Below are 57671 nucleotides of genomic sequence, written 5' to 3' on the forward strand. Positions count from 1 at the left end.
CAAGCTCGATGCAATCCGGGCATTGAAACGTTACATCGCTCGGGAAGTCTTCGGCATCATCATGCGTCGCCAGAAGCAGATCAATCAAACCAGGATCGTCGCTTGACAAACAGAAGGGCGTCCAGGGATCGCAGTTCACGTCCATTGACTTCACCACCGTGCTGAAGAAGGCGGAAGTCGCCATCTCGATGGATGGCAAGGGCGCGTGGCGGGACAATGTCTTCGTCGAGCGGCTCTGGCGGTCGATCAAATATGAGGAGGTTTATCTCCACGCCTACAAGACCGTGTCTGAGGCCCGCGTCGGCATCGGTCGATATCTGACCTTTTACAATAGCCGACGCCCACATTCATCCCTTGACCGGCAGACGCCGGATCAGGTCTACTTCAACGCGCTGACACCAATGATGGTGGCGGCATAATCGCGGCGGAAATCCACTTAACGAAACGCCCGAAACTGTTCAGACAAACCGAACCACCTCTCCCAAAGCCATGCCTTGGTGGCTTTTCCCGAACCCGGAGCCAGAGTGGGCAAGGTCGTCTCATCGGCGAAGACCCCTTCACCTTCCTTGACCCGTTCCAGGATATAATCAGCGCATATCTGAAGCTCGAAGCCCAGATGCCCCATCCATTGCGCCATCAAACTCCGGCTGATCTCGACGCCATCTCGCAAATAGATTGCTTCCTGACGGTAAAGTGGAAGGCCATCGGCGTACTTGGAAACGGCGATATAGGCGAGCAGGCGCTCTGTCGGCAGACCACTCTCGATAATATGTGCAGGCGCGAGCGCCTGAACCACACCATCATGGTTTCGGAATGCATATTTGGGGCGACGTGTCACGATAACCCGGAACTTCGGGGGCACGACGTCCAGGCGTTCCGAGCGATCCTCGCCGATCAGGACCTTTTCCAGCCCCTCGCAACCAGCTGGAATCTCCGGTTCGATGACTTCCTCAATGCGTTCGAGATGAGCCGCAAAACCCTTGCGCGGACGTGATGCCCGTTTCGGCTTGCCCCTGGCCACATCGTTAAGTTCGCTCTGGATCGCCGAGAGACCGGTTTCCACTTCCTCGAAAGCAAACGATACCTGTTCATCGCTAACACCAAGGCGTAATCGTTCAGAGCGCCGGCCGTGCTGGGTGCGCTGCAATACCTTCATGATGGATATCAGGTTGGTAATCCGTTCGTTGGCGCTCTTCTCCACTGCCTCCAGCCGGGCAATCTCAGCTTCAGCAGCCTTCAACCGGGCTTCCTTTTCAGCCTGTTCACGTGCCATTGCGAGCACCATAGCTTTCAGTGCGTCAACGTCATCCGGCAGATCGTGAAGCGGTAAATCCATGAGGCTGAGTAGAGCATAAAAGCGGCCGTTGTCCCAACCATTACAGCATCATGAATCATCTTGCCGCAGGCGTTGTCATCCTGTCAGCAAAGGGCGTCTTGTCCTGTTCGGGCGGATCTTTTTCCAGTCCATTCCGGCCAACAAAGCCATGAGCTGGGAATGGTCCAGACGTATCCTCGCAACTGACAGGCCCGGCCAGCAAAAGCCACGGTCCTCAAGCGTTTTCGAATAAAGGCAAACGCCACTTCCATCCCACCACACAATCCGGACCCGGTCGGCACGTTTTGACCGGAAGACATAAAGCGCTCCATTGAACGGGTCGAGACCGCCATCACGGACAACTGCCATCAGGGAAGCGGCTCCCTTGCGGAAGTCGACGGGCTGGCAGGACACATAAACCACCACACCGCTGGAAATCATGCCTTGCGAGCCGCCCTCAGAACCTTCACCAGGTGATCCGGATCGAAGGCTGAACCGACGCGAACTACCATGTCGGCGACAACAATATCGATCGAAGCGCTACTCGTCGTTTCAACCCGTGCAAACCTGGCCGGACTGGCCGGTCCCGCTGTTACCGGTGAAACAACACCAGATGCAAGCGCCTTACGACGCCATCCATAAAGCTGCGAAGGATCCAGTCCTTCAGACCGTGCAACCGCCGAGACGTTGGCCCCGGGCTGCAACGACGCAGCCACAATACGCGCCTTCTCGTCATCCGACCAGTCACGCGGCCGCCGTCGGCTTCGCACGGGTTCCGCCGTCAAAACCTCGAATGTCCGGGGCTGATTCACAGTGTCGCTCATAGGATTCTCCGCATGATTCATGCAGAAAATCGCCCATCACACCGACGAAAGATACGTGGGGTAGCCTACCCGCTTACGGATAATAATCGGGGATCGGATCACCACGCGGTATGCGTTCACCGTCAACTTGCTCATATGCTTGATATTCACCAATTGCCGAACGATTACGTACAATGAATGCAACGCCGCTATACCACCAGCCCTTTTTACCCGGCTTCAACGTTGGAACACCGCGTTGATTCATTTCCCTCGCAATGATGTGAAAACCAATGCCATTCGCGCTCATTTCAAATATCTCGCGAACTATCTCGGCTTTCTCGTTCAACTCATATTCAAATATGCCACGCCCGATTTTTTTTGCAGTGATCCACGTTGGCGGTACTTGATTAGTTTTCACACCTTGACGGCTTAACTCCCGCTTTCGAGCAAATGCGTCTTTGATGATTTGGCTTTTGCGTTCGCTTTCCCTGTTAGCGCGCAGCATCGTCGTGATGGTACTCATCAACTGATTCGCATCAGCATTGAGGCTTTTCCACGTGTAGATTTCTTCGTCGCCGTATTCGCTTTTCGCGACAACAGTTATGCCGGTCTTGAGAATTTCCTTGAACAAGTCGAGCGCTTCTAGCGGCGTCATACGCGATAAGCGATCAAGGTTTTCAACCAACAAGTAACTGTTTGATGGGATGTTACCGTTGTTCACTAAGTCGATGAACGCGCCGAGTTTACCTTTGCTTCGGTTCAATCCTTTCCACGCGCTAACGCCGATATCTGCGAACGCTGTAACGTCTTGAAGAGCCAAATTATGCCGCTGGGAGAAACTTTCGCTCCAAACTAACTGTCTTCGTAGACTATCGCCTTTGTTTTGTTTTTCCGTACTCATGCGAATGTAAGAGTAGGCAAGGCGTTGAGATTGTTGCATAATATGCGCTCCTAAATGCTGAGAAACATTATGCGCGAAAATAGTGTAAATTCATTCAATAGTTATGTCTTCGACGCTTATGGCACATTGTTCGATGTCCATTCGGCGGTGCGGCGGCATGCGGAGAAGGCCGGGCCGGACGGACGGGCATTTTCCGAACTGTGGCGCGCAAAGCAGCTCGAATATTCCTGGGTGCTGAGCCTGATGGGCGCCTATAGCGATTTCTGGAAACTCACCGAGGATTCGCTTGATTTCGCATTTGCGCGCTACCCTTCCGTCGATCCCGGGCTGCGCAATGACCTGCTCGATGCCTATTGGAAGCTTGATTGCTATCCGGAAGTGCCCGCGGCCCTCAAAGGCCTGAAAGAGAAGGGCGCAAGGCTCGCCATTCTCTCCAACGGATCGCCCGCAATGCTGGAATCCGCTGTCCGTTCGGCTGCGCTCGATGTTCTGCTCGACGACGTGGTTTCGGTCGATGAAGTCAGGAAGTACAAGACCGCGCCGGCAGTCTATGAACTCATCACCCTCCACTGGCGGCTCTATCCGTCGGCGATCTCGTTCCAGTCTTCGAACCGCTGGGACGTGGCGGGCGCGGTGCGGTTCGGCATGCGCGGGGTGTGGATCAACCGTTCCAACCAGCCCGACGAATATAAGGAGTTCGCTCCGGCGCTCATTTTGCCAAGCCTTCAACTGCTCGATTGAGTGCTCACTAAAATTTGAACTTGCCGGATTTGCGGAAAGCTGGCCGCTGCACCCAAAATTGTGTCGCGGCTGCAACACGAGCCACGCTGGTGGGCCTTCGCCACGATTAGGCCGCATTAAGAACGGGTGTACGCCACAATTTTCGGGCGTTTTCCGTGCAACCAAACACCGGAAACAGCCGTTTCAGGCCGTTTTCACCGCCCACTGCGTATCTGCCACAATTTGGTCGGGTCGCAATTCGTTAACCCTGAATGTGTATCTGTAACTCCTCCCGTCACTAAACTGGTTTTCATATGCAAACGACCCTTACCCGCCGTTCCTTTCTGACGGCAATGACAGCAACAGCGGCCGCCGGCCTGGCCGGTTGCGCTCAGTTGGGGCAGAATGTTCCAATTATCGATGTGGATCAGTCGGGCAACCCGATTAACCGCACCCCGCAGGCCAATGTCGATTCATCCTATGGCGGCTGGGCGCAGATGTACGCCGCCGTTGAAGATGGCGGCTTCATGCTTCCGGCAATCCCGATCCAGAAGATGGACAAGCGCTTCCTGCGCCAGGTGGTGCAGGATCCGACCGGCGAACTGCCGGGTACGATCGTCATCGATACGGCCAACCGCTTCTGCTATCTGGTCCTCGAAAACGGCCAGGCAATGCGCTACGGCGTCGGGATTGGCCGCGAAGGCTTTGCATGGTCGGGCCGCGCCGTGATCCAGTACAAGCGCCAGTGGCCGCGCTGGACTCCGCCGGATGAAATGGTCGCCCGCCAGCCGGAACTGGTGCAGTACAGCGCCAAGAATGGCGGCATGGCTCCGGGCCTCAAGAACCCGCTTGGCGCCCGCGCGCTCTATATTTTCCAGGACGGCAAGGACACGCTGTACCGCCTGCACGGCAACCCGGAATGGTGGTCAATCGGCAAGGCAGTCTCTTCGGGCTGCGTCCGCTTCCTGAACCAGGACATCATCGATCTCTATGATCGTGTTCCGGCAAAGGCACCAATTCTGGTGATGTAAGGTTAGGGGAATAGGGCAGTACGGCAGTAGGGCAATATGTTTGCTTGACTGAAACCTTCTGCCCTATTTCACTTGCTGCCTTGCTGCCTTGCTGCCTTGCTGCCTTGCTGCCTTGCTGCCTTGCTGCCTTGCTGCCTTGCTGCCTTGCTGCCTTGCTGCCTTAAATTACCTCTTGAAGCTGCCCAGGATCCCGCGCACGAGCGCACGCCCGAGCGAATTGCCGACCGAGCGGACGACGGATTTCATGGCTGCTTCCGCCACCGTCTGGCGGCCGGAGCGGCGACCGGTGCCGAGCACCGTACCGGCGAGCTCACCAAAGATGCCGCCGCCGCCTTCTTCCTCTTCCTTGGTCTTTTGCTGGGCCGCCGCTGCATTCTGCGCCTTGCGGGCCAGCATTTCGAAAGCGGAATCGCGGTCCACGGCCTGATCGTACTGTCCGGCGACCGGGCTTGCCGCGATGATCTTCGCGCGTTCTTCCGGCGTCAGCGGCCCGATGCGTGAAGAGGGCGGGCGGATGAGCGTGCGCTGCACGATGGAAGGCACGCCTTTTTCCTGCAAGGTGGAAACCAGCGCTTCACCCGTGGCAAGATTGGTGATCGCCTGAAACGTGTTGAAATCCGGGTTCGGGCGGAACGTGTCGGCTGCGGTCTTCACGGCATTGGTCTCGCGCGGCGTATAGGCGCGAAGCGCGTGCTGCACGCGATTACCAAGCTGCGCCAGGACCGTCTCCGGCACGTCGAGCGGGTTCTGCGTCACGAAATAGACGCCGACGCCCTTGGAACGGATCAGGCGCACAACCTGCTCCACGCGATCGATCAGCGCCTTGGGCGCTTCGTCGAACAGAAGGTGGGCTTCATCGAAGAAGAAGACCAGCCTCGGCTTGTCGGGATCGCCGATTTCGGGCAACTCCTCGAACAGTTCCGACATCAGCCAGAGCAGGAAGGTGGAATAAAGCCGCGGGCTCATCATCAGCTTGTCGGCGGCGAGCACGCTCACCACGCCACGCCCGTCGGTGGTGGTGCGCATCAGGTCCGAAATCTTGAGCGCCGGTTCCCCGAAGAATTTCGAACCGCCCTGCTGGTCGAGAACCAGAAGCGAACGCTGGATCGCGCCGACCGAGGTCTTGTTCACATTGCCGTACTTTCCGGAAAGCTCTGCCGAGCGCTCCGCCATCTCTGCAAGGATCGCCTGCAGGTCCTTGAGGTCCAGAAGCAACAGGCCTTCTTCGTCCGCCAGACGGAAAGCGATGTTCAGCACGCCTTCCTGCGCGTCGGTCAGGTTCATCAGGCGAGACAGCAGCAGCGGTCCCATTTCGGAAATGGTTGCGCGGACAGGATGACCCTGTTCGCCGAAAATATCCCAGAAGATTACAGGGGCTGCGCGCATTTCATACGGGGCAAGCTTGATCTCCGCCGCACGCTTGAGGAGCCCGTCATTTTGAACGCCGACCGCGCCGATGCCAGAAAGGTCGCCCTTGATGTCGGCGCAGAAAACGGGGACGCCCGCCGCCGAAAAGCTCTCGGCCAGAACCTGCAGCGTGACCGTTTTGCCGGTGCCGGTAGCGCCGGTGACGAGGCCGTGACGGTTGCCGTATTTCAGCGCTAGATATTCCGGCTGCTGGTAAGAGTCGTCTGGCTTGCGGCTCGCGCCAAGAAAAATAGCGTCTTCGGCAATCATCAGGCGGCTTGCTCCCTCTGTTCAACTCACTTTAGAGCATAATCCGATCGGAGTGAAACGAGGATCGATAAGATTATGCTTTCAATAAAAGAGTTTAGAGTTCGTTTCGATCTGATTCAATCAGATCGAAACGAACTCAAGCATATAAACACCGCTTGTCGTCACGACAAGGAAAAGCCCTGAACGAACTGACGGGCGCAGCTTGCAATTGGACCTCAGCGGGCCGGATAGCCGTTCGGATGCGCCGGAATGGCTTTCAGATAGGCGGCAATGGCATTGCGATCCGCCTCGGCGAGATGGGCCATGTTCGCAACCACATCGGTCATCGATCCGCCGAGCGAATCGAAATCCGGGGTGAAGCCGCTCTGCAGCGCATAGGCGATGTCTTTCTCGCTCCAGCCGCCAATGCCTGCTTCGCCCGGCGTGATGTTCGGCACAACGCCTCTTTTCCCGTCGCTGCCGGTCTCGGGCGATAATGCCCCTGCGAGCCACTGGCCCTTGTCCAGCCCTCCGATGACATTGCGCGGCGTGTGGCATTCACCACAATGGCCAAGGGCCTCGGTCAGATACTGGCCGCGCTTCACCTGATCGGAGGCATTTGCGATTTCCACCACGGGCTGGTCTGACAGGTACAGCTGTTTCCAGAGGCCCAGCCCGCGCCGGATATTGAACGGGAAAGAAAGCCTGTGCGGCGCCGTTGCATTGTCGGACGGCGGCAGCGTTTTCATGAAGGCGAAGAGATCGGCCACGTCCTGCGGCTGCATTCTGGTATAGGATGTGTAGGGGAAGGACGGATAAAGATGTTCGTTCTGCTTGCCGACGCCTTTCAGCATCGCATTGGCGAAATCATGGATCGTCCAGGTGCCGATCCCCTGCTCGGACGGGGAGATATTGGGCGCGATGAACGTCCCGAAATCCGAAACCAGTTCGTGCCCGCCCGCCAGAACCTTGCGCGCATCGCCGGTTGCACCGGGGGCCGCGTGGCAGGAGGCGCAGCCGCCCGCCCAGAAAACCTGTTCGCCCTTGACCGGATCGCCCGGTTCCATCGCATCCAGAACGGTTTGGCTCACCTTCTGCGGCGTGGTCAGAATCCAGAAAGCTGCAGCTCCAAGGACGACCACGGCGCCTGCGACATATGCCAGTTTTCGGACCATTTCATCCGTTCCCGTCTGGCGGTTCCGACGATTGCGGACCGTTCTTATGGCTGTCATTCAGCACGCCAGCCTCAATGCGCGAAGGCGCCGGAGCAGCACCGCGCTCTGCTGGAAATGCTTTTGCGCACCGAATGTTTCCGTCCGGTGCGCGCGGTGTCAACCGTGAAGATCAGTTCTTCTTGACGCGATAGACCTGATGGCAGGAACCGCAATTGGCTGCAACCTGCTGGAAGGCGGACTTCAGCGCATCCAGATCCTGCGGCTTGGCAGCCAATGCAGCCGCGGCGTCGGTGCGGAATTTTTCAACGTGCTTGACGAAATCGTCCTTGTTTTCCCAGATTTTTGGCGAGGCTTCCGTGTCGCCCTGATCCGAACCCGCAGGGAAAAGCGTGTCCACGTCCATTTTCTTGGCGTCGGCGTCGATCTTTTCCAGCGCGGCAAGTGCGGCGGCGGCGTCGAAAGGCTTCTCGCCCTTGACCATGGGAGCAATCGAGCCGACAGAACGGCCAAGGTCCTTCATGATTGCCTGACGATCGGCTGTGACGTCAGCCTGTGCTACACCGGCGACCAATACAGCAGCAGAACTGACAGTCAGGAAAAACAAACGCATGCGATCCTCCGCGTTTAAAAATTGAACAGATTTCGTCCCTTGGTTCAAATATCCGATACAATCTGGGACATTGCAATCATCGCACCGGTTAAATCTCCAATGCGGCAAGTATCATCCAGAATTTAGTGGGATTATTACATGGACTTCACGTTATCGTGAAAAACATGACTTAATTACTATTGTTTTGTATTGACGTGTGGAGATTGTGGGACCTGCGGCGAAGGATGGTTCTGCCGGGAGTAATGATGCAAAAAGGCCCCGGAAACCGGGGCCTTTATCGAAAAATGCAAGGTTGGTCAGACGAACTGGCCGAGGCCCGGGATCGCGCCGATAACGGCATCGACGGGTTCGTCGCCGGCCTTTTCCTTGGCAAAGCGGATGGTCTCCTTGGCGACGCCGGAAATCTCGCCCATGCCGAGGCCAGCGCCCATGAGCTGCGAGCCCAGACCCATCACGCCGCCCATCAGACCGGACAGGAAGCCGCCGCCCTTGACCTGCGAAATCGCTTCTTCAGCGCCCGGAAATGCTGCGAGAAGCTTCTGGACTTCTGCCTCCGGACCTTCCTTCTGCAGGAAGGCGAGGATCATGCCGACTGCCTTTTCTGCCGTTGCCGCATCGATGCCAACTTTGGAGGTGATGCGTGCGATCAGTTCTTCCATGGAAACTCTCCCAAAAATCTTACGTTTACGTAATATGCATTCTCGGTTTCGCTTTGCAAGCCGGCGGGAGCGAAAATATTAGAACATGGTTCCGAAAAAGTGGGAGCGGCTTCGGACATGATCATATTCAGACAAAACCTGGGAGCGGGACGGCGGGACAACTTACAAACATCCCGCTCCTGGAGAATATGACTCCGGACACGACGGCATAATTACGCCGTTCTGATTTCCTGCAGTTCCAGTTCTTCTATCATGGCCTGTCGCATGACGAATTTCTGGATTTTGCCGGTCACGGTCATCGGAAACTGATCCACGAAGCGGATATGCGCCGGAACCTTGTAATGCGCGATCCGCCGCCGGCAATATTCGCTGAGGTCCTCTTCGGACAGTTGTGCGTCCTTGTGCAGCTTGACCCAGGCGCAGATGATTTCGCCGAACTTCCGGTCCGGAATGCCGAATATCTGGACGTCGCTGATCGCCGGATGGGCAAACAGGAACTCTTCGATCTCACGCGGGTAGATATTCTCGCCGCCGCGAATGATGAGGTCCTTTATGCGCCCAACGATGTTGCAATAACCTTCCTCGTCTATGGTCGCGAGGTCTCCCGTGTGCATCCAGCCCGCATCGTCAATGGCGCCGGCTGAACTTTCCGCGTCGTTCCAGTAGCCGCGCATGACGCTGTAGCCGCGCGTCAGCAATTCGCCCTTTTCGCCGCGCGGCACGACCTTGCCATCCGCATCCACGATCTTCACCTCCAGATGCGGGTGAATGCGCCCGACCGTGGAAACGCGCCGATCCAGCGGATCGGACGTCGAACTCTGGAAACTGACCGGGCTCGTCTCGGTCATGCCGTAGGCGATGGTGATTTCGCCTTGATGCATCTCGCTCACGACACGCCGCATGACTTCGATGGGGCAGGGCGACCCGGCCATGATGCCGGTGCGCAGTCTCGAACGGTCGAAGCGGCTGAAGTCCGGATGATCCAGCATCGCGATGAACATGGTCGGCACGCCATGCAGGCCGGTGCATTGCTCCTCCTCGACGGTCTGCAGCGTCAGGAAAGGGTCGAAACTGTCATTCGGGATTACCATGCAGGAGCCGTGAGTGACGCAGGCAAGATTGCCGAGCACCATGCCGAAGCAATGGTAGAACGGCACCGGGATGCAGAGCCGGTCCTGTTCGGAAAGTTGCATCGCCTCCCCAACGAAAAAGCCGTTGTTGAGGATATTGTGATGCGAGAGCGTCGCGCCCTTCGGGCTGCCGGTCGTGCCGCTGGTGAACTGGATATTGATGGGATCGTCGAATTGCAGTTCGTCGGCAAGCTGCGCCAGTTCCTGCCTGGTGACTTCATCGCCGGATTCGGCCACATCGTCGAAATTCAACATGCCCGGCGTCTGTTCCGCACCAAGCCGGATCACGCAGCGCAGCGAGGGAAGCCGCCCGGACATCAGATGCCCGGGCCGGGCCTCATCGAGTTCGGGCACGATGCTGCGCAGGATATCGATATAGTTGCTGGTCTTCAGCGACGGCGCGAGGATGAGCGCCGCGCATTCGACTTTCCCCAGCACATATTCCAGTTCATGCGCCCGGTAGGCGGGGTTGATGTTGACGAGGATCAGGCCCGCCTTGGCGCTCGCGAACTGGGTGAGAATCCATTCGAGATTGTTAGGCGACCAGATGCCGAGACGCTCGCCGGGGCGCAGCCCTATGGCGAGGAAGCCTTCGGCAAGCTCATCGGTCCGCTGCCTGAGTTCGGAATAGGTCAGCCGGATATTCTGGTGGCGGACGACGACTGCGGGACGGTCAGGATATTTTTCCGCGATCTGGTCCAGATACCGGCCGATCGTATTGCCGATGAGAAGCTTGTCGCTCGCGCCATGCACATAACTGGGAACAGAGCTGGCCTGCTGCATTTCCGATCCTCCCAAACCGAAGATGACGCCCGAAGGCGATGCATCAAGTGGTGAGAGGATGCCATCCGCAGCGCTTCATGAAAACCGCAGATTTTTAAGGCCGGGTTCAGCGTTTCGTGCAGCGCACCAGCGTGGCGGCTCCGGCATTGGTGTATTTGCTCTGCATCGTATAGAGCCAGCCCTTGCATTCGGACATGCTGCTGAAGCAGCGGATACGGTCGATCGGAACCAGCCCGTCGCCGCCGGTGATGAAGGGTGAATCGTCCACGCCGCTGAACTGGCCGACGATGATGCCGCTGCCTCTTCTCGGCACGCTGCAGCGCTGGCCGGCAAATTCGCCGACATCCTTGCGCACCTGAGCCTCAGCCGACATGGGCAGCGCAACAAGGCCGGAAACCGCAAGCGATGCGGAAGTGAGGCAGACAGCAATGACCTGACGCAGCATCGAACTCTCCTTCAAAAGAATAGTTACAGAACAATAGTATAAGGGAAATAGCGCGTTCTTCCAGAGCATGCCTCCCGAAAGCGGGAACCGGTTCCGCAAAAGGCATGCGTAAGAGGAAGGCATCGCGCCCTTGAAGACTGGACGCGATGCTATCTGGCGGTAGCCGGAACAGGGCGGTCGTGGATGAGGCTCCTAGAGCGTGCCGCCCGCCTTGCCTGTCACCTTGAGCGCGAAAGCGTAGGTGTAGGCGACTTCTTCCAGCCGCGAGAACCGACCCGAGGCCCCGGCATGGCCTGCATCCATATTGATGCGGAACAGGACCGGGTGGTCATCGGTCTTCAGTTCACGCAGCCGGGCGACCCATTTGGCGGGTTCCCAATAAGTCACGCGCGGATCGGTAAGCCCCGCCACCGCCAGAATGGCGGGATAGGCCTGACGGCTGACATTATCGTAGGGCGAATAGCCGGCGATGATCCGGTAATGCGTTTCCGATGTGATCGGGTTGCCCCATTCCGGCCATTCCGGCGGGGTGAGCGGCAATGTGTCGTCCAGCATCGTGTTGAGCACGTCGACGAAGGGCACTTCGGCGATGATGCCGCCGAAGGTGTCGGGCGCCATATTGGCAATCGCGCCCATCAGCATGCCGCCTGCCGATCCGCCATGGGCGACGATGCGGTCATGGCTGGTGAAACCTTCGGCAACGAGGTGCCGTGCGGCGGCGATGAAATCGGTGAAGGTGTTCACCTTCTTGTCGCGCTTGCCGTTTTCATACCAGGCAAAACCCTTGTCCTTGCCGCCGCGAATATGGGCGATGGCATAGACGAAGCCGCGATCCACGAGCGACAGCCGCGAGGTGCTGAAGCTTGCCGGAATGGTGATGCCATAGGAGCCGTAGCCATAAAGCAGGCACGGCGCAGAGCCGTCGAGCCGGGTGTCCTTGTGATAGAGTAGCGAGACCGGCACCAGTTCGCCATCCGATGCCTTCGCGAAGACGCGGCGCGTGACGTAATCCTGCACATTGTGGCCGGACGGAACTTCCTGCGTCTTCAACAGCTTCCGCTCGCGCGTACGCATATTGTAGTCGAAAAGCTGTTCCGGCGTCGTCATGGACGAATAGGAGAAGCGGATGACGTCCGTATCATATTCGGCGCTGCCATGCAGGCCGAGCGAATAGGCTTCCTCGTCGAAGGCGATGGCGTGTTCCTCGCCGGTCTCGCGATCGCGGATCACGATGCGCGGCAGGCCGTTGTCGCGTTCCAGCCAGACCAGGTGATGCCTGTAGGCCGAGTGCGACAGGATCAGCCGTCCCGGCTTTTCCGCCACGACCTCCACCCAGTTTTCCGGCTGCGGAGCGCTGGCGGGCGCCTGGCAGATCTTGAAATCCTTGGCGCCATCGGCATTGGTCAGGATGTAGAAGACATCGCCGCCCGGCGCGATGTCATATTCCGTGCCGGTCTTGCGCTTCATGACGAGCTGCGGCTTTGCCGCCGGGTCGCTGGCGGGAAGCAGCCAGCACTCCGACGTCTCGTGGTCGTGAATATCGATGAAGATATAGTCGTCCAGCGCCGAACCGCCGACGCCAAGGAAAAAGCCCGGGTCTTTCTCCTCATAGATCAGGCGGTCGTCCGACTGCGCCGTGCCGATCCTGTGATAGAAGACCTTGGATGGCCTATGGTGTTCATCGAGGCGCGTATAGAAGAAGCCTTCGCTTTGCGCATCCCACGCGCCGCCGCCATTCGTATCGGTGACGATGTCCTCAAGGTCTTTCATCGATGACAGGTCGCGGACCTTGAGCTTGTAGAATTCCGATCCCTTGTCGTCATAGCCCCAGATCAAAAGCCTGTGATCCGGCGCATGGTCGGCGGAGGCGAGGCGGAAATAGGCTTTGTCCTTGCCTTCCGCGTCGCCGTCGAGAAGGATGGTTTCAGTTCCCCCGTCGCGCGGCGTGCGGATGAAATAGGGCTGCTCGCCGCCGGTGCGGTAGGACACGCCATATGCATAAGGGCCATCCTTGGAAGGAACGGATGAATCGTCTTCCTTGATCCGCCCGCGCATTTCGGCAAACAGGCTTTTTTGCAGCGCTTCCGTGTCCTTCATCAGTGCTGCCTGATAGGCGTTTTCCGCTTCCAGATGGGCGCGGATCTCGGCGGAGAGAACCGAGGGGTCCTTGAATACCTCCTGCCAGTTATCTGCGCGCAGCCAAGCATAATCGTCGGTGCGGGTGATGCCGTGACGGGTATCGCTGACCGGATGTTTGGTTGCGTGCGGCGGTTGAAGTTGCAAGGAGCTTTGAGACATCCACAATTCCGATGAAAACTGTTTCGATTTGCTGCAAGGCTGGGAAGCCGTGCCAGTAGATTGAATTTGACGTTTGAATTCCAGCTGACATAGATGCTGTTTCAAACGTCAAATTCAAAAAATCCACTAGATACATATACTTCCTGGTGGTCTTTTGAATACCGACATTTGCTCAGCGCTTGAACTGGGAATGCAAATGTTGGAATCAGACCACCAGCGCGTGATGGGGATATTTATATAGTTGGCCGAAAGGGCGAAAGCGAGTTCAATCCGTTGAAATATATTTGAACAATGCCATTTTGAGGCCCGATTCCGCGCCCAAAAGCTACGCTGCGGGAGGCAATTAGTCTTGGGTCGCGTACAAGAAAACTTGAGGGAGAAAACTATTGCTAACGATAGCTGGGCAAATTAATGGAAGCGCGGCAGTGAACTGCGGCTTCACCCAAATCCTGTAATAAATGACAGGGGCGGCAACGCCAGCACATTGTGATTCAAAGTTTCCATAGGTCGGCGCGGTTGGGTTCCGAATTTTTGTATTTGACGATTTAAGAAGAATGACTTGTTATTAATGTAATGTGGTTTGACAATTCTATTGCAAATGACATTATCAACTGATATTCGCAGCCGGGAATGGATGGGGTAGAGTTGGAATACGTAACGGCGATGAAAGGCGGGGATCTTCAGTCGTCGATTGCGCAACAATAAGAAGTAAAAAAGGAAATATGATGGAAAATCTGGACACGCACGACGAGAGCGCAGAGCTGCTTCTGAGCCTTACTGCAGATGTTGTAGCTGCATATGTCGGCAATAATTCGATTCGCGCTGGCGAATTGCCGCTGCTGATCGCCGAAGTACATGCCGCGTTCAAGCGTCACGTCGAACGCGAGGAAGCTCCTGTCGTTGTTGAGAAGCCGAAGCCTGCCGTCAATCCGAAGAAATCGGTTCATGACGACTACATCATCTGCCTCGAAGACGGCAAGAAGTTCAAGTCGCTGAAGCGTCACCTCATGACCCATTACAACATGACGCCGGAACAGTACCGCGAAAAGTGGGATCTCGACCCGAACTATCCGATGGTCGCTCCTAACTACGCTGCTGCCCGTTCGCGGCTGGCGAAGAAGATGGGCCTCGGCCGCAAGCCGAAGGAAGCCTGAGCGCTCTGACTTTCGAGCGCACTGCGCTTTACCGCATCTATTCGTAAGCATTTGTTGAAATGGTCGTTATCGGGAAGCGAAAGCTTAACGATAACGGCCATTTTGCTTGTGGCCGTTTTTCCCGAAAGGCTCGTCTCCATCAGCCGATCCGGTCGAAAGCCTGTTTCAGTGCGATGTGCCGGTTCAGGTCATAACTCCAGTGACCGCACATTCCTTTCAGCCGTTCCCTTTCCATGAGGCGCGTCAGGCGCCGCTTGGTCTGTTCCTTTTCTTCCTGCGATGCTTTCAAAACCTCATCCAGATCGATACCGGCGATGATCTGCAAGGCAAGGCGTTGCGCCGCAGTCATTTGATTCTCTTTTTGTCGGGCAAAGAATAATTTGCGGGCGTGCTTGAGATCCGCTTCCATCGTCACAATCCTCATTTCTCGGTGTGAACGAGCATGAGCCTTGCAAGATGGTTTTGGATAATATTCCTAGATTTTTGCGAAGTTTTCTGTAGAATAGCCGGCAGCCGCACTCTTTCGCCGCGCGTTAATGCCATGGTTACAAGGCCTTAGCCTATCTTCGAAGTGTCGGTATCAACCGTGTAGCGCAATCCATTCTACAAAACTTATCCACTCTTGCATTTTCCTTTTGTATAAGAAGATATTCCTATTCTGGCGAGGGAAGATGAATGTCTTTGGAACTATCGGATGTCATTCACACGCGGGCGGAAGCTTTCGAAGCATTGAAGCTGCTGGCAGTAAGGCATGGTCGCGACCTTAGCCTCGCAATGGAGGAGGGCTCGTCCGACCGGTTGCGGCAGCGGCGCAATGTAGCGCTGTGCGAGGCCCTGATTGATTTGCTCGTAGCCATGTTCGGGGTTTCCGGCACCGAGTTGCGCTCTCCCTTGCGTTGCAGGCGCGAGGTCGCGCGCGTGCGGCAGATCGGCATGTATGTCGCACATACGGCTTTCGGCCTCGCCATGCGGGATGTGGCCGTGGGCTTTGCCCGGGACCGCACCACGGTAATGCACGCCTGCCATTTGGTGGAAGACATGCGCGACGATACCGAATTCGATGCAATCGTCTCGACCTTTGAGCGCATTGCGCAAAGTGCTTTCGCGGAGTGGAGGATGGCGGCATGACCACCCAACTGTCAGTGTCCGAAGCGAGAATCATACGCTTTTTGAAGGGCGGGGCCTGCGAGGTTCAGGATTCGGTTCGCGCCACGCATGTATTGCTGGCGGCGGACCACGGCACCATCGCGGCCAGCCGGGCCGAACTGAAGGCCATGCATCAAAGGGGATTGCTGCGGTGGGAGGGCGAACGTCTTGTGCCCGCGCAGCGGGCTGCCAAACGCTCGAAGGCGGGCGCAGAGCTGCTGCCCGTTCCGGCGAGGGCCACACTCACGGTCGAGTATGAGCAGAGCGAGAAGGTCGAGATCAATCCGGAGGAGTCGCCGCTGGCCATGCTCTACCGGCGCAAGACTGCGAGCGGTTCTTCCTTCATTTCTGAGGACGAATTTCTTGCAGGCGAGCGGCTGCGTACGGACTTCACGCGCGGATCGCTGATGCCTTCCATCACGATGCGCTGGGACAAAAGCGTCAGGAGCAGGCCCAATGGGCCGGGCGGCATGGCTGAACTGACGGATATTGCGCTTGCCAGCCGCGTCCGGGTCGAGCGGGCGCTGGAGGCGGTCGGGCCGGAACTGAACGGTGTTCTGGTTGATGTCTGCTGCTTCCTGAAAGGTCTTGAAACCGTGGAGCGCGAGCGGCAATGGCCCGCGCGTTCGGCCAAGATGCTGCTCAAGGCCGGCCTGGCTGCACTGCACCGGCACTATAATCCGCAACTCGAAAGGAAGCGGGGAGGTGTTGCCCTGCATTGGGGAACTGACGACTATCGCCCCCGGATGCAGCCGCAGAAGACGTGAAGCCATCTCCCTCATTGACACTCCATTGGGTCGGGTCTATCGCCTGTGTCCCAAACAAGCCTGGCAGGCCTGATGGGGAAGTGGGGAGAAATCAAATGAATTCGGTACGGGATCGGCTGGAAAGCATCCTGTCGCGGCTGGAAGCGCGGGCAGGGAACGAGTGCGTTTTCAGCAAGGTTTACACGCAGCAGGCGCGTGCCGAGGCGGATGCGGCCGATGCGCGCCTGCGCGACGGACGCACTATCGGCCCCCTCGACGGGCGCATCGTTTCGATCAAGGATCTCTTCGATGTTGCCGGAGAACCGACGCTCGCAGGCTCGGTTATCCGCCGTGATGCGGTACCTGCGACGCAGGATGCAACGATTGTCCGCCGTCTGCGCGAGGCGGGCGCGGTCATTGTCGGCAAAACCCATATGACGGAATTTGCCTTCACGCCGGTCGGCCTCAATCCGCATTATGGCGAGCCGGGCAATGCCATTGACCCGACGCGCATTCCGGGCGGCTCGTCCTCGGGTGCGGCAGTCTCGGCTGCGGAAGGCACGAGCGAGATTGCCATCGGTTCGGATACGGGCGGGTCGGTGCGTATCCCGGCGGCGCTGAACGGCCTTGTCGGCTTCAAGCCGACAGCCCGGCGCATTCCGCTCGACGGTGCTTTTCCGCTGGCGCCATCGCTTGATTCCGTCGGCCCGTTGACCAGAACCGTCGCCGACGCCATTCTGACGGACGCGATCATGGCGGGCGAAACGCCGGTCCTGCCTGAAGCCCTGCCGCTGAAAGGTCTGCGCGTCGCGCTGCCGAAGGGCTATCTTCTGGCCGATATGGAGCCGGATGTGGTAAAGCATTTCGCGGCCACCGTCGCGCTTCTTGAAAAAGCGGGCGCTGTCATTGCCGATCTGGAAGTCGACGACCTGATCCAGCGCCTGCGTGAGGCAACCAGCGTCGGCTCCATCGCCGGCATTGAGGCAAGCCATGTTCATGCGTCGACATGGCTTGGTGATCCCGATGCCAATGTCGATATCCGCGTGAAGCGCCCGCTCTCTGTCCGGGTCAAGGTGCCGATGGAAACCTATGGCGGGATCATGGAAACGCGGGCAGCGCTGGTGCGGAAAATGGACGAGCGTTTGAGCCGGTTCGACATGTTCGTGACGCCCGCTACGCCCATCGTTGCGCCGACGATTGCCTCGGTCAGTAATGACGAGGCCGAGTATGATCGAGTTGAGGGGCTGCTTTTGCGGGATACACAAGTCGGCAACCAGTTCGACCTGTGCAGCATCACCTTGCCCATGCCGGGCATGGTGCTGCCGACCGGCTTCATGCTCACCGCGCGCGGCAGCACGGACAAAAGGCTGCTGGCCGCAGCCTTGTCGGTGGAAAAACTGCTAGGCTGATTCTTTCGCCAGTTCCGCTTCCCGGCGGATGCGCGCAACCATGGAACGCAGGCCATTGGCGCGCTGCGGGGTGAGGTGCTCGTCGAGGCCGAGCTTTTTCAAAATGGCTTCGGGGTCTATCGTCAGGATTTCCGAAGCCTTGCGGCCCGAATAAAGCGCCAGCACAATGGCCACAAGGCCGCGCACGATATGCGCATCGGAATCGCCGAGAAACTCGATGACCGGATCGCTACCGCCTTGCGGCAGCGTCTTCAGCCAGACCTGGCTGACACAGCCCTGCACCTTGTGCTCCGCATCGCGCGCATCGTCGGGATAGGGCGGCAGTTCCTTGCCGAGATCGATGACATAGCGAAAGCGATCTTCCCAATCGTCGAGAAATTCGAAATCGGACATGATGCTATCGATGGTCGTGGTCATTGTACTCGCCTGAAAGAAGTTTCTTGCCGCTTATATAGTCATGAAACGTGGCGAGGTCACGGAAAACCAGAGCATGATTCCGAAAAGTGGGAACCGGTTTTCGGGTAAAATCATGCTCAAACAAAAGCCTGAACCATGATTCCGAAAAGTGGGAACCGTCTACGCAGGGAAATCAGTCCACTGGACTGATTTCTGATCCTGCTGCGATCAGATAAAATCATGCTCGAACAAAAGCCTGGAGCATGATGACTAACGCCCAATCGCGCCAGTCGCGCGACGATCCAGTGCGCGAAGGGCTTCTTCCCGCGATGTCGGGATGGGAATGCCGGTTGCGGCCTGCGCGGGTTCGGATGCGGCGGGTTCCGCTTTCGCGGGCGGTTGCGGCTTGGTGCCGAAGCGGTCGCTCAGATATTCGAGCGCAACACGGCTTCCTTCCAGAAGTCCGCTTCCGGCGCTGGAAATGAGCGAGGTTCCGTTCTGGCAAAAAGACGGGTTGTCGATGCAAAGCTTGCCCAGCTCCACGGCGGTTTTGCCATTGGCGAGAAGCTGGCCGATGGAATCCGGTTCCTGCTTCGTTTCGGCGATGGCGGGTTTCTCCTGCGGCTTGTTCTGCTCATCCGCGGAGAAGATGCGCGGCATGACAAGGAATGCCAGCGTCAGCCAGAATGCGGATTTGAGGAGAAAACGGATCATTGCCTTGCTTCTGTTGCGATATGTACGCGTCAATGTCGGATGAATTTGAAAAGATTCCGTAACCATCCGGTTTGAACGCTAAATTGCACGCAGGCGGCAGTGGCGTCTCGTCGATTGCTACTCTCTGTTTACCATAGACAGAAAAGCAGACCCGGCGTCTCACTTATCTGCTTTGGTTGGCTCCGCTTTATCGTTTCTTTAAAGCCTCGGCTGCAATCTGTTGCTGGCTGGAAGAGCGTCGCCACGGCGCACGGTTTTCCGGTTCAGACCATGCAAGAGTATTGAGTGAGTAGGGCACGTTGAACGCCATTCTTTTGAAAACAGCCGAATCCGTCCGCATGAATGTGCAGGCGATCAGCCGTTTTTACGAACGTTTCTGCCGCCGCTGGGTATCCACGCCCGACGCGGCCTCCATACGTGTCATCGGCTCGGTCGTCACCGTGCCGGTCCTGCTTTGTGCTGCGGTGCTTGGCTCCGGCGTGACGCCGGGATTCACGGAATTTGCGATTCTCGCCGCCAGCTTTGCAGGCATGGCCATGATCCTGTGCGCGCTGTCGCTGATGGGCGTCGCTGCGCCCGTTCTGGCTGGCCTGAACTTCGCTGCCTATGGCGCGGGTCTTGCTGCCCTTGGCGCCTTTTCGCATGGCAATGCGGTCCTGTGGCTGATGGCGGCAGCTCTGCCGCTTGAGATCTGGTTTGCAACCCGCAAGCCGGGCGCTGCCGCCGCAGGCGCTGCTTTCGCCGCGATCATTCTGGGTTTCCTTGCGACTGCAAGCGGCGGCGCTGTTTCCGGCGGCAGCTATGTGTCTGTCGCGGTTCTTGTCCTTTATGCCGCAAGCCTTGTCGCGCGTGGCTTTGTGAGCGCCGCCCGGCCTGCCGAGATCAAGGTCGGCGCACCGCAGATCGCGGTTGCTGCCGGTGACGTGCAGTTCTGCCTCGATGCGGATGGCGTAGTGTCTTCGGTCGATGCGAACTCTGCGAGGCTTCTGGGCGTGCAGCCGAAAATGCTGGAGGGCACTGCCCTGATCGACCGCGTGCATGTGGCCGACCGCGTTGAATATCTTTCGCTTCTGGCCGATCTGCGCGCCGGTGCCACGGTGCGCAAGATCGACGTGCGCCTGCGCTCCATCGAAAATGGCGAGACCGTCTTCCGCGCCTATCGGCTCGAAGGTGCGGCAAGCGCTCGCGCCATCACGCTGATCGGCCGTTCGCTGGAAGGCGAGCAGAAGCTTCTGGAAGAAATCGCCACGCTGAAAGCGGAACTGGAATCGGAGCGCATCGGCAAGGGCCGTCTGCTCGCAGCCGTCAGCCATGAGCTGCGCACGCCGCTCAATTCCATCATCGGCTTTTCCGACATGCTGTCGCATGAAATGGGCGGCAAGCTGGCCAATGAAAAGCAGCGCGAATATGCTGGCCTCATCCACCAGTCCGGCCATTATCTGTTGGAGCTTGTGAACGCCGTTCTCGACAATTCGCGTCTGGAAACCGGCAATTACAGCATTGATCCGCAGACGCTCGCTTTCCGCGAAGCAGCCGAAATGTGCACCGCCGTCATGCTGCCGCTGGCTGAAAAGAAAGGCGTCGCCTTCTGCCACCGCGTCGGCAACGGCGTTGGCGAACTGGTGGCCGACCGCCGCGCCGTCCAGCAGATATTGCTCAACCTCGCCGGAAATGCGGTCAAGTTCACGCAAAGCGGCGGCTGCGTCACCATCGATGCGGCGCGCGTGATGGCTGAAGGCCGTGCAATGCTGGAATTCAGCGTGTCGGATACGGGCATCGGCATCGAGCCGGAAGACATGCAGCGCATCGGCACGCCATTCGTGCGCGCCAACAACGATTATGCGCGCGCGCAGGAAGGAAGCGGCCTTGGCCTTTCGGTGGTCAAGGGGTTGGTGGAACTGCATCAGGGAACGATGCAACTGAAAAGCTGCCCCGGCGAAGGCACGATCGTCACGGTCCGCCTTCCGGTGTCGGGGCCGCAATTTGTCATGGGAGAAGACGAACATCAGGAGCTTGGCACGGTGATCGACATGCACCGTCACCAGGGAGAAAGGCAGCATGACTGGCAGAACGACGAAATCCGGGAGCAGAAAAATGCGCAAGCCCGCAAAACGGCGTAGTCTCGGATCGCGGCTCCTCCATTTCTTCTTCACGTCGGCCTCGGCGCTTGCAATCGCCGCCGGAGATTTCATTGCGCGCAACCCCGTCCTGACCGGCGGGGCAACCGCATTTCTGGTGGTCATGAGTTTCGTTTCGGCCAATGCGCTCTGGTATCAGCCGGAGGCGCACAACGCCGTGTTCTTCCGCACCAGGCCGGATTTCGTGTTCAAGCCAACCCCGCGCGAGGTGTTGCCGGGAACGGCGGCGGCGAGCGACAACGCCCCCAAACCGGTTGAAACCGCGAAAAGCGAGACCGCACCGGCGCCTGAAACCGCCAGCCTGTCGGCTGACCGGCTGAATATGAGCGCATCGGTGGACGATATGCTGCCAGCACTTGCGCCCAATGCCGATCTGGAGATCGCGCGGCTGCAGCATCGGCTTTCGACGCTCGGAATTTACAAGGGGCCGGTGGACGGTTTTACCGGGCCGCAGACCCGCGAAGCGGTGGAACGCTGGCGCGCCTTGCAGCAAAAGCTCGGCGTGCAGGAGGCCAACATCCCTCCACAAATGCTGGCTGACACGCAGAAGCGCAATCCGGTTCAGGATGAGGTGGCAAAAGCCATCGAGGTCGCGGTTCCATCGCCGCGTCCGCAGCCTGCCGTTTTGAAATCGGAAACAGTTTCAAAGCCGAAGCCTGACCTTGCTTCCTATGAAAAACCGGCCGCCAAAAAGCAGGTTGCGGCAACGCCCGCCATACAATCGGGAAAAGTGAGTTCGCAGGATATTATCCGCGTGCAGGCCGGGCTGAAGGCATTCGGCAATGACACGGTGCCGGTGAACGGGCAGCCGGGCAAGTCGACGCAGGAAGCCGTGCGCGAATTCCAGAAACTGTTCAGCTTGCCCGTGACCGGCGAAATCGATGGAACGCTCATCGCCAAGATGCGCGAGATCGGCCTGATAAGCTGATGGTTTCGCGATGCGCCTGACATCCGATTTCTGGGTTTCCGCCCTGATCCGCAAGGTGCAGGGCGAGGGCGGCTTTGCCTATCTCGCCCGTCGCGGTTCGCCGGAAGCGGGTGCGATCTTCATCAAGGTAAGCTCGCGCTTCGGCACATGCGACTTATATTCGCCTGCGCCGCAAACCTCCTATGACGAGGATAACGATGGAGAGCGCATGTTCCTGCGCATTCTTCATGACGCGGATGACTTGGCGGCAAGTGACCGCATGGCGCGGGAAACGCGTTTCGACCCCGACCTCTGGCTGGTCGAACTGGAAGATATTGCCGACGCATCGGCGTTCTTTTCGATTTCGCAGGACGGGGAAGCGTCTAGCTGACGGTTCTATTTTACCAAACGCTGCTGCGACGGATGATCGGAATTGGCCGCATCCACAAGCGGGGTGTCGTCCCCTGCTTCCGCCATTTCGCGCAATTTGCCGCGCAGCATGGCCGACATGTCTTCAGCCTTCCAGCGCCGCACGAGCGCCATCGCCTTTTCGCGGTCGATGGAACGGTAGATGTGGACGAACTCACGCAGGCTGTCGCGATTGGTGTCGATCGGGCCCAGAATGGCCGTCATGGTGAGATAGCATTCCGCTGGCGACAATCCGAGCGCCTTGAGCGCAATCGGCAGGTGCGAATCCGGCCACTGGCCGATAATCGCATCGGCCCGCTCGAACGAAAGGTCGAGCGCATCGGCCAGTGCGTTGCGAAAGAACTGGCCGTCGATCAGAAGGGCGGTATCGATGAGATGCTGCGAGCCGGTGGCGGCACCTGTTTCGTAGAAAGGCTGTTGCAGCGCGCGCGCCAGCCGCTCCGAACTGCCCTCTTTCATCAGGGGTATTTTGGCGGTGGACAGGTCTGGCACATCCGGTTTTTCAAGCGGCTCAGCCTCGATATTGGCGAGGTTTTCCTGAAGCGCCAGCGTGCGGTCGATGACCGGATCGGCGAAACTGCGCAACACGCCTTGCAGAAGCACATCCCCCGATTGGCGCCGCGCAATGGCGCGCGCATGAGCAAGACCGTTCTTGCCGATGATCTCGATCAGGTCGGAAGGGCGCAGGAGGGGCGAGCGCAGGAGAATGGGCGCGGAGATTTCCACGGGCTGGTCGGCGAGCGCGAGAATGAGGCGGCGCGGCGCGTCTTCCAGTTGGGCCAGCGCATTGGCTGCATGGCGCTTGCCGCGGGTGGAAGCGCATTGCAGAAGCGGCATGGCAAGATCTTCGAGCTGCTGCATATCCTGCCGTCCGGGACGCATGATGCCCGCAAATGCCGAAATCGCGGCCGCCAGAAGGTCGTCCGCCTTGGCTCTCCCCGCTTTTGAATCCGACGGGCTCCGGTGGCCTGAAATATCCTCCAGGGCGCGGAACTGATCATTTGTCACGCAGAATACTCCGGTAGGCACCCAACTCACCCGCCCAATCGCAGATCACGCATCCAGCAGCAACTGGCCTGCACGAAATGCACCCCGCATGGGTCGGTGTTCCCGATAGTAGCGTTGAAGCCTTAGCAACTCATTAACCGTGCCATAAAGAAACAGCATTTGGTTGCGGCTGGGTCAGAGTCCCTCAAACGGCGCGCACCGCGCTTGCGCGAAGAAGCCCTGCACTTGCCTGTTCCAGGTTGCATCGGGCACGAAGGCGCGCAGCACGGCAACACCCTCACCGATATTCTGCTCGATCAGGATCGAACGCGCATCGGCCTGCGAACCATCGGAGCGAATGCCATCCGAGCGAAGACTGGCCATGCCGATGGGATCGGCAAGGATAAGGTCGAGCTTGCGTTCATTGGAAACGCTGTCGTTGAGGCTGTAGAGATTGTCCCCGTTGGGCGCATAGATCGAAAGCGACCAGTAAGGCACGTTTGCGTCTGCCGTGATGTGCACCGGGCCGTCTGCAAGGTCGAAGCGGCAGGTGGCTTCCTGTATCAGCGGGTCGCTGTCGCTGACGGGGCCGGTCTTGTGATCCAGCCGCTGGAAACGGTATGGCTCGCTTCCGGTTTCGATCCGCGACCAGGCATTCTTGTCGGAATAGAAGGGAACGAGGAACAGGACCGCGATATGGACGATCGCCGCGCCGATGATGCCGAGAAGGATGAGGCGGAAAATTCTAGCCACGGCACGCTCCCGGATTTACGCCGGCAACGCGCACCAAGCCCGGCATGACCAGATCGGAAAGACCGGAGGAGGATGCCGCAGGCGTGTCGTAGAGCGTCATGACGAGAACGAAATCGCCGCCGCCTTCGACGGGGAGCCAGTTGCCGGGCGCGGCATCCGGAGCGATGGTGATCGTGACGCTGCCGTCATCGCCATAAAGCACCTCGCGGGAATGCAGCGCTGGCAGCAATCCCTCGCGTGGCGTGATCGGCTCAAGATTGGGCGTGGCCGGATAGACTGTCCAGAAACGGGCGGGCGGGGTCATGCCGCTCAGGCGATAGGTGCAGCCGCGCCGAAGCGTGCGCCCGCTATCGTCGGTGCGCGCATAGAAGGGCAGGCCCTCGGCGGTTCCAAGCGCCAGATAGGCCTTTCGGGCTGCGCGGGCCTTGGAATAGGGATCGGCATCCGGCGTACCCGCCGCCGGATAGGCGCTCCAGGTCCCGACGCGAAGCTCGCCGAACCCCTCGAACCGGTCGAGCACCTTGTCGACGCTCCAAATGCCGCCGCCGAGCGCCAGCGCAAGCACGATCGCCGTGTTGAATATCGTCTTGAACATCGCCCCTCAGAGTACCGATATTTTTGTGCGCCCGGCGATCTTAGGCAGAGGCGGGGCCGCAAGGAAGCGGTCATGCAGCTCCTTGATGACTTTTGTCGACAGGGGCGAGAGCACGCGCGGCGGCGCGGCCATGGCTTCCTCCGGCTTGGCGTTTGCCACTTGCGGCTCGCTCTTCTTGGGCGGCGCGGGGAAGGGCGGCGTCACACCCGGTATGGGCTTCAGTTCGATGTTCTGATGCGCATAGGACATCATCCGCTGCCAAGCCATGGCAGGCAGAACGCCGCCGGTCATTTCCTTCATGGGAGTGAAATTGTCGTTGCCGAACCAAACCGCCGCCGTGAAATTTCCGGTGAAGCCGACAAACCATGCATCGCGATAATTCTGCGTCGTGCCGGTCTTGCCGCCAACCCGCGTCATGGGCAGCGCGGCGCGGCGCCCGGTGCCCCGTTCGGGCACTTGCACCAGCATGGAGTTCATTTCGAGCGCTGCCTTTTCCGATAGCGCCCTGTGCGGCTTCGGCGCATCGCGACCGAAATCCCACAACACCTTGCCATCCGGCGAAACGATCTGCGTGAAGGCATGGCGATTGCCGGCCATGCCCGCATTCGGAAACACGTTGAAGCCGGTGGCCTGATCCATCACCGTCATTTCCGAAGTGCCAAGCACCATGGTCTTGTGCGACGAGATTGGTGATTCGACGCCCATTGCCTTGGTCAGCGCGACGATGGGGGCGGTGGTCAGATAATCGCGCGCCAGCCGTACCGGCACGCTGTTCAACGAACGCACAAGCGCGGTCGTCAGGTCCACGCGGCCCGCGAAACTGCGGCCATAATTGCGCGGTGACCAGTTGCCCCAGCTGATCGGCGCGTCCGAGACAATGGTGCTAGGCGTCAGCCCCTTTTCCATAGCCGCCGCATAGACGTAAGGCTTGAAGGACGAACCGGCCTGCCGCAACGCCTTTGTGGCACGGTTGAACTGGCTTTCGCCATAGTCCCGCCCGCCGACGAGTGCGCGGACCGAGCCGTCATTGGCGATCACTACGGTTGCCGCTTCCGAAACATTATAATCCTTGCCGAACTGGCGCAGGTGATATTCGAGCGATTCTTCCGCCGCCTTCTGGATATTGTGGTCGAGCGTCGTGCGCACGATCAGCGTGTGCTGGGGAATATTGGCAGCGACCTTCTTCACTTCCTCGAACGCCCAGTCGAGGAAATAGTCGGGACTCTCATTCTTGGCCCGGTCGATGACGCTTGCCGGATGGCGGCGCGCGACGGCGATCTGTCCCTCGCTCAGGAAACCGCTTTCAACCATGTTGGAAAGCACGACATTGGCGCGCGCACGCGCTGCGGGCAGGTTGACATGCGGCGCGAACTTGGCAGGCGCCTTGAACAGCCCCGCCAGCATCGCGGCTTCCGCCAGCGAGACATCCTTGATGTTCTTGCCGAAATAAAACTCCGAAGCGGCTGCGATACCGAAGGTTCCGCCGCCCATATAGGCCCGGTCGAGGTAAAGCTGCAGGATTTCCTTCTTGCTGAGATTGCTTTCCAGCCAGAGCGCGAGGAAGGCTTCCTTGATCTTGCGCTCGATGGTACGCTCGTTGGAGAGGAAGAGGTTCTTGGCAAGCTGCTGGGTGATGGTCGAGCCGCCCTGGACGACGCCATTGGCGCGCATGTTCTGGCTTAACGCGCGGGTCAGGCCCCAGAAGTCGATGCCGTAATGATCGAAGAAGCGCCGGTCCTCCGTGCCGAGCACGGCCTTGATGACATGATCCGGCAATTCATCGATCGGCACGGCCTGACGATGCAGGATGCCGCGCTGGCCGATCTCATTGCCGTAGCGATCGAGGAAGGTGACGGCATAGTCGTCCTGCGCGCGCCAGTCCTTCTTGGTTTCCTCGAAGGCGGGCAGTGCCAGCACCAGCATCAGCACCGCTCCGGCAACCCCGAGCGTAAATCCCTCGTCGAGAACCTCGACGACGAAACGCCGGAAACCCCGCACGCGAAAACGCCGGGAGAAGATGGTGATGTTTTCCCACCACTCGCCGAGATTATAGCGCAGGCTGTAGAGGGTGGAATCGATCCACGCGTCGAGCCCGATCAGGCGCGAAACCCTGAACGGCTTGCGCTTTTGGCTTCCGGGATCTTTTTCTGCCGTCTTACGCATTCACTGACTTCGGCGCGGTTGGTTTCGCGGACAGATGGAGCTTGCCTGTCCATCATAGCAGATAAGTAAGCCACAGCTCATGCGAAATGGTTAAAGCGCTGGCAGCTTTTTCATTATAGGAAAAAAATCAAATAATAGGAAAATAGTCCTTGACTGCGTAACGGTGCTTTGTTAGGTTTTATCTATGGTCGACAAAGTGTGACCGTCGCCGGTTTTGCTATATTACCCCCGGCAGATACCGGTGTGCATAACCCTGAGGAGCCATAGCTGCTTTTCAGGGTTATGTCTTTTACAGCAATTGCCCGCGCGGTCAGGTCTGTCGGCGAACTGAGCGCCGAGGACAAGCCGGCCGGTCCGTTGCCCGCCGGTCGCGCGGCTGCTTCGTTGGGCGACACGCGCAGGGCGCTGGCGCGTATAAGCAGGAGGATAAACGAACTTGCAGAAAGTCGGGCGCGGCAGATCTTGGACGGCAGGCCTGACGCCGCAGCAAATGGAAGCAGCCGAGGCGGAGTGGCTGTTTCAGGCGCGTGACGCCCAGTTGCCGCCTTATGGCGAATGGCTCACATGGCTTATCATGGGCGGTCGCGGCTCCGGCAAGACGCGGGCAGGGGCGGAATGGGCGTCCGGCATAGCGCTGGGACTGCCGCCCTTTGCCAAGGTAGCCTGCGGGCACATCGCGCTGGTGGGCGAAACCCTGAGCGATGCACGCGAGGTGATGGTGGACGGGCCGTCCGGCATTCTGGCGGTGTCGCGGCTGGCGCGCCCGCGCTATGAAGCGACACGCCGCAGGCTTTTATGGGAGAACGGTGCGGTGGCGTCGCTTTATTCTTCCGAAGATCCCGACAGCCTGCGCGGTCCCCAGTTCGATGCTGCATGGTGCGACGAACTGGCGAAATGGAAAAACCCGCAGGAAACCTGGGACATGCTGCAATTCGGCCTGCGTCTTGGCGCTTTTCCGAGACAGGTCGTGACCACAACCCCGCGCGCGGTTCCGCTCCTGAAAGCTCTGGTCCGTGATGGTTCGGTTTCGATGACCCATATGCGGACGGAAGAAAACGCCGACAATCTGGCGCAAGGCTTCATGCAGGCGATCAACGACCGCTATGGCGGGACGCGTTTGGGACGGCAGGAACTCGACGGCGAATTGATCGAGGAACGCGCCGATGCCCTGTGGTCGCGCGACCTCATCGAGCGGTGTTTCGAGGCGAGAGCCCCGGAACTGGCTCGTATCGTTGTGGCGATCGACCCGCCTGCCTCGTCCGGCAAGGCGTCGGATGCCTGCGGCATTGTCGTTGCCGGCATCGACAATGAAGGAAGCGGCCATGTGCTTGCCGATGCCAGCATGAACGCCGCCAAGCCGCACCAATGGGCGCGGAAGGCCATTGCGCTTTTCCACGCGCATCAGGCCGATGCGATTATTGCGGAGGTCAATCAGGGCGGCGAGATGGTGGCGGCGGTGCTGGCGGCGAAAGATGCAAGCGTGCCGGTGCTCAAACGCCACGCCTCGCGGGGCAAGTTTCTGCGGGCGGAGCCGGTGGCTGCGCTCTACGAGCAGGGCCGCATCCGCCATGCCGGGCGGTTCCCGGCGCTCGAAAATGGCGAACGGATTTGTCGCGCTGCATATGGATCACGGCGCATCGTGGATTGCGCGGGATTATACCTCGCTGGCGCGTGAGGGCTTCATGCGCAATCCGGTCGCCCATCGCTGCGTGCGCATGATTGCGGAAGCGGCAAGCAATGTGCCGTGGCTGCTTTATGCAGGCGCGACCGAACACGAAACGCATTCGCTGCTTGAGCCTGTTGCCCGCCCTCAATGCGGGTCGGACGGAACGACATTTTTCGAGCCGCTATACGGGCATCTTCTGATTTCCGGCAATGCCTATGTCGAACGTCTTGATCTGCCGAGCGGCCGCATGGAACTGCATCTTTTGCGCCCGGAACGGGTCAGCATCATAACGGATGCGGATGGCTGGCCGCAGGCGCTGGTTTATCGCTCCGGCAAGGCGGCGAGACGGCTTTCGCTTGGAAGTGACGGCGCGGCTGCCTTGCAGCTCCAGCTGTTTCGTCTGCTGGACGATCATTACGGATTTCCGCCGCTGGAAGCGGCCCTGATGGCGCTCGATCTCCACAATGCGGCTGGCGCGTGGAACAAGGCGCTTCTCGACAATCCGGCGCGGGCCGTCCGCTGCTTCTGGAAGGCGGCCTGGACTGGAAGGCGATGGGCTACAGCCCGCAGGACGTGGATTTCATCGAAGCAAAGAACGGAGCCGCCCGCGACATCGCGCTTGCCTTCGGTGTGCCGCCATGCTGCTCGGTATTCCGGGCGATAATACCTATGCCAATTATGCGGAGGAAAACCGCGCCTTCTACCGGCTGACAGTATTGCCGCTGATTGGGCGCACCGCAAAGGCGTTCTCCGGATGGCGGCCCGCATTTCGGCGACGATCTGCGGCTTGAGCACGATATCGACCGCGTGGAAGGGCTGTCATCCGAGCGGGAATCGCTGTGGCGGCGCATTTCCGAGGCATCGTTTCTCACCGACGAAAAACGGGATGCAGTGGGCTATTAGCCGCATTCAGCAGGGAGACTGTTATGAGCAACCTCAACGATGCAGTATTCGCTTCGGAAGCGGCCTGGATCTGGTTCGCCAAGGTGGCGGGCGCGGTGGCAGGCTCCGCCGTCTCGCTCGCCTATATGATGCCGCACGGAAAGCGCGAAGCGGCGATCCGTTTCGCGGTCGGCATCATCTGCGGCATGGTTTTCGGCGGTGCGGCAGGGGTCAAGATTTCCGAAACCCTGGCTCTCGGCGGATTGCTCGGGCGAGCGGAACTGATTCTCATGGGATCGGCAGCCGCAAGCCTTGCCGCCTGGTCGGCGCTCGGCATCTTCAAGCGCTTTTCCGAGCGGCTGAAACAGGCTCCGATACCGGGCATTCTGCCGGAGGAAAGGAGAGAGAATGGCGATGCATGATATGCGACTGGAAACGAAACAAGCCGCGCTTGCCATCGAGGATGTGGAGCTGGACGGCAGCTTTTCCAGCTATGCAAGCATCTCCGGCCTGTCCGATCTCGGCAATGACGTGATCGAACGGGCGCTTTTACCCGTTCGCTTGCCGGCGATTTCGGACGCGGTTATCTGGTGGTGGATCGTATTGGCGTGCGCGTGCTGCGCGATCCTTATTCCGCCAAACCCTATGTGCTCTTCTATATGACCAAGCGCGTCGGCGGCGGCGTGCAGGATTTCGAGGCCATTAAGCTCCTGAAATTCACCGTCTGACGGAACTGGCAGCCTGAAGCTGTCAGTTTTTGCAGTAGATTACCGGGCTGCCCTGCCGGTTTTGGCAGGTAGTTTCCCGCTCCAAAGCAAGGGAAGCTCCATGTGGAGTTCGTGTTTAACTATCTGATTTGAAAGTTATCATTTAGAGGGAAGTCCATGACAATGTTTCTTGTCACGCCACCGGCGCTGGAGCCGGTGACGGTAGCCGACGTGCGCGCATTTTTACGAGTTTCCACCGACGGCGAGGACGATATTCTGCGTCGCCTCATTGCCGCAGCCCGCGAAATCATTGAAGCTGAAACCGCACTGTCGCTGATCGAGCAGACCTGGCGGCTGCGTGTTGACCGCTGGCCGCGCTCGGGGCGTCTTGCCCTGTTCAAATATCCGGTAAAAATGGTGACGACTGTCGTGGCCTACAGGCCGGACGGAACCGCGATCAGTTTTTCGCCGGAAGAACTTGTCCTGCATCATAGCCGCAGGCCGCAGCGTCTTTATATGGCACAGTATCCCGACGCAGCCGAATTTGTAGGTCTGGAAGTCGATTTCGTGGCCGGTTTCGGGGAAAGCGGCGTCGAAGTGCCGGACGCTTTGAAACAGGCGATCCTGACGCTTGTCGCTCATCTTTACGAATCGTGCGCTGGTGTTGATGCGGATGCCGCGCAGCGTTCTTTCCCGCCGGTCATCGGCCAGATGATCGACAGCTGGAAACGGGTGTCCCTATGAACAACGTGCTTTTCATCGATCCGGCCAGCTCATCCGAACTGGTTCTGGAAGCACTGTAGCCGGTGGCGGACGGCATGGGCGGTTACGGCGAGAACTGGTCCGATGTCGGCATGGTCTGGGGACGGACCGAGCCGCTTTCCGCATCGCAGAAGGATTTCGACACGCGCCCGCAACCCGAGGTGACGCACCGCATCCTGCTGCGGTTTCGATTGGAATACGTCGACGGAAAAGGGCGGTGAGCATTTTTTCAATATCCAGATCTGGGCTAGGGAAAGCGGGCGCAAGCGTGTGCTGGACATCGCCGCAAAGATCGCGAAGCCGGTTGAGGTCAGCGGCCATCGTGTCGTGAACCTGATGCTGACCGAGGTTCTGGCGCGCAATACCGATGGGCTCGGCAGCTATCTCGGCACCATGCGCTATCGCGCCGTGACCGAACCGGCAGACTAAATTTCAGGGAGATTTGAATGGCGGCACAAAGAGGCAAGGACATCTTGCTCAAGACGGCGCGATGACAGCACGTTTGAAACCTGCGCGGGCTTGCGCAGCAAGCGTGTCGCTTCCGTCCGCTCAGCCCCGTCCATTTGAAAGTGGAGCGGCTGGCGAATGACGATCTGTCCTTCAACTGGATCAGGCGTGGGCGGATCGATGCCGACGGTTGGTCCGATAACTGGTTTGGCGAAGATATTCCGCTTGGCGAAGAACGCGAGGCCTACCGCATCGAAATCTGGCGGAGCGACACGCTGGTGCGAGCCAGCCAGGCATCGGCGCCTTCATGGATTTACGGCGCGGCGGAAAGGCAAGCTGATCTTGGCAATGCGGCATTCGGGGCTGCTTTCCAGTTTCGGGTTGCAATGATCGGCGCAAAAAGCGGATCGGGCGATTTTGCGTGTCTCGACGTTCCGGCAATGATTAACTGACAGGAAAAAACATGAACGCAGATAAATCTTGGTATCTTTCGCGCACGGTCTGGGCTGGTCTCGTAGCGCTTTTTCTCTCGCTTGCCGGTGTTTTCGGTGTGGCAACCGATCTGATCGATCAAGGCGCGCTAACGGATGTTCTGCTGCAACTGGCGACCGCAATTGCCGGAATTGTTACGATTATCGGGCGCATCGGGGCAACATCACGCATTTCATAATTACACAAACCGTGATAGTCAGAGGCTGATTTTTCCTTTGGGCCCGCAAGAGGTTTGGTTGTTCATGCATCATTCAGCTGTTGGGCGCTATATAAGGCGGCATGATGAAACAGAACCCTGCTCTCAAAGTTTTCGCGCTTCTCGCGGTTAGTATTGGCTTGCTGCCGGTCAGTGCCGGTGCATTGCCGATGACGGCGCCGCAGAAGTCCAATCTCATTGTCGCTGCCGCGGGTGATTGCGCCGCGGTCGGCGAACAGGTGGCTGCCCAGCAGGGTGGCCAGCTGGCCAAGGCAACCGCCACGACGCAAAACGGCCGCCCCATGTGTGTCATCGTCGTGCTGGTGCCGGGCCGTGATGGCGAACGCCCGCGCCGCGTTGAAGTGGCTGTTCCCGCTCAATAACAACGGTTTGCGTTGCTGTTCTGCATTCATTGAGGGGAGAACGTCCGCTTGCGTATCCTGATCGTTGAAGACGACAAGGACCTGAACCGGCAGCTTGCGGAAGCGATGGCCGCCGCCGGTTATGTGGTCGACCGCGCTTATGACGGCGAAGAAGGTCATCATCTGGGCGATACCGAGCCTTACGATGCGGTGGTACTTGATATCGGCCTGCCGCGCATGGACGGCATCAGTGTTGTGGAACGCTGGCGGCGCAGCGGCCGCACCATGCCCGTTCTTATGCTCACCGCCCGTGATCGCTGGAGCGACAAGGTTGCCGGCATCGATGCGGGCGCCGATGATTATGTTGCCAAGCCCTTCCATATCGAGGAAGTGCTGGCGCGGCTGCGTGCGCTGATCCGCCGTGCGGCTGGCCATGCATCGTCCGAACTTGTCTGCGGGCCGCTCTATCTCGATACGAAAACATCGAAAGCCAGCATCAATGGCGTCGCGCTCAAGCTGACCTCGCACGAATACCGGCTTTTGTCCTATCTGATGCACCACATGGACGAGGTGGTGTCGCGCACCGAACTGGTGGAGCACCTTTACGATCAGGATTTTGACCGCGATTCCAACACGATCGAAGTCTTTGTCGGTCGCCTCCGCAAGAAGATGGGCGTGGACCTGATCGAGACCGTGCGCGGCATGGGCTACCGCATCCGTTCGGAAGGCGGCGGCGAAGCGAAAGGCAACGACAGCTGAAGCTTCTTCGCGTCTTTCCTCCGCTGCGTTCGCTCGCGGTCCGCGTCGTCACCCTCTCAACGATCTGGGTCATCGTCGCCCTTGTGGTGGTGGCGACCTTTATCGGCTCGCTATACGGCGAAGCGGCGCGCAGCAATTTTGAGCGGCTCCTGACCGCCCATCTGTTCAGCCTCGTCGGTGCCGTCAGCATTTCCGGTGACGGTACGCTGCAGGGGCGGCCCGAGCTTGGCGAATTGCGTTATTCCAGTCCGCTTTCCGGCTGGTACTGGTCTGTCGATCCCGTCACGCCAAATCTTACCGGAAAACTTCAGTCGCCTTCTCTCGTCGGACGTCTGGTGCCCGAAATGCCCGTCGCGCAGGCACCTTTCGACAGTTCCTTCATGCGCAGCTACACTTTGCCGGGACTGAACGGCGAGGAACTTTTCATCGTTGAAACGGAAGTGGTTCTGGATACCGCCAATCGCGTCGCGCGTTTTCGCGTCATGGGAAATCTCAGCGAAGTTCTCAAGGAAATATCCGATTTCAGAACCCGCCTCGCCATCTATCTGGCGATTTTCGGCATCGGCAGCATTCTTATCAACGCCGCCGTGATCCTGTTCGGTCTGCGCCCGCTCGACAAGGTGCGTCAGTCGCTGGCCGACATTCGCGAGGGGCGCTCCTCAAAGCTCGATGCGTCGCTGCCCGTCGAGATTGCGCCGCTCGCCACGGAAATGAATGCGCTGATCGAAAACAACCGCCGCATCATGGAGCGGTCGCGAACGCAGGTCGGCAATCTCGCCCATTCCCTCAAGACACCACTTTCGGTGCTGGTCAATGAAGCGCGAAGCATGGGCGGCGAACATGGGCGCATTGTCCAGGAACAAAGCGAAGCGATGCAGGTGCAGATCCAGCATTATCTGCAACGCGCGCGCATTGCCGCGCAGCGCGACAGCGTTGTGTTTCGCACGCCCGTAACGCCCGTTCTGGAGCGTATGCAGCGGGTGACGGCCAAACTCAATCCGGCTTTCAGCGTTACCTTCCGAAATGATTTGCCGGATGCGGTTTTCGCGGGGGAGCGCGAGGATCTGGAAGAAATCGTCGGCAACCTGCTGGAGAATGCCGGTAAATGGGGCCGCAAACGCATCAATATCAGGCTCGCTCCTGTTACCGGCGAGCAACGGCAGTTCGAAATTGTGATAGAAGACGACGGGCCGGGGCTGGCGTCGGACAAGATCGAGGCGGCGCTGAAACGCGGCAGTCGCGTCGATGAAACGAAACCCGGAACCGGGCTGGGGCTGGCAATCGTACAAGACACCGTGCGCGAATATGGCGGAGGCTTGAATCTGGGCAAGAGTTCGTTCGGTGGACTGGAAGTCCGGGTCCTGTTGCCCCGGACGGAAGATTGACGGTTGTTTTTGGCTGAAAGCGAACTAGAAGATAAATTGAAAAGCCGCATGCCGTTATAGTGTGCATGCTAATTGTTTATGAAGGCTGGTTGTTATGGTGATGGTATCCAGGTTGTCTCACCCGGTTTCAGTTGCTTCGACGATGTTTGCCGTGGCGCTTGCTTTGTCAGCTTGCGGCACGACCAGCGGCAAGGGAATCGGGCTTGGCTCGCTGGGCGGCGGCTCGGCGGCGCAGAAGCCCGAAACCAGCCTGTTGACGCCGCTCGGCAATGGTCTTCTCGGCGGCTCTGCAAATCAACTGAATGCAGCCGACCGCAAGAAGGCGCTGGAGGCGGAATATCGCGCGCTTGAATATTCGCCAGCCGGAAAGGTTGTTTCCTGGAGCGGCAGCGGATCGAATTCCGGCGATGTGACGGCGGCGCAGCCTTATCAGGTCGGCTCCCAGAATTGCCGTCAGTATTCGCATAGCTTCACCGTCGGCGGATCGCAGCAGACTGCGCGCGGAACGGCATGTCGCAATCCGGACGGCAGTTGGACCCCATTGACCTGATTCCTCAACCTTACCTTTGCGGCGAATTGCCCTAGGCGGCAACTTACTGCAGGTAGTGGTTGGTTTTTCCCTTGGCTGCGCTTAAGTCGTAGCCATGGGATTCTGGCTTATTGCAGCACTATTGACATTGGCAGCCACTCTGGCTGTTTTGTTGCCTCTCACGCGGCGCAAACAGGCATTCCTGCCTGCGGAAAAAAACGATCTTGAGGTCTATCGGGATCAGTTGCGCGAAGTCGAGGCTGATGCAGCAAGAGGCATGATCGATCCGCAGAGCGCCGAGCAGGCCCGCATCGAAATTTCACGTCGCATTTTGAATGCCGAAAAGTCAGGCAAGGAGGCGGTGGAAGCTGCCGGCAAGGCGGCGCCAGGCCGTTTGCTGGCCTTTATGGCCGTACTCGCCGTTCCATTGATCGCCTGGGGCATCTATCCGCTATTCGGCAAGCCGGACATGCCGTCCATGCCGCTCGCCGAGCGGCTCTCGGCGAGCGCGGATCGTGGCTCTGTCGATGAGCTGGTGGCGCGTGCCGAAGCCCATCTGGCCCAGAATCCCGACGATGTGCGCGGATGGGATGTGCTGGCGCCGATTTACCTGCGGCTCGGCCGCGCTGCGGATGCCGTCAATGCCTATCGCAGTTCCATTCGTATCGCGGGCGAGAATTTCCCGCGCGTTCTGGGGCTGGGAGAAGCACTTGCAACCGCTTCCGGCGGCACCGTCACCGCCGAGGCCGAAGGCTTTTTCAAGAAAGCTGCCGATCTCGAACCGAATGACGTGCGCCCGCAATTCTATCTCGCACAAGGCGAGATGCAGGACGGTCGCATGGATTTGGCGGCCAATCGCCTGCAGGCTTTCCTTGACAAAGCGCCTGCCGATGCGCCGTGGCGCGGCCAGATCGAACAGGCTATCGCCCGGCTTCGCGATCCCGCAGCCGGTCAGCAGCAGCCGAAAGGTCCGACGGCTGACGACGTTGATGCCGCTTCGACGCTCAGCCCCGAAGACCGCCAGGCGATGATCGAAGGCATGGTCCAACGTCTTGATGAAAGTCTTCGCCAGAACAGTGGTGATGTCGAAGGCTGGAAGCGCCTTGTGCGCTCCTATATGATCCTCAACCGCCGCGATGCAGCGCTTGACGCTCTCAGTCGCGGAATGACAGCCCTCGAAGGCGAGAGCCGGACGAACCTTGAGAGTTTCGCAGCCGGCCTTGGACTAGAGCTAAAGGCAGGGAACGCACAAAAATGAGCGCGACCGCAGACGATAACGCAGGCAAAACTAAACCAGCGGCTCATTTTGCCCGCACCGTAAGCCAGAGAAAGCGCAAGCGCCTGTTTCTGATCGGCGGTGCGCTGGCTGTTCTGGCAGCGGCGGTCGGGCTGATGCTGATGGCCTTCAGTCAGGATATCCGCTTCTTCCGCACACCTGCCGACCTGACGGAACAGGATATGGCCTCCGGCTCCCGATTCCGTCTCGGCGGTCTCGTGGAGGAAGGGTCCGTGAGCCGCGAGGGCAGCGAACTGCGTTTCACTGTGACCGATACGATCAAGACCGTGAAGGTCGTTTTCGAGGGCATTCCGCCTGATCTCTTCCGCGAAGGGCAGGGCGTCGTCGCCGAAGGGCGTTTCGGAGATGGCGGGGTTTTCCGCGCCGACAACGTGCTGGCGAAACACGATGAGAATTACATCCCCAAGGACCTTGCCGACAGCCTGAAGGAAAAGGGCGTCTGGGAAGGCAAGTAACGGAAAGAGCATTTCCGGCAAAAGCGTGAAACGGTTTTGCGTTCGGAAATGCGTAAAAACAAATGATTGGCGCATCCAAACCGGCGATGTCCGGTTACGTGCCTGATGGAGACTGCAAATGAGCGTCGAGATCGGCCATTTTGCTCTGGTTCTGGCACTGGCACTGTCGATTGTCCAATCGATCGTGCCGGTGGTCGGCGCGCATCGCCGTGATACACAGCTGATGGCAGTCGCCGTGCCGACGGCAATTGCGGTCTTCGCGCTGATCTGCCTTGCATCGGCGGTGCTTGTCCATGCCTATGTGGTGTCGGATTTCTCGGTCCTGAATGTGGTCGAAAACTCGCACTCGCAAAAGCCGCTCCTCTACAAGATCACCGGCGTCTGGGGCAATCACGAAGGCTCCATGCTGCTTTGGGTGTTCATTCTCACCTTCTTCAGCGCACTGGTGGCGGTCTTTTCCGGCAATCTGCCGGAAACGTTGCGCGCCAATGTGCTTGCGGTGCAGGGGTGGATCGGTGTTGCCTTTCTGGCATTCATTATCTTCACCTCGAATCCGTTCACCCGCATTTTTCCGGCCCCGATGGAGGGCGGCGACCTCAATCCGATCCTTCAGGATATCGGTCTCGCGATCCACCCGCCGCTGCTTTATCTCGGCTATGTCGGTTTTTCGGTCTGCTTCTCCTTTGCAGTGGCGGCGTTGATCGAAGGGCGTCTCGATGCTGCATGGGCGCGCTGGGTGCGTCCGTGGGCGCTTGTCGCATGGATGTTCCTGACCGGCGGCATCGCCATGGGTTCCTACTGGGCCTATTACGAGCTTGGCTGGGGCGGCTGGTGGTTCTGGGACCCGGTTGAAAACGCATCCTTCATGCCGTGGCTGGTCGGCACCGCGCTGCTCCATTCCGCCCTCGTGATGGAAAAGCGCTCGGCGCTGAAAATCTGGACCGTATTGCTTGCGATCCTCACCTTTTCGCTGTCGTTGCTCGGCACCTTCCTCGTCCGCTCCGGCGTTCTGACCTCGGTTCACAGCTTCGCCACCGATCCGGGACGCGGCCTCTTCATTCTGGCAATTCTTGCGATCTTCATTGGCGGTTCGCTGTCACTCTTCGCGCTCCGGGTGCAGAGCCTGACGGCAGGCGGCATCTTCCATCCGATTTCGCGTGAAGGCGCGCTGGTGTTCAACAATCTGTTCCTGACGACTGCGGCTGCGACCGTGCTGATCGGCACGCTTTACCCGCTGCTGCTGGAAGTGATGACCGGCGACAAGATTTCCGTTGGCGCGCCGTTCTTCAACATGACGTTCGGCCCGCTGATGATCCCGCTTCTGTTTGCGGTTCCCTTCGGTCCGCTGCTCGCCTGGAAGCGCGGCGATCTTTACGGTGTGTCACAGCGTCTGATGGCGGCTTTCGCGCTCTCCCTTGTGGCGGCGGCAATCGTTCTGTGGAGCACATCGGCGAAATCGGTTCTCGCCGCCTGCGGCATCGGGCTTGCGGCATGGCTGATTTTCGGCAGCCTGACGGATCTCGTTCTCAAGGCTGGTATCGGCAAGGTCTCCGCAAGCAAGGCGTTGGCGCGCTTCAAGGGTTTGCCGCGCTCAGTCTTCGGCACGGCACTTGCCCATATCGGACTTGGCGTGACACTGCTCGGCATTGTGAGCGTGACGACGTTTGGTACGGAGAATGTGCTGATCATGCGTCCGGGTGACACAGCCAAGGTGCAGGATTATACGCTGCGCTTTGAAGGCCTGCGCCCGCTGACTGGCTCCAATTTCACCGAAAATCGCGGCACGTTCACGCTGCTCGATTCCAGCTCGCGCAGCCTTGGACAGATCGAACCGTCCAAGCGTTTCTTCCCGGCGCGCCAGATGCCCACGACTGAATCGGGCATCAAGACACTGTGGTTCAGCCAGGTCTATGTTGCGCTTGGCGATGAACCGGGCGATGGTTCGGTCGTGGTGCGCATATGGTGGAAGCCGGATGTGACGCTCATCTGGTATGGCGCGCTTGTCATGATGGCGGGTGCGCTGTTCTCCCTGGCGGATCGTCGTCTCCGGGTCGGCGCGCCATCGCGCAGCCGCAAATCGGCTCGACCAGAAGCGGAGGCCGCAGCATGAAAAAGGGGTCGGCATTTGCAGCACTTCTGCTTGGCACCGCTCTGGCTTTTCAGGGGACTGCGGCGCTCGCGGTCAATCCGGATGAAGTCCTGTCCGATCCGGTGCTTGAAAAGCGCGCCCGTGCCATCTCCGGCGAATTGCGCTGCATGGTGTGCCAGAACGAATCCATTGACGATTCCAATGCCGAGCTCGCCCGCGATCTGCGTATTCTTGTCCGGGACCGGCTGAAGGAAGGCGATAGTGACGAACAGGTGATGGACTTTATCGTCGACCGTTACGGAGAGTTCGTGCTTTTGAAGCCGCGTCTTAGTGCGCGTACCGTTGTGCTGTGGGGATTTCCTGTCGCCATATTGCTGATCGGTGCTGTAGCGCTGGTTTTTGCCTTTCGCGGCCGCAAGCGGGTCGGGGAGGCGCCAAAGCCGCTTACGGAAAGCGAAAAGGCTGAACTTTCGCGCCTGCTGGACGGCAAATAGGCACTGGTCGCCTGCGCTTGTTATTCGTAACCTTACGAAACTTTCATGTGGTGGAAACGGAGCGGTAAGGTAGCCCTCACTATCTTACGCTCTATAAAGGTTTCACAGGTCCACGTTTCCTGAATGATCAGGGCCGCGGCCGGATTACTGCTCGTAAGGAGAAATAGATGTCCAGAGCCAGGATTTCCAACTATCGCAAGGGCGTTGCCGCGATTGCATTGTCGGCCGTTCTCGCCGGTGGATTTGTCGCGACCGGTCCCATCGGCGCGCTCAATGACGCCCGTGCAGATGCCGTGCAGGTAACGCCGCCACCGCAGGCTGCGGGTTTTGCCGATCTCGTTGAAAAGGTTCGTCCGGCTGTCGTCAGCGTCCGTGTCAAGAAGGACGTGCAGCAAACCGCCGACCGTGGTGGCGGCCAGTTCTTCGGTCCTCCCGGTTTCGATCAGCTTCCGGACGATCATCCACTCAAGCGCTTCTTCCGCGATTTTGGCATGGAGCCGCGCGGCGATGCACGTCCCGACGCGCGCCCGGATCGCCGCGGCAAGCGCGGTCCCCGTCCGGGTCACGAACGCCCGGTTGCCCAGGGGTCAGGTTTCTTCATTTCTGAAGACGGCTATGTCGTAACCAACAATCACGTCGTTTCCGACGGCGATGCTTACAGCGTCGTGATGGACGATGGCACCGAGCTCGATGCGAAGCTGATCGGCACCGATCCGCGCACCGATCTGGCTGTACTCAAGGTCAACGATCCGAAGAAGAAGTTCACCTGTGTCGCATTCGGCGACGATAACAAGATTCGCGTCGGTGACTGGGTGGTGGCTGTGGGTAATCCGTTCGGTCTTGGCGGCACGGTGACTTCCGGCATCGTGTCGGCTCGTGGCCGCGATATCGGCGCCGGTCCGTACGATGACTTCATCCAGATCGACGCAGCCGTGAACAAGGGCAACTCCGGTGGTCCGGCCTTCAACCTGTCGGGTCAGGTCATCGGCATCAACACCGCCATCTTCTCGCCTTCGGGCGGCAGCGTGGGCATTGCGTTTGCAATTCCGGCCTCGACCGCAAAGCAGGTTGTTGACCAGCTCATCAAGAAGGGCTCGGTGGAACGTGGCTGGATCGGCGTCCAGATACAGCCGGTGACGAAGGATATCGCCGCTTCGCTCGGCCTTGCCGAAGAGAAGGGCGCACTCGTCGCTTCGCCGCAGAAGCATGGCCCTGCTGCCAAGGCTGGCATCCAGTCCGGCGACGTGATCACGGCAGTCAATGGCGAAACCGTGCAGGATACGCGTGATCTGGCGCGCAAGGTCGCTGGCGTTGCTCCCGGTGAAAAGGCGGCACTCACCGTCTGGCGCAAGAACAAGGCCGAGGAAATCAATGTCACCATCGAAGCGATGCCGGGCGATCTCGGCAAGGCGACCAGCCCTTCGGACGATAACGGCGGCGGCGGCCAGAGCGAGACCCTCGACTCCTATGGCCTGACCGTGACGCCATCTGAAGACGGCAACGGCGTGGTGGTAACCGATGTCGATCCCGACAGCGATGCCTCCGACCGTGGTATCCGTTCCGGCGACATCATCGTCAGTGTCAATAACCAGACGGTGAAGAGCGCCAAGGACATCAACAACGCCATCAGCGAAGCCGAAAAGACGGGTCGCAAGGCAGTGCTGCTGCAATTGCAGAGCAACGACCAGAGCCGCTTCGTGGCCCTGCCGATCGATCAGGGATGATGATCGGCTGCTCAAGGCTCTGAGAAATTCGATGCCAGGCGGTGCACCGCCTGGCATCGCCTTGTCCTCAAACACTATTATAGTAGCGCCATGAAGATTCTCGTTATTGAAGATGACCGCGAAGCGGCCCGCTATCTGGAGAAGGCCTTCACCGAGGCCGGACATTCAGCCGATATCGCCGGTGACGGCGAAACCGGCTATGCGCTGGCCGAGAATGGAAGCTACGACGTTCTGGTTGTCGACCGCATGTTGCCGAAACGGGACGGCTTGTCCGTGGTGGCCGGTTTGCGTGCCAAGGGCATGGAAACGCCGGTTTTGATTCTCTCGGCGCTCGGCGAAGTGGATGACCGCGTTACCGGCTTGCGTGCTGGTGGCGACGACTATCTGACCAAACCTTATGCATTTTCCGAGCTGCTGGCCCGCGTCGAGGTCCTGCAGCGTCGTTCTAGCCCGCGTGAGGCGGATACGATCTACCGCGTCGGCGACCTGGAGCTCGACCGGCTGGCGCACACCGCGCGCCGTCAGGACGTGGATATCACGCTCCAGCCCCGTGAGTTCCGTCTTCTCGAATATCTGATGCGCCACGCCGGACAGGTCGTCACGCGCACCATGCTGCTTGAAAACGTCTGGGATTATCATTTCGATCCGCAGACCAATGTGATCGACGTGCATATCTCGCGCCTGCGTTCGAAGATCGAAAAGGGCTTTGATGGCCCGCTGCTCCATACGGTGCGCGGCGCCGGTTACATGCTGAAGGCAGGGCGGGCCAAGCAATCCACAGCCGCCAAGGTGGAGTGATGAGCCGCTTTTCAGCGCTCATGCGCACAACCGCCGTTCGACTGTCGGCGCTTTACCTGCTGCTGTTCATCGTTGGCGCGGTGGCGCTGGTCTTCTACATGACCAATCTGTCCGCCTCCATGCTGGCCGCGCAGACCCAGCAGTCGCTGGGCGAGGAAATCGCCAGCATCGGCAAAAGCTATGCGCGCGGCGGCATTCCGCAGCTTGTGCGCACCATCGACTATCGTTCGCGCCAGCCCGGCGCCTATCTCTATCTGGTCGCCGACCCGACAGGTCGCATCCTTGCGGGCAACGTGGAAAGCGTGGAACCGGGTGTTCTGGATACGGACGGCATCATCGAGCGCGGTTTCAGATATCGCCGTTATGGCGAGCAGGGCACAGAGACGGAACATCGCGCCATTGCCGTCGTGATCGCATTGCCGAACGGCATGCGGCTTCTTGTCGGTCGTGATCTGGGTGAACCCGAGCGGTTCCGTGATGTCGTTCGCCGGTCGCTGATGCTGGCTCTCGGCATCATGGGTCTTGGAGCGGTCCTGATCTGGTTTTTTGTCGGACGCCGTGCCTTGAAGCGCATAGATGAAGTATCGAAGGCTTCGCAGCGCATCATGGATGGGGATCTGACAGGCAGGCTTCCCGTCAACGGCTCGGGCGATGAATTTGACCGCCTGTCGGGCAATCTCAACGTCATGCTTGGCAGAATTCTTGAGTTGAACGAGGGGCTGAAACAGGTCTCCGACAATATCGCGCATGATCTCAAGACACCGTTGACACGGCTGCGCAACCGCGCGGAAGAAGCTCTTTCCGGCAAGAAGGCCGGACCCGAATACCGCGAGGCGCTTGAAGATATCATTGGCGAGTCGGATCAACTGATCCGAACCTTCAACGCGATCCTGATGATTTCGCGTCTCGAAGCAGGCTATTCATCGGAGAGTCTGGAAAACATGCCGGTAGCGCCTATTCTTCGGGACGTGGCCGAAATGTATGAGCCCGTTGCCGAAGATGCGTGTGTGAATCTCACACTTGGCGATCTGGACGAAGTTGCGCTCCATATCAATCGCGAGCTGGTTGGGCAGACGATTTCCAATCTCGTCGACAACGCAATCAAATATGCGGGCGATGATGGACGGACCGCGACCGTCAGTCTTTCGATGGAGCGAGACCCGAACTGGGTCCGCATCATCGTTGCCGATAACGGCCCTGGCATTCCTGAGGAAAAACGCGAACAGGCGACGGAACGGTTTGTTCGCCTTGAGGAAAGCCGCACACAGCCCGGCTCTGGACTCGGTTTAAGTCTTGCCAAGGCGGTGATGAAATTGCACGGTGGCGCACTTCGTCTTGAAGGCAATGATCCCGGCCTGCGCGCTGTGCTGGAGTTCCCGTTGCGATCGGACAAGGTCGAATAATACCAAGTCTCGTTGAGTTTGACTCATCGAGACTTGGGTATAAGCCCGTGCGGCGATTGAGCATTTGCAGGGCTTGGATAGCGTTAGCATCTTAGCGGCCTGCTGTAATGGCGTGACATAAGAGGGAATCATGGCGGCAGAAAACGCAAAGGCACTATTCTTCGAGAGAGAGATTCGTGCTTTGACGCCGCTTGATCCGGCAAGGGCGGAGACTTTCCTGGCCGATCTTGCGGCACGCGCCGGGGAAGAGGAGCTGACAGGCGTTGTTGCCCTGTTGAAGAAGGCAGGAACCGCGCGCTTCTTCTCTGCCGTTCTCGATCTTTCTCCATTCATTCGCGAAGCCTTGACACGCCATCCGCGTATTCTTGATCGCATCGCCGCCAAACCGCCGGAGGTGGCGTTGGAGGATATTCTGGCCGAAATCTCGGCCAGTGCCGCAAGCGAACACGTGACGGAAGCCTCGCTTATGACCAGCCTGCGCGTTTTTAAACGCGAGGCGCATGTCCTGATCGCCCTTTGCGATCTCGCCGGGATTTTCGATACGCAAGCAACGACAGGCTGGCTCACCGATCTGGCCGAGGCCTGCACGGGTACTGCCGTCCGGTTTCTCCTGCTTGACGCGGATCGTGCGGGCAAGATCGAACTTCCCGACCGCAACCATCCAGACAAGGACAGCGGCTGGATCGTTCTCGGCATGGGCAAGTTCGGCGCGCGCGAACTCAATTACTCATCCGATATCGATCTCATAGTTTTCATTGATGAAACCAGACCGGCCATTGGCGATCCTTATGAATGCGTCGAAACCTTTTCACGGTTGACGCGCCGCCTTGTCCGCATTTTGCAGGACCGTACCGGCGACGGCTATGTCTTCCGCGTCGATCTTCGCCTGCGCCCGGACCCGGGCTCGACACCGCTGGCCATTCCGGTTGGTGCTGCCCTTCATTATTACGAAGGACGCGGCCAGAACTGGGAACGCGCAGCCATGATCAAGGCGCGCCCTGTCGCGGGCGACCGCGAGTCCGGCAAGCAGGTGCTGGCGGAATTGTCGCCCTATGTCTGGCGCAAGTATCTCGACTATGCGGCCATTGCCGATGTGCACTCGATCAAGCGGCAGATTCACGCCCATAAGGGTCACGGCGATATTGCCGTGCGCGGCCATAACGTAAAACTGGGGCGTGGCGGCATCCGCGAAATCGAATTTTTTGTCCAGACGCAACAGCTGATCGCTGGCGGGCGCTTTCCAGAATTGCGCGGCAACCAGACGGTGCCGATGCTTGCGCGACTGGCAGAACGGGGCTGGATCACCGAGAAGGCCCGCGATGCCTTGGCGAAGGAATATTATTTCCTGCGCGATGTAGAGCATCGCATCCAGATGATCGCCGACGAACAGACACATATCTTGCCGGAGGACGATGAAGGCTTTGCCCGTGTTGCCCATATGATGGGGTATGCCGATACAGCGGCTTTTTCCGCTGCCTTTCTCGACGCGCTGAAGGTCGTGGAAAAACATTATGCGGCCCTGTTCGAGCAGGCTCCCGAGCTTGGAAGCGCATCGGGCAATCTGGTCTTTACCGGCGATGTGGACGATCCGGATACGCTGGAAACGCTCGCCGCCATGGGCTATGAGCGTCCGAGCGATATATGCCGGGTGATCCGCACATGGCACTTCGGGCGGTATCGCGCCACGCAATCGGCGGAAGCGCGCGAGCGCCTGACCGAACTGACGCCCGCTCTGCTCAAGGCTTTTGCCGAAACCAAGCGTGCGGACGAGGCGCTCTTGCGTTTTGACGGTTTTCTGAAAGGACTGCCTGCGGGCATCCAGCTTTTCAGCCTGCTGCAATCCAATCCGCGTCTCCTGAACCTGCTCGTGATGATCATGAGCGCTGCGCCCCGGCTTGCTGAAATCATCACCCGCAACCCGCATGTATTCGACGGTTTACTTGATCCGGCGATTTTCTCCGAAATGCCGACGCGCGCCTATCTGGAAGAGCGGCTGCGCGTCTTTCTGGGGCCTGCGACCGATTATGAGGAAGTGCTGGACCGGTTGCGCATATTCGCTGCCGAGCATCGCTTCCTGATCGGTATCCGTTTGCTGACAAGCGCCATTGATGGCGTGCGGGCAGGCCGCGCTTTTTCCGATCTGGCCGAACTCATGATCGGCAAGGCTTTCGAGGTCGTGGAGGCAGAACTGGAGCGGCGCCACGGCAGGGTTAAGGGTGCCAAGGTCGCTCTTCTGGCCATGGGCAAGCTCGGCAGTCGCGAACTCACCGCCGGTTCCGATGTCGATCTTATCCTGCTTTACGATCATGACAAGGAAACGGATGAATCCGACGGCGAAAAGCCGCTGGCGCCATCGCAATATTATATCCGGCTGACGCAGCGGCTCATCGCGGCGCTTTCCGCGCCAACGGCGGAAGGTGTGCTTTATGAAGTCGATATGCGGCTGCGCCCATCCGGCAACAAGGGCCCGGTCGCGACCCATATCGAATCCTTCGGCAAATATCAGCGCAGTGAAGCATGGACGTGGGAGCATATGGCCCTGACCCGCGCGCGCCCGATCCATGGCGATGAGGCCTTTATGGATCACATCAGAAGAGAGATCGATGAGGTTTTGTCAGCGCCTCGCGACGTGAAGAAGATCGCCAAGGATGTGCGCGAGATGCGCGGCCTCATTTATCAGGAAAAGCCGCCAGCCGATGATTGGGATTTCAAGCTCAAGCCCGGGGGCATTGTCGATCTGGAGTTCATTGCACAATTCGCCGTACTGGCGAACAAGGTTGACCGGAAGCCGCGGCCTTTGGGTACAGAAGAAATCCTTTCAGCGCTCGACCCGTCCTTTGCGGATCCGGCGCTCGCCGACAATCTGGTAAGTGCACACCGCCTCTATACCAATTTGAGCCAGACGATCCGCCTATGCCTAGGCAGCGATGCCAAGCGCGAGGAGTTCATTCCGGGCATGATCGACTTGCTATGCCGCGCTGCGGACATGCCCGATATAAAGCGTGTCGAGCATCATCTGGCGGAAGTCGCCGTTGATGTGCGTACGAGTTTTGAGAAGCTTTTGAATATCTAGAGCATTTCCAGCAAAAGTGCGAAGCGGTTTTGCGTAGGATAATGCGATGAAACAAAGACTTAGAGCGGTTCCAGCAGCTCTGTTTTAACTGGAGCCGCTCTAATCAGGCGGCGTGAATTTCGGCGCTGTGATTGCCCATATGACCTGGTTTGCGATCAGGGATGCAGACCGAAACCACGGTGCCGACGCCTTCGGTCGAGCGAATGCGAAGCCAGCCGCCGTGAAGTTCGGCCAGCGAGCGGGTGATGGCAAGCCCGAGGCCAGAGCCGGTATGGGTCTTGGTGAACTGGTTTTCCACCTGCTCAAAGGGCTGGCCGATCTTTTTGATCGCCGATTTCGGAATGCCGACACCGGTATCCTGAATTGTCATGAACAGGGCCGAGCCGGTTTTGCGCGCGCGCACCGTGATCTGTCCGCCGTAGGACGTGAACTTCACTGCATTGGAAAGAAGGTTGATGAGCACCTGCTTGATCGCCCGGCGGTCCGCATAAAGCTGCATCGCATCTTCAATGCGCGTATTGACTGCAATATTCTTCTCATCCGCCTGCAGCGAGATCATACGCACCGTTTCATTGATGAGCGGGCAGAGATCGATCTGCTCACGGTCGAGCGAGAAATGCCCGGCTTCGATCTTCGACATGTCCAGAATGTCATTGATGACGTTGAGCAGGAAGTTACCGCTCGTGTGGATGTCGTTGATATATTCCTCGTAGCGGTCGGAGCCGAGCGGGCCGAACGTGCCCGCCTGTATCATTTCCGAGAAACCGATGATGGCATTGAGCGGCGTGCGCAATTCATGAGACATATTGGCGAGGAACTCGGATTTCGCGCGGTTTGCGGCCTCGGCCCGTTCCTTTTCCTGACTGTATTTGCGGGCGAGCTCTGACAGCTCGCGTACGCGGTCTCTCTCGCCCTTGCGCGCAATCGAAAGGTCGTGAATGGTCGCCATCAGGCGGCGTTCGCTGTCAACCAGACGCTCCTGATGCAGCTTGAGCTGGGTAATGTCGGTGCCGATGGAAACAAGCCCGCCATCCTGCGTGCGGCGTTCGTTGACCTGGAGCCAGCGACCATCGCTCAATTGCCGTTCAAACGTCTGGCCACCGGCGCGGTTATGTTCATTGGCCATGCGGCGCTCGAAAGTGAATGGACGCGTATGGGCGTCGACTTCGTTGCGCGGCACGCCGGGTTTCAGCGTCCAGACCGGAAGGCCGGCATATTCGCTGAATTTGGAATTCGCCATGACGAGGCGATTGTTGGAATCCCACAGGATGAAGGCTTCAGAAATGTTCTCGATGGCTTCGCGGATGCGCATGTCGGCTTCCGCCGTTTGCTGTGCAAAACGGTGCTGTTCGCTGACGTCGAACGCAATGCCGACCAGATGAAGATCGCCTTCGCTGGCGATTTCGGCGCGAACGCGCATCCATACCCACGAACCATCGGCGTGGCGCATACGGAATACGCGGTCGACATGCGAAATATCGCCTGCCGCTGCCTGTTCCGCAATGGAGTAGAGATCGCCGTCTTCCGTATTGATGATCGCAGCCACATCGCCGAAAGGCAGCACCGCATCCTGCGCCTCGTAGCCCAGCATTTCATACATGGAACGCGACCAGTAGATGCGACCGCGTGCCATGTCCCAGTCCCACAGGCCGCAGCGGCCGCGCGCCAGCGCCAGATCGATACGGCGCTGGATCTGGCCGGAAAGATCATCGGCCTCACGCGCCCGCGCTGCCTGGCTAAAATAGGCATATAGAATGGCGAACATTACGCCGGTCGTGCCTGCGAAGAGCGTCACATTGAGCGACACGGCCCGGCGCCATTCGGCAAAGATGGTGCTTTCCGGTTCGACGGCGATGATGGAATAGGGCAGGGACAGCGGCTTGGACAGGGCGCCGAAAGCCGGTTCATCCTGCAGCGTGACTTTCAGCACACCTGCACGTTCTGCAAACAGGAACAGCGGCTGCGCATCCGACAGGACCGTGTCGACTGGCTTGCCGGACATATCGGAACCCGGACCCGATGCCGCCACCACGGATGATTGCGCGTCAAGGACGGCAAGGGTCATGCCAGAGGATGACAATCCGCGAGAGCGAAACTCCGCCATCGTATCCTGAATATCCTTCGCGGATATCTGTGCTCCCGCATCGGTGCCGTTGGCGACACGTTCGATCATCTGGGCAAGATTGGCGGTCGCAGCCGACAAAAAAGCTTTATGCTGCTGCTCGATATCGTCGCGCCACGCCAGCATCGAAAACACGCGCGCAACGCCCAGAATAATCAAGAAAATGATGATGAGCGCGGGAACGAGGCGTCGCAGAATAGGCTCGATCGAGACGAATTTGCCATAGGCCGGACCAGCAAGAAGACTGACATGGCCCGAAAGCTTGCCCTTTCTTCTTTTCCGACCGGATTCGCAATGCGTCCCCGCCGGCGCGCCATACGCGTCGGTGCTCGCCATATAATGGTCCCTCGTGAATTCCCTGCGAGTGAAGTGATTCGGAATACGCCACCTCCGAATATCATCAATGAATCAAATGTGATTCGCGCTGTCCAGCGAATTCGTTAACGAGGCGTAAAAATCGGGAATTTAGTCGATCCATTTATTCATTAATCTCAAGGTCTTAAGTAGAATCGATATTGCATCTGATTCGGCTAAACGCATGAAAAGACTCATGAAAGCGGACTGTTCCGCCGCCTGTTCGGCGGCCCGCATGAAAAGGTCCGTTCCGGTAGCGTATCGGCAACAGGAACGGACGAATCATGACGATGGGAGGATGGATCGCGAATCAGGCGAGAGTGCGGTCCACGATGTCGCGCAGGTCGGTGGACAGTTTGCCCGCGCCTGAAATGCGCGCCAGCGCTGCCCTGGCATGTTCACGGCGGGTATCTTCGAGCGAACGCCACGAGCGAAGCGCCGTCAGAAGCCGCGCCGCGAGCTGCGGGTTCTCCGGGTCTATGGACAGGATCGTTTCCGCGAAGAACTCGTAAGCCGCACCATCCTTCCGGTTAAAGCCGGTGGGGTTGGAGGCGGAGAACGAACCGATCAAGGAACGGACGCGGTTCGGATTATCGAGCGAGAAGAGGGCGTGTTTCGTGAGATCGCGCACGGCCTGCAAGGCTTCCTCGCCGGGACGGCTCGCCTGCACGCTGAACCACTTGTCCATCACCAGCCCATCCTTGCCGAACTGACGCTCGAAACTTGCCAGTGCGTCCTTTGCTTCGCTCGTATCGCCAAAGCGATGCACCAGCACGGTCAACGCCGCGAAGCGATCGGTCATGTTATCCGCAACGGCGAACTGGTCGGCAGCACGTTTCGGGCTGTTCTCGTAACGGCTCAGATAATCCAGCAACGCATTCCGCAAGGCACGTTTGCCAGCCGCCGCTGCATCGGGCGAGAAAGCGCCATCCTGTTCCAGGCCATCGTAGAGCTTGGCAAATTCGCCGGCATAGCGGGCGGCGATGGCATCGACGAAATGATTTCGGCTTGCAAGGATGGCGTCTGGGTCGACATTACTTCCCATCTCGCGCGCGATATCGCTTTCGCTCGGCAGTGTCAGGCAGAGTGCGCGGAACGCAGGATCAAGGGTCTCATCGGATGCCACTTTCCCCGCGAGTTCAACGATCTTTTCTTCAACTGCCGGTGCATGATCCCCGCGAACGCGCTTGGCGCCTTCAAGCAGGATCTCGTTGAAAATTCCGGTCAATGCCTGCCAGCGCGCCACCGGGTCGCTGTCGTTGAGTGCAAGGAAAGCGCGGTCATCGTCCGATAGCGGTGCTGACAGATTGACCGGAGCCGAGAAGCCGCGCAGCAGCGACGGCACAGGGCGCTGCTTGATGCCATGGAAGACGATTGTTTCGGATGAACGATGCAGATGGATGACATCGCCGCGTACATCCCCGCCATCGACGGAAGCTGGAACCATATCCTTGCCGTCAGGCCCGATCAGGCCGAAGGCAATCGGAATATGCATCGGTTTCTTGACCGGTTGTCCGGGCGTTGCTGCGAGCGTTTGCGTCAACTCAATCGTATAGGTTTCCTTCGCAGCGTCGAAGGCGAAAGCAGCTTCCACCTTGGGCGTTCCGGCCTGATCGTACCAGAGCGCGAATTGTGAAAAGTCTTGACCGGAAACATCGGCAAAAACCTTGACGAAATCCTCAATGGTCGCGGCGTCTCCATCATGGCGCTCGAAATAGAGGTCCATGCCCTTGCGGAACAGCTCTGGCCCGATGATCGTGCGGATCATGCGCACCACTTCCGAGCCTTTCTCATAAACGGTCGCCGTATAGAAGTTGTTGATCTCGCGATATTCACGCGGACGCACCGGATGGGCCAGCGGCCCGGCATCTTCCGGAAATTGCTGTGCTTTCAGAATTTTCACTTCGGAAATGCGCTTGACCGGACGGGAACGCTCATCAGCGGAAAATTCGTGATCGCGATAGACGGTCAAACCTTCCTTGAGGCAGAGCTGGAACCAGTCGCGGCAGGTGATGCGGTTGCCTGTCCAGTTGTGGAAATATTCGTGCGCGATGACCGCCTCGATGCCCGCATAGTCGACATCGGTCGCCGTTTCGGGGTCGGCCAGCACATATTTGTCGTTGAAGACATTGAGGCCCTTGTTCTCCATCGCGCCCATGTTGAAATCGGACACGGCAACGATGTTGAAAACATCGAGATCATATTCGCGACCGAACTTTTCCTCGTCCCAGCGCATGGAGCGTTTCAATGCATCCATCGCATAGACGGCACGGCTTTCCTTGCCATGCTCGACATAAATAGCCAGATCGACCGCGCGTCCCGACTGCGTGGTGAAGTGGTCCTTGACGACGCCGAGCGATCCGGCGACGAGCGCGAAGAGATAGGACGGCTTTGGATGCGGATCGTGCCAGATGGCAAAATGCCGGCCCGATTTGCCTTCGCCCGATCCACTGTCGACCGGATTGCCGTTGGAGAGAAGAATTGGAGCGGCCTGCCGGTCGGCGTCGATGCGGACAGTATAAACGGACAGCACGTCCGGGCGATCATAATAATAAGTAATGCGGCGGAAGCCTTCCGCCTCGCACTGGGTGCAATAAACGCCGCTTGAGCGATAGAGGCCGGATAGCTGGCGGTTAGTCGTCGGATTAATTTCCGTCACGATTTCAAGCGTGAAGCGCTTTCCTTCCGGCAGGTCGCTGATTTCAAGCTGGTCAGGCGTTGCGACATAGCTGTTATCAGCAAGCGGCTTGCCATCAATGGCGATGCTGATGAGTTTCAGTTCGTCGCCATCCAGCACAAGGGGCGTACCGGCTGGAGTGTCATCACGGCGCTCAATCGTGAGGCTCGCAACGACGATGGTTTTTTCCGGTTCCAGTGAGAAATCCAGTTTCGTCTCGGGAATGGCGTAAGGGGTCGGGCGGTAATCTTCGAGGCGGAATGTCTGGCCGGTTTCAGTACGCATAGCGAAACTCTCTCCCTGAACTCTCTTTGAACTCACGATACTGGATTCGTAGCCAAAATTGCTGCAGAGGGAAACTTAATTCCAGAACAACCAACCGGGCTTTGTAGCAGGATGGGTATTTTATCAAATATTTTCCGACTTGACCTTTGAGCTACTGGTGCTGTGTTGCAAACAGGAATAAGAAAGACAGGCACGCGAATATTTCGGGTGTAGCTGCGCATCATATTTTAAGGAATTGCGTTGTGAACGCTCATGCGAGCGCGCCTGTCGAGGCTGCCCATCTTGAAACGAATCCGATGCTCGGCATCGGCTTGAAGATCGCTTCCGTTGCTGTTTTCGTCGCCATGTCCACTTTGTTGAAAGCGACTGATGGCGTGCCGGTCGGGCAGTTGATCTTCTTCAGGTCTTTCTTCGCGATCTTCGCGATATTGCTCTATCTGGCTTGGCGCGGGCAACTTTCGGGCGTATTCCGCACGCAGAACGGTTTCAGCCATTTCTGGCGCGGGCTGGTGGGCGTCTGTTCCATGTCGATGAGCTTTTTCGCACTGACCAGGCTGCCGCTGCCGGAGGCAATCGCCATCAATTACGCTTCGCCGCTGATCAGCGTCATTCTTGGCGCGGTCGTCCTGCACGAGATCGTACGGCTTTATCGCTGGAGCGCGGTCCTGATCGGGCTCGGCGGGGTCATGTTCATCATATGGCCGAGGCTGACAGTGTTCTCGGGCGGTGATATAGGATATGACGAGGCCATCGGCGCCCTTGCTGCCCTTGGTGGAGCGGTCATGTCAGCAGTGGCGATGATGCTTGTGCGTCATCTCGTTCAGACGGAACGCACATCGACCATTGTGATCTATTTTTCCATATCCGCGAGCGTCATCTCACTGGCGAGCTTTCCATTCGGCTGGGTCGTACCAAACTGGCCGCAGCTTGCCATGCTGATCGCAGCCGGGTTTGCCGGTGGGATCGGGCAGATTCTCCTGACCGAATGTTATCGCCATGCGCCAATGTCGACTATTGCCCCCTTCGAATACACATCGATGCTGCTCGGACTTGCGATCGGGTTTCTGCTCTTTGGCGATATCCCGACCCTCGAAATGCTGGCAGGCAGCGCCATCGTCATGGCGGCTGGTGGGTTCATCATCTATCGCGAGCACAAGCTTGCCATCGCGCCGCACAAGGTGAATGCCCCGCAAACGCAATAAAATCAGCTCTGGCCAGGCGCGCCTTCTGCGCGGGGATCAAGCTGCATGGTCTCCGGCGTGGACTGGCCGTCCGGTGTGTGGAACTTGTACTCGGTTTTTTGATCGCTGATGGCTGGCCGCTCGAAGCGGCGGATACGCCAGAAGGCGTGCAGGCCATAAAGGGCATAAGCGATAGCCATGGTGACGAAGAAGCCCGAAGCGCCGATCAAATCCATCAGAGGGCCGGAAAGGGCAGGTCCGATGACGCTGCCTACGCCATAGATAATCAGCAATCCGCCGGAAACCTTCACGAACTCGCTGGCATCGGCGTAGTCGTTAGCGTGCGCGACGTTGAGGCTGTAGATCGGATAAATCACCGAACCGAACAGAAACATCATGATGTAGAGCGCCGTAGGCGAGGTGGGATGGAACAGCACCATCACCATTGACAGGGCAAAACCGATCATCCCGGCTATTACCATCACGTAGCGACGGTCGACAAAGTCGGACCCCCGGCCAAGCGGATACTGGAAGATTGCGCCGCCGACCATCGCGCAGGCAAGCATCGTCGCAATGCCGAAGGTAGAAAGGCCATTCATCTCGCCGTAAATTGCGGCGAGGAAATTCCACGTGCCCGCAACTATGCCGGCAATCAGCGAGCCGAACGCGGCGGCTGGCGACCGCCGGTAAAGTCCCTTGAGATCGAGCGAAACCTGCGTCAGCGGATTAGGCGACTGGGCGCTGGAAAGCGCCGTTGGAAGCAGCGCGCTGGCATAGATAATGGCGCAAACGATGAAGAGCGTCTGCGTTCCTGCATCGCCGAAGGGCAGTATATACTGTCCGCAGAGCAGGCCGAGCATGGTAATGATCATGTAGATCGAGAAGATGCGCCCGCGCGATTCATTCGTCACGCGCTCGTTCAGCCAGCTTTCGATGATCATGTAGCTGCCAGCGAGAGAAAAGCCTGCAACGCCGCGGAAGATCATCCACGCAACCGGGTTGACGAGCAGTGCGTGCAAGAGAAGCGCCATCGAAAGCAGTGTCAGCAGCGCTGAGAAGACGCGCACATGCCCCACGCGGCGCACCAGATGTGGCACCACAATGCAGCCTATCGTGAAGGCAAGGGAATAGCTCGTGCCCATCCAGCCGATGGTCGTGGTGGACCAGCCTTCCATGCCGCCACGCAGGGGCAGAAGAATGCCCGCAAGGCCACCTGCAAGCAGCATGAGAAAAGTGCTTGCAAGCAAAGCGGCTATGGGCAGGAGCTGACCAGCCATGAAAAACTCCCCAGTGAAATCCCATGGGAAACTGAATTTAGGGCTACTTGTCGCCAGAAGGCGGTTTGGCAAGCGGCGGAATAGACCATGTTTGCGGCATGTTGGTGACAATGCCACCGGCCGATGCCGCTGAAATGCTTAAAAATCAATCCGTCAATTCGGCTAATTTCAGTTTCACAGCCAGGAAATCGCGCCATGCAAAACGTTTTTGGGCTGGCGTGCGCAGAAGATAGGCCGGATGCAGGGTTGGCATAACCGGAATCTCCACGCCGGAAGGTGTCCGGTGAACCTTCCAGTTACCGCGCAGGCGCAGGATGCCTTCTGTCGCGCCGGTGAGTGCCTTGCCCGCCGGTCCGCCGAGCGCAACCAAAAGCTTCGGCGCGGCAAGCTCGATCTGTCTTTCAATGAACGGTCGGCAAAGCTCTGTTTCAAGAGGCGTCGGCGTGCGATTGCCCGGCGGACGCCAGGGGATCGTGTTGGCGATGTAGACGTTTTCCCGCTTCAGGCCGATGGATTCGATCATGCGATTGAGAAGCTGGCCGGATTTTCCGACGAACGGCAATCCCTCCATATCCTCGTCCCGTCCGGGCGCTTCTCCGATGAACATTATGTCGGAGGCAGGATCGCCATCTGCAAAGCAGAGATTCTTCGCTGTGAATTTCAGATTGCAGCCATCGAATGCCGCAAGCTTTTCCCGCAGTTCCTCCAGCGTCGAGGCCTGCGCTGCCGCTTCGCGGGCGAGCGCAATCTGCGCTGTATCAGGAAGATCTGCTGCGGCTTGAACAGGCCTGCTGGTGGGGGCAGGCGCCGGTGCGGGGCGGGGCTGCTGCCGGCTGCGTTCAGGAGCACCGGGAACCTGGGCCGGGGGCTGAGCCGGAGCTGCTCGTTGAGGCTCTGCAAACCGGTCTATCGGCGTTTCGGAAAGCGGCATGTCGACGCCAGCTTCCGCATAGAAGCGGAGCAAACCTTCAATATCCAGCGTTTCGCGATTATCAGCCATCATTTACCTCACCTCTGAGGTGGCGAATTTTGCAGGTGAATGCAATAGCCCTATTCAGATTTCTGGCTTGTTAGGCCCATTAGTTCCTGTTCATACCCGGTTGATGCACTGCAAAATGCCAGGGAGGCATGGCGGCTCACATCATGTGAAGCCGTCGCGGGCAAATCTCATCGCAGTTTAGTGAACGGAATAGATTTGACGTTTACGTTAAGGTAAATATATTCGAGGAGGTAAGACGCCGGTTTTGGACAATTGGACGCATTTGCGACAGTCTCCAACTCTGCGACAGGGTAAGGCGGAATACGGGGAAACGGCAGGTCTTTTCGCGGGTTCGAGTGCTGACGAGCAATTTGTTCATGGATATTCGCGATCAGATCATGCACAAAAACAATTGGATGTGTCGTCTGGGCTATCTTAGTGAGAAGACGATGTTACACCGGACGGAGGAATGAATGTCTGAAGCCCCAGAATATGCAAATCAGGAGCTTCCCGAACGCGAAAGCATGGAATTCGACGTTGTGATCGTCGGCGCAGGCCCTGCGGGCCTTGCCGCGGCGATCCGTTTGAAACAGGCGAATCCGGAGCTTTCTGTCGTCGTCCTCGAAAAGGGCGGGGAAGTGGGCGCGCATATTCTTTCCGGCGCTGTCGTCGATCCGGTGGGGATCGACCAGCTTCTGCCAGGCTGGCGTGAGGAAGAGGGACATCCGTTCAAAACGCCGGTGACGGCTGATCATTTCCTGGTGCTGGGGCCTGCAGGCTCGGTGCGCCTGCCGAATTTCGCCATGCCGCCTTTGATGAGCAATCATGGCAATTACATCGTGTCGCTCGGCAATGTCTGCCGCTGGCTTGGCACCAAGGCCGAAGAACTCGGTGTGGAAATCTATCCGGGCTTTGCCGCGACTGAAGTGCTTTACAATGATGAAGGCGCGGTCATCGGCGTCGCCACCGGCGATATGGGCGTCGAACGGGACGGAACGCATGGGCCGAACTATACGCGCGGCATGGCGTTGCTCGGCAAGTATACGCTGGTCGGCGAGGGCGCGCGCGGTTCGCTTGCCAAGCAACTGATCTCTAAGTTCAAGCTCGATGAAGGCCGCGAACCGGCCAAATACGGTATTGGGCTCAAGGAACTGTGGCAGGTGGATCCTTCCAGGCACAAGCCGGGTCTGGTCCAGCACTCTTTCGGCTGGCCGCTTGATATGAAGACCGGCGGCGGCTCGTTCCTCTATCATCTGGAAGACAATATGGTTGCGGTCGGTTTCGTGCTGCACCTCAACTACAAGAACCCGTATCTGTCGCCATTTGAGGAATTCCAGCGCTTCAAGACACATCCGGCTATTCGCGACGTGTTTGAGGGCGGCAAGCGCCTTTCCTACGGCGCACGTGCCATTACCGAGGGCGGTTTCCAGTCGGTGCCGAAGCTGTCGTTCCCGGGCGGAGCGCTCATCGGCTGCTCGGCTGGTCTGGTCAATGTGCCGCGCATCAAGGGTAGTCACAATGCGGTTCTGTCCGGCATTCTCGCCGCCAACAAGATCGCCGAGGCAATTGCTGCGGGCCGCGCCAATGACGAGCCGGTCGAAATCGAAAACAGCTGGCGTTCGAGCCTGATCGGCAAAGATCTGAAGCGCGTGCGCAACGTCAAGCCGCTGTGGTCGAAGTTCGGCACGATTGTCGGCGTGGCGTTGGGCGGGCTCGATATGTGGACCAACCAGCTTTTCGGCTTCTCTGTCTTCGGGACGCTGAAGCACGGCAAGACCGATGCGCAGTCGCTGGAACCGGCTGCAAAGCATACGAAGATCGACTATCCGAAGCCGGATGGCGTTCTGACGTTCGATCGTCTGTCGTCAGTGTTCTTGTCGAACACGAACCATGACGAGAACGAGCCGGTGCATTTGCAGGTCGCCGACATGAAGCTGCAGCAGACATCCGAACACGATGTTTTCGCTGGTCCGTCGACACGCTACTGCCCGGCTGGCGTCTATGAATGGGTGGATGCGGACGGTAACGCTGCTGCTGATCGGCAGGCCAAGGATGTCCGTTTCGTCATCAACGCGCAAAACTGCGTGCACTGCAAGACTTGCGACATCAAGGATCCGAACCAGAATATCAACTGGGTGCCGCCACAAGGCGGGGAGGGACCTGTTTACGTAAACATGTAAAAGAAAAAAGGCGGTCTCGGGCCGCCTTTTTTA

General features: G+C 58.7%; 51 protein-coding genes and 7 pseudogenes (1 of these 58 running past the window's edge). 35 read left to right on the top strand and 23 right to left on the bottom strand.

Annotated elements, in window-relative coordinates; translation table 11 throughout:
* Positions 1-122: 122 nt before the first annotated feature.
* A pseudogene (locus tag F9K78_RS19490) lies at positions 123-419 on the top strand (transposase); the annotation flags it as partial.
* A gap of 62 nt (positions 420-481) precedes the next feature.
* Here F9K78_RS19490 and F9K78_RS19500 read toward each other — a convergent pair.
* From F9K78_RS19500 to F9K78_RS19515, 4 genes and pseudogenes are all read right to left on the bottom strand, one after another.
* Positions 482-1336: pseudogene (locus F9K78_RS19500) on the bottom strand (IS66 family transposase); the annotation flags it as partial.
* Between the two features lie 75 nt (positions 1337-1411).
* Positions 1412-1756 (bottom strand): IS66 family insertion sequence element accessory protein TnpB, encoded by a 345-nt coding sequence (tnpB, locus tag F9K78_RS19505; protein ID WP_100649048.1) that lies wholly within the window; start codon positions 1754-1756, stop codon positions 1412-1414.
* A complete protein-coding gene (locus F9K78_RS19510; protein WP_121539538.1) occupies positions 1753-2139 on the bottom strand; it encodes a transposase in 387 nt (128 codons plus the stop codon). The genes tnpB and F9K78_RS19510 overlap by 4 nt, the downstream gene beginning before the upstream one ends.
* Before the next feature lie 73 nt (positions 2140-2212).
* Positions 2213-3058 (bottom strand): recombinase family protein, encoded by an 846-nt coding sequence (locus F9K78_RS19515; RefSeq protein WP_151682602.1) that lies wholly within the window; start codon positions 3056-3058, stop codon positions 2213-2215.
* A 30-nt stretch (positions 3059-3088) separates the two neighbouring features.
* Here F9K78_RS19515 and F9K78_RS19520 point away from each other — a divergent pair, with 30 nt between their 5' ends.
* Positions 3089-3760, top strand: a complete 672-nt coding sequence (locus F9K78_RS19520) for a haloacid dehalogenase type II (protein ID WP_151682603.1) — start codon at positions 3089-3091, stop codon at positions 3758-3760.
* A 293-nt stretch (positions 3761-4053) separates the two neighbouring features.
* Positions 4054-4770 (top strand): L,D-transpeptidase, encoded by a 717-nt coding sequence (locus F9K78_RS19525; RefSeq protein ID WP_006466316.1) that lies wholly within the window; start codon positions 4054-4056, stop codon positions 4768-4770.
* 165 nt (positions 4771-4935) lie between these two features.
* Here the strand turns inward: F9K78_RS19525 and F9K78_RS19530 are convergent, their stop codons facing one another.
* The 7 genes from F9K78_RS19530 to F9K78_RS19560 form a co-directional block, all read right to left on the bottom strand.
* A complete protein-coding gene (locus F9K78_RS19530) occupies positions 4936-6447 on the bottom strand; it encodes a helicase HerA-like C-terminal domain-containing protein (RefSeq protein ID WP_151682604.1) in 1512 nt (503 codons plus the stop codon).
* Between the two features lie 215 nt (positions 6448-6662).
* Complete coding sequence (locus F9K78_RS19535; protein WP_039852408.1) at positions 6663-7601, bottom strand: cytochrome c; 939 nt, start codon at positions 7599-7601, stop codon at positions 6663-6665.
* A gap of 169 nt (positions 7602-7770) precedes the next feature.
* Entirely contained in the window at positions 7771-8211 is a 441-nt protein-coding gene (locus F9K78_RS19540) for a c-type cytochrome (RefSeq protein ID WP_021587924.1), read from the bottom strand.
* Between the two features lie 296 nt (positions 8212-8507).
* Positions 8508-8870, bottom strand: a complete 363-nt coding sequence (locus F9K78_RS19545; protein WP_006466320.1) for a DUF2267 domain-containing protein — start codon at positions 8868-8870, stop codon at positions 8508-8510.
* 212 nt (positions 8871-9082) lie between these two features.
* Positions 9083-10783 carry an AMP-binding protein gene (locus F9K78_RS19550; protein ID WP_151682605.1) on the bottom strand — a complete coding sequence of 567 codons (1701 nt, stop codon included), beginning with the start codon at positions 10781-10783 and terminating at the stop codon, positions 9083-9085.
* A gap of 106 nt (positions 10784-10889) precedes the next feature.
* Positions 10890-11228 (bottom strand): hypothetical protein, encoded by a 339-nt coding sequence (locus tag F9K78_RS19555; RefSeq protein WP_021587922.1) that lies wholly within the window; start codon positions 11226-11228, stop codon positions 10890-10892.
* A gap of 192 nt (positions 11229-11420) precedes the next feature.
* Positions 11421-13526: a S9 family peptidase gene (locus tag F9K78_RS19560; protein WP_151682606.1), complete on the bottom strand. Its 2106-nt coding sequence runs from the start codon at positions 13524-13526 to the stop codon at positions 11421-11423.
* A 725-nt stretch (positions 13527-14251) separates the two neighbouring features.
* Between F9K78_RS19560 and F9K78_RS19565 the strand changes: the two genes are divergently transcribed.
* Positions 14252-14680: a Ros/MucR family transcriptional regulator gene (locus F9K78_RS19565; RefSeq protein ID WP_006466324.1), complete on the top strand. Its 429-nt coding sequence runs from the start codon at positions 14252-14254 to the stop codon at positions 14678-14680.
* A 139-nt stretch (positions 14681-14819) separates the two neighbouring features.
* Here F9K78_RS19565 and F9K78_RS19570 read toward each other — a convergent pair whose 3' ends face one another.
* Positions 14820-15089 (bottom strand): cytoplasmic protein, encoded by a 270-nt coding sequence (locus F9K78_RS19570; protein ID WP_121983085.1) that lies wholly within the window; start codon positions 15087-15089, stop codon positions 14820-14822.
* A gap of 272 nt (positions 15090-15361) precedes the next feature.
* On the opposite strand from F9K78_RS19570, the gene F9K78_RS19575 reads away from it, so the two are divergent.
* From F9K78_RS19575 to F9K78_RS19585, 3 genes are all read left to right on the top strand, one after another.
* On the top strand, positions 15362-15808 hold the full coding sequence (locus F9K78_RS19575; RefSeq protein ID WP_151682626.1) for a helix-turn-helix domain-containing protein: 447 nt from the start codon (positions 15362-15364) through the stop codon (positions 15806-15808).
* Positions 15805-16593, top strand: coding sequence for a DUF6456 domain-containing protein (locus F9K78_RS19580; protein ID WP_151682607.1), 789 nt, complete (start codon positions 15805-15807; stop codon positions 16591-16593). The genes F9K78_RS19575 and F9K78_RS19580 overlap by 4 nt, the downstream gene beginning before the upstream one ends.
* Positions 16594-16688: 95 nt before the next feature.
* Positions 16689-17981: an amidase gene (locus F9K78_RS19585; RefSeq protein WP_121986788.1), complete on the top strand. Its 1293-nt coding sequence runs from the start codon at positions 16689-16691 to the stop codon at positions 17979-17981.
* On the opposite strand, the gene F9K78_RS19590 is transcribed toward F9K78_RS19585, so the two are convergent.
* On the bottom strand, positions 17973-18398 hold the full coding sequence (locus F9K78_RS19590; RefSeq protein WP_151682608.1) for a SufE family protein: 426 nt from the start codon (positions 18396-18398) through the stop codon (positions 17973-17975). The two genes, F9K78_RS19585 and F9K78_RS19590, sit on opposite strands and share 9 nt — an antisense overlap.
* 249 nt (positions 18399-18647) lie before the next feature.
* Positions 18648-19091 (bottom strand): hypothetical protein, encoded by a 444-nt coding sequence (locus tag F9K78_RS19595; RefSeq protein ID WP_121986809.1) that lies wholly within the window; start codon positions 19089-19091, stop codon positions 18648-18650.
* Positions 19092-19390: 299 nt separating this feature from the next.
* On the opposite strand from F9K78_RS19595, the gene F9K78_RS19600 reads away from it, so the two are divergent.
* Genes F9K78_RS19600 through F9K78_RS19610 form a run of 3 tightly spaced genes read left to right on the top strand, consistent with a single transcriptional unit; the run spans position 19391 to position 22527 of the window.
* Entirely contained in the window at positions 19391-21211 is a 1821-nt protein-coding gene (locus tag F9K78_RS19600) for a sensor histidine kinase (protein WP_121986787.1), read from the top strand.
* Entirely contained in the window at positions 21186-22157 is a 972-nt protein-coding gene (locus F9K78_RS19605; RefSeq protein WP_121986786.1) for a peptidoglycan-binding domain-containing protein, read from the top strand. Before F9K78_RS19600 ends, F9K78_RS19605 begins: the two co-directional genes overlap by 26 nt.
* Before the next feature lie 10 nt (positions 22158-22167).
* Positions 22168-22527, top strand: a complete 360-nt coding sequence (locus tag F9K78_RS19610) for a DUF1491 family protein (RefSeq protein WP_121986785.1) — start codon at positions 22168-22170, stop codon at positions 22525-22527.
* A gap of 5 nt (positions 22528-22532) precedes the next feature.
* Here the strand turns inward: F9K78_RS19610 and F9K78_RS19615 are convergent, their stop codons facing one another.
* The 4 genes from F9K78_RS19615 to F9K78_RS19630 form a co-directional block, all read right to left on the bottom strand.
* Positions 22533-23573 carry a DUF2336 domain-containing protein gene (locus F9K78_RS19615; RefSeq protein ID WP_151682609.1) on the bottom strand — a complete coding sequence of 347 codons (1041 nt, stop codon included), beginning with the start codon at positions 23571-23573 and terminating at the stop codon, positions 22533-22535.
* Between the two features lie 174 nt (positions 23574-23747).
* Positions 23748-24305, bottom strand: a complete 558-nt coding sequence (locus F9K78_RS19620; RefSeq protein ID WP_122066672.1) for a DUF1254 domain-containing protein — start codon at positions 24303-24305, stop codon at positions 23748-23750.
* Complete coding sequence (locus F9K78_RS19625; protein ID WP_122066673.1) at positions 24298-24900, bottom strand: DUF1214 domain-containing protein; 603 nt, start codon at positions 24898-24900, stop codon at positions 24298-24300. The genes F9K78_RS19620 and F9K78_RS19625 overlap by 8 nt, the downstream gene beginning before the upstream one ends.
* 6 nt (positions 24901-24906) lie before the next feature.
* Entirely contained in the window at positions 24907-27063 is a 2157-nt protein-coding gene (locus F9K78_RS19630; RefSeq protein WP_122066674.1) for a penicillin-binding protein 1A, read from the bottom strand.
* 490 nt (positions 27064-27553) lie between these two features.
* On the opposite strand from F9K78_RS19630, the gene F9K78_RS19635 reads away from it, so the two are divergent.
* From F9K78_RS19635 to F9K78_RS19740, 23 genes and pseudogenes are all read left to right on the top strand, one after another.
* Complete coding sequence (locus tag F9K78_RS19635) at positions 27554-28738, top strand: DNA-packaging protein (protein ID WP_167518141.1); 1185 nt, start codon at positions 27554-27556, stop codon at positions 28736-28738.
* A gap of 40 nt (positions 28739-28778) precedes the next feature.
* Positions 28779-29440, top strand: a pseudogene (locus F9K78_RS19640) (phage portal protein).
* 15 nt (positions 29441-29455) lie between these two features.
* Positions 29456-29632: a hypothetical protein gene (locus tag F9K78_RS22390; protein ID WP_208851939.1), complete on the top strand. Its 177-nt coding sequence runs from the start codon at positions 29456-29458 to the stop codon at positions 29630-29632.
* A gap of 23 nt (positions 29633-29655) precedes the next feature.
* Positions 29656-30033 (top strand): DUF6107 family protein, encoded by a 378-nt coding sequence (locus F9K78_RS19645; RefSeq protein WP_122066675.1) that lies wholly within the window; start codon positions 29656-29658, stop codon positions 30031-30033.
* Positions 30034-30177: 144 nt separating this feature from the next.
* Positions 30178-30339 (top strand): annotated as a pseudogene (locus F9K78_RS19650) (phage major capsid protein); the annotation flags it as partial.
* Positions 30340-30495: 156 nt separating this feature from the next.
* Positions 30496-31062: a head-tail connector protein gene (locus tag F9K78_RS19655; protein WP_151682611.1), complete on the top strand. Its 567-nt coding sequence runs from the start codon at positions 30496-30498 to the stop codon at positions 31060-31062.
* Positions 31059-31271: pseudogene (locus tag F9K78_RS19660) on the top strand (head-tail adaptor protein); the annotation flags it as partial. The gene F9K78_RS19655 and the pseudogene F9K78_RS19660, both read left to right, overlap by 4 nt.
* A pseudogene (gp17, locus tag F9K78_RS19665) lies at positions 31270-31509 on the top strand (tail completion protein gp17); the annotation flags it as partial. The pseudogenes F9K78_RS19660 and gp17, both read left to right, overlap by 2 nt.
* Positions 31510-31526: 17 nt before the next feature.
* Positions 31527-31620 (top strand): annotated as a pseudogene (locus F9K78_RS19670) (phage major tail protein, TP901-1 family); the annotation flags it as partial.
* 23 nt (positions 31621-31643) lie between these two features.
* Complete coding sequence (locus tag F9K78_RS19675; RefSeq protein WP_459562230.1) at positions 31644-31979, top strand: hypothetical protein; 336 nt, start codon at positions 31644-31646, stop codon at positions 31977-31979.
* 11 nt (positions 31980-31990) lie between these two features.
* Positions 31991-32197 carry a hypothetical protein gene (locus F9K78_RS19680; RefSeq protein ID WP_025091277.1) on the top strand — a complete coding sequence of 69 codons (207 nt, stop codon included), beginning with the start codon at positions 31991-31993 and terminating at the stop codon, positions 32195-32197.
* A 104-nt stretch (positions 32198-32301) separates the two neighbouring features.
* On the top strand, positions 32302-32598 hold the full coding sequence (locus F9K78_RS19685; protein ID WP_151682613.1) for a hypothetical protein: 297 nt from the start codon (positions 32302-32304) through the stop codon (positions 32596-32598).
* Between the two features lie 48 nt (positions 32599-32646).
* The gene (locus F9K78_RS19690) at positions 32647-33336 is read left to right on the top strand and encodes a response regulator transcription factor (RefSeq protein ID WP_151682614.1); all 690 of its coding nucleotides are present in this window, start codon (positions 32647-32649) and stop codon (positions 33334-33336) included.
* An 86-nt stretch (positions 33337-33422) separates the two neighbouring features.
* Positions 33423-34721, top strand: coding sequence for an ATP-binding protein (locus F9K78_RS19695; RefSeq protein ID WP_208851937.1), 1299 nt, complete (start codon positions 33423-33425; stop codon positions 34719-34721).
* A 94-nt stretch (positions 34722-34815) separates the two neighbouring features.
* Positions 34816-35271, top strand: coding sequence for a hypothetical protein (locus F9K78_RS19700; protein WP_121983067.1), 456 nt, complete (start codon positions 34816-34818; stop codon positions 35269-35271).
* Between the two features lie 94 nt (positions 35272-35365).
* Positions 35366-36508, top strand: coding sequence for a c-type cytochrome biogenesis protein CcmI (gene ccmI, locus F9K78_RS19705; RefSeq protein WP_121983066.1), 1143 nt, complete (start codon positions 35366-35368; stop codon positions 36506-36508).
* On the top strand, positions 36505-37002 hold the full coding sequence (gene ccmE, locus F9K78_RS19710; RefSeq protein ID WP_121983065.1) for a cytochrome c maturation protein CcmE: 498 nt from the start codon (positions 36505-36507) through the stop codon (positions 37000-37002). Before ccmI ends, ccmE begins: the two co-directional genes overlap by 4 nt.
* Before the next feature lie 118 nt (positions 37003-37120).
* Positions 37121-39112 (top strand): heme lyase CcmF/NrfE family subunit, encoded by a 1992-nt coding sequence (locus F9K78_RS19715; RefSeq protein WP_121983064.1) that lies wholly within the window; start codon positions 37121-37123, stop codon positions 39110-39112.
* The gene (locus F9K78_RS19720; protein ID WP_151682616.1) at positions 39109-39585 is read left to right on the top strand and encodes a cytochrome c-type biogenesis protein; all 477 of its coding nucleotides are present in this window, start codon (positions 39109-39111) and stop codon (positions 39583-39585) included. Before F9K78_RS19715 ends, F9K78_RS19720 begins: the two co-directional genes overlap by 4 nt.
* 167 nt (positions 39586-39752) lie before the next feature.
* Positions 39753-41309, top strand: coding sequence for a Do family serine endopeptidase (locus F9K78_RS19725; RefSeq protein ID WP_151682617.1), 1557 nt, complete (start codon positions 39753-39755; stop codon positions 41307-41309).
* 90 nt (positions 41310-41399) lie between these two features.
* The gene (locus F9K78_RS19730) at positions 41400-42107 is read left to right on the top strand and encodes a response regulator transcription factor (RefSeq protein WP_121983061.1); all 708 of its coding nucleotides are present in this window, start codon (positions 41400-41402) and stop codon (positions 42105-42107) included.
* Positions 42104-43510, top strand: a complete 1407-nt coding sequence (locus tag F9K78_RS19735; protein WP_208851935.1) for a sensor histidine kinase — start codon at positions 42104-42106, stop codon at positions 43508-43510. Before F9K78_RS19730 ends, F9K78_RS19735 begins: the two co-directional genes overlap by 4 nt.
* A gap of 130 nt (positions 43511-43640) precedes the next feature.
* Entirely contained in the window at positions 43641-46583 is a 2943-nt protein-coding gene (locus F9K78_RS19740; protein ID WP_151682619.1) for a bifunctional [glutamine synthetase] adenylyltransferase/[glutamine synthetase]-adenylyl-L-tyrosine phosphorylase, read from the top strand.
* 103 nt (positions 46584-46686) lie between these two features.
* Here F9K78_RS19740 and F9K78_RS19745 read toward each other — a convergent pair whose 3' ends face one another.
* Together F9K78_RS19745 and pepN are read right to left on the bottom strand one after the other, a co-directional pair.
* Positions 46687-49041, bottom strand: coding sequence for a PAS domain-containing sensor histidine kinase (locus tag F9K78_RS19745; protein WP_151682620.1), 2355 nt, complete (start codon positions 49039-49041; stop codon positions 46687-46689).
* 328 nt (positions 49042-49369) lie between these two features.
* Complete coding sequence (pepN, locus tag F9K78_RS19750) at positions 49370-52021, bottom strand: aminopeptidase N (protein WP_151682621.1); 2652 nt, start codon at positions 52019-52021, stop codon at positions 49370-49372.
* 242 nt (positions 52022-52263) lie between these two features.
* On the opposite strand from pepN, the gene F9K78_RS19755 reads away from it, so the two are divergent.
* Positions 52264-53223: a DMT family transporter gene (locus F9K78_RS19755; protein WP_121983056.1), complete on the top strand. Its 960-nt coding sequence runs from the start codon at positions 52264-52266 to the stop codon at positions 53221-53223.
* A 2-nt stretch (positions 53224-53225) separates the two neighbouring features.
* On the opposite strand, the gene F9K78_RS19760 is transcribed toward F9K78_RS19755, so the two are convergent.
* On the bottom strand, positions 53226-54479 hold the full coding sequence (locus tag F9K78_RS19760) for an MFS transporter (protein WP_121983055.1): 1254 nt from the start codon (positions 54477-54479) through the stop codon (positions 53226-53228).
* Positions 54480-54624: 145 nt separating this feature from the next.
* The gene (locus F9K78_RS19765) at positions 54625-55479 is read right to left on the bottom strand and encodes a uracil-DNA glycosylase (RefSeq protein WP_151682627.1); all 855 of its coding nucleotides are present in this window, start codon (positions 55477-55479) and stop codon (positions 54625-54627) included.
* 452 nt (positions 55480-55931) lie between these two features.
* On the opposite strand from F9K78_RS19765, the gene F9K78_RS19770 reads away from it, so the two are divergent.
* Positions 55932-57638, top strand: a complete 1707-nt coding sequence (locus tag F9K78_RS19770; protein WP_151682622.1) for an electron transfer flavoprotein-ubiquinone oxidoreductase — start codon at positions 55932-55934, stop codon at positions 57636-57638.
* Between the two features lie 30 nt (positions 57639-57668).
* Here F9K78_RS19770 and F9K78_RS19775 read toward each other — a convergent pair whose 3' ends face one another.
* On the bottom strand, positions 57669-57671 hold the 3' portion of the coding sequence (locus F9K78_RS19775) for an endonuclease/exonuclease/phosphatase family protein (protein ID WP_208851936.1). It continues 1011 nt past the right edge of the window; 3 of the gene's 1014 nt are visible here — the last part of the coding sequence; its start codon lies off the right edge, out of view; it ends in the stop codon at positions 57669-57671.

This window comes from Brucella pseudintermedia, assembly GCF_008932435.1.
Classification (GTDB): domain Bacteria; phylum Pseudomonadota; class Alphaproteobacteria; order Rhizobiales; family Rhizobiaceae; genus Brucella; species Brucella pseudintermedia.

Coding starts and splice junctions, on each gene's coding strand:
- tnpB (WP_100649048.1), bottom strand. CDS start 1,756: ATGATTTCCAGCGGTGTGGTGGTTTATGTGTCCTGCCAGCCCGTCGAC.
- F9K78_RS19510 (WP_121539538.1), bottom strand. CDS start 2,139: ATGAGCGACACTGTGAATCAGCCCCGGACATTCGAGGTTTTGACGGCG.
- F9K78_RS19515 (WP_151682602.1), bottom strand. CDS start 3,058: ATGCAACAATCTCAACGCCTTGCCTACTCTTACATTCGCATGAGTACG.
- F9K78_RS19520 (WP_151682603.1), top strand. CDS start 3,089: ATGCGCGAAAATAGTGTAAATTCATTCAATAGTTATGTCTTCGACGCT.
- F9K78_RS19525 (WP_006466316.1), top strand. CDS start 4,054: ATGCAAACGACCCTTACCCGCCGTTCCTTTCTGACGGCAATGACAGCA.
- F9K78_RS19530 (WP_151682604.1), bottom strand. CDS start 6,447: ATGATTGCCGAAGACGCTATTTTTCTTGGCGCGAGCCGCAAGCCAGAC.
- F9K78_RS19535 (WP_039852408.1), bottom strand. CDS start 7,601: ATGGTCCGAAAACTGGCATATGTCGCAGGCGCCGTGGTCGTCCTTGGA.
- F9K78_RS19540 (WP_021587924.1), bottom strand. CDS start 8,211: ATGCGTTTGTTTTTCCTGACTGTCAGTTCTGCTGCTGTATTGGTCGCC.
- F9K78_RS19545 (WP_006466320.1), bottom strand. CDS start 8,870: ATGGAAGAACTGATCGCACGCATCACCTCCAAAGTTGGCATCGATGCG.
- F9K78_RS19550 (WP_151682605.1), bottom strand. CDS start 10,783: ATGCAGCAGGCCAGCTCTGTTCCCAGTTATGTGCATGGCGCGAGCGAC.
- F9K78_RS19555 (WP_021587922.1), bottom strand. CDS start 11,228: ATGCTGCGTCAGGTCATTGCTGTCTGCCTCACTTCCGCATCGCTTGCG.
- F9K78_RS19560 (WP_151682606.1), bottom strand. CDS start 13,526: ATGTCTCAAAGCTCCTTGCAACTTCAACCGCCGCACGCAACCAAACAT.
- F9K78_RS19565 (WP_006466324.1), top strand. CDS start 14,252: ATGGAAAATCTGGACACGCACGACGAGAGCGCAGAGCTGCTTCTGAGC.
- F9K78_RS19570 (WP_121983085.1), bottom strand. CDS start 15,089: ATGGAAGCGGATCTCAAGCACGCCCGCAAATTATTCTTTGCCCGACAA.
- F9K78_RS19580 (WP_151682607.1), top strand. CDS start 15,805: ATGACCACCCAACTGTCAGTGTCCGAAGCGAGAATCATACGCTTTTTG.
- F9K78_RS19585 (WP_121986788.1), top strand. CDS start 16,689: ATGAATTCGGTACGGGATCGGCTGGAAAGCATCCTGTCGCGGCTGGAA.
- F9K78_RS19590 (WP_151682608.1), bottom strand. CDS start 18,398: ATGACCACGACCATCGATAGCATCATGTCCGATTTCGAATTTCTCGAC.
- F9K78_RS19595 (WP_121986809.1), bottom strand. CDS start 19,091: ATGATCCGTTTTCTCCTCAAATCCGCATTCTGGCTGACGCTGGCATTC.
- F9K78_RS19605 (WP_121986786.1), top strand. CDS start 21,186: ATGCGCAAGCCCGCAAAACGGCGTAGTCTCGGATCGCGGCTCCTCCAT.
- F9K78_RS19610 (WP_121986785.1), top strand. CDS start 22,168: ATGCGCCTGACATCCGATTTCTGGGTTTCCGCCCTGATCCGCAAGGTG.
- F9K78_RS19625 (WP_122066673.1), bottom strand. CDS start 24,900: ATGTTCAAGACGATATTCAACACGGCGATCGTGCTTGCGCTGGCGCTC.
- F9K78_RS19630 (WP_122066674.1), bottom strand. CDS start 27,063: ATGCGTAAGACGGCAGAAAAAGATCCCGGAAGCCAAAAGCGCAAGCCG.
- F9K78_RS19635 (WP_167518141.1), top strand. CDS start 27,554: ATGGAAGCAGCCGAGGCGGAGTGGCTGTTTCAGGCGCGTGACGCCCAG.
- F9K78_RS19645 (WP_122066675.1), top strand. CDS start 29,656: ATGAGCAACCTCAACGATGCAGTATTCGCTTCGGAAGCGGCCTGGATC.
- F9K78_RS19655 (WP_151682611.1), top strand. CDS start 30,496: ATGACAATGTTTCTTGTCACGCCACCGGCGCTGGAGCCGGTGACGGTA.
- F9K78_RS19680 (WP_025091277.1), top strand. CDS start 31,991: ATGAACGCAGATAAATCTTGGTATCTTTCGCGCACGGTCTGGGCTGGT.
- F9K78_RS19685 (WP_151682613.1), top strand. CDS start 32,302: ATGAAACAGAACCCTGCTCTCAAAGTTTTCGCGCTTCTCGCGGTTAGT.
- F9K78_RS19700 (WP_121983067.1), top strand. CDS start 34,816: ATGGTGATGGTATCCAGGTTGTCTCACCCGGTTTCAGTTGCTTCGACG.
- ccmI (WP_121983066.1), top strand. CDS start 35,366: ATGGGATTCTGGCTTATTGCAGCACTATTGACATTGGCAGCCACTCTG.
- ccmE (WP_121983065.1), top strand. CDS start 36,505: ATGAGCGCGACCGCAGACGATAACGCAGGCAAAACTAAACCAGCGGCT.
- F9K78_RS19715 (WP_121983064.1), top strand. CDS start 37,121: ATGAGCGTCGAGATCGGCCATTTTGCTCTGGTTCTGGCACTGGCACTG.
- F9K78_RS19720 (WP_151682616.1), top strand. CDS start 39,109: ATGAAAAAGGGGTCGGCATTTGCAGCACTTCTGCTTGGCACCGCTCTG.
- F9K78_RS19725 (WP_151682617.1), top strand. CDS start 39,753: ATGTCCAGAGCCAGGATTTCCAACTATCGCAAGGGCGTTGCCGCGATT.
- F9K78_RS19730 (WP_121983061.1), top strand. CDS start 41,400: ATGAAGATTCTCGTTATTGAAGATGACCGCGAAGCGGCCCGCTATCTG.
- F9K78_RS19740 (WP_151682619.1), top strand. CDS start 43,641: ATGGCGGCAGAAAACGCAAAGGCACTATTCTTCGAGAGAGAGATTCGT.
- F9K78_RS19745 (WP_151682620.1), bottom strand. CDS start 49,041: ATGGCGAGCACCGACGCGTATGGCGCGCCGGCGGGGACGCATTGCGAA.
- pepN (WP_151682621.1), bottom strand. CDS start 52,021: ATGCGTACTGAAACCGGCCAGACATTCCGCCTCGAAGATTACCGCCCG.
- F9K78_RS19760 (WP_121983055.1), bottom strand. CDS start 54,479: ATGGCTGGTCAGCTCCTGCCCATAGCCGCTTTGCTTGCAAGCACTTTT.
- F9K78_RS19765 (WP_151682627.1), bottom strand. CDS start 55,479: ATGGCTGATAATCGCGAAACGCTGGATATTGAAGGTTTGCTCCGCTTC.
- F9K78_RS19770 (WP_151682622.1), top strand. CDS start 55,932: ATGTCTGAAGCCCCAGAATATGCAAATCAGGAGCTTCCCGAACGCGAA.